This is a genomic window from Nitratireductor sp. CH_MIT9313-5 (genome assembly GCF_037029545.1).
In the GTDB taxonomy this organism is placed as follows: domain Bacteria; phylum Pseudomonadota; class Alphaproteobacteria; order Rhizobiales; family Rhizobiaceae; genus Chelativorans.
In genome coordinates this window covers 227,568-285,238 of record NZ_JAYMER010000014.1, presented here as the reverse complement: position 1 = coordinate 285,238, position 57,671 = coordinate 227,568, and the positions used below count along the sequence as shown (strand labels likewise).

51 protein-coding genes (2 of these 51 cut by a window edge) are annotated in these 57,671 nt (G+C 58.8%); 18 read left to right on the top strand and 33 right to left on the bottom strand.

Annotation, left to right across the window (positions count from 1 at the left end; genetic code table 11):
* The 8 genes in view from WA367_RS08880 to WA367_RS08845 are tightly spaced (at most 7 nt apart) and all read right to left on the bottom strand, a layout consistent with a single transcriptional unit that may run on beyond the window.
* Window positions 1-317, bottom strand: partial view of a TIGR04290 family methyltransferase gene (locus WA367_RS08880; RefSeq protein ID WP_336056418.1) — the 5' end (the start) only. The gene continues 406 nt to the left of window position 1, outside the view; 317 of the gene's 723 nt are visible here — the first part of the coding sequence; its start codon is at window positions 315-317; the stop codon falls past the left edge of the window.
* 1 nt (window position 318) lies between these two features.
* A complete protein-coding gene (locus WA367_RS08875) occupies window positions 319-1,329 on the bottom strand; it encodes a UDP-glucuronic acid decarboxylase family protein (RefSeq protein ID WP_336056417.1) in 1,011 nt (336 codons plus the stop codon).
* Window positions 1,330-1,336: 7 nt separating this feature from the next.
* Entirely contained in the window at window positions 1,337-2,434 is a 1,098-nt protein-coding gene (locus tag WA367_RS08870; RefSeq protein WP_336056416.1) for a CgeB family protein, read from the bottom strand.
* Complete coding sequence (locus WA367_RS08865; RefSeq protein WP_336056415.1) at window positions 2,431-3,525, bottom strand: CgeB family protein; 1,095 nt, start codon at window positions 3,523-3,525, stop codon at window positions 2,431-2,433. Before WA367_RS08865 ends, WA367_RS08870 begins: the two co-directional genes overlap by 4 nt.
* On the bottom strand, window positions 3,525-4,652 hold the full coding sequence (locus WA367_RS08860) for a CgeB family protein (RefSeq protein ID WP_336056414.1): 1,128 nt from the start codon (window positions 4,650-4,652) through the stop codon (window positions 3,525-3,527). The genes WA367_RS08865 and WA367_RS08860 overlap by 1 nt, the downstream gene beginning before the upstream one ends.
* The gene (locus WA367_RS08855) at window positions 4,649-5,806 is read right to left on the bottom strand and encodes a glycosyltransferase family 4 protein (RefSeq protein WP_336056413.1); all 1,158 of its coding nucleotides are present in this window, start codon (window positions 5,804-5,806) and stop codon (window positions 4,649-4,651) included. Before WA367_RS08855 ends, WA367_RS08860 begins: the two co-directional genes overlap by 4 nt.
* Complete coding sequence (locus WA367_RS08850; protein WP_336056412.1) at window positions 5,803-7,812, bottom strand: NAD-dependent epimerase/dehydratase family protein; 2,010 nt, start codon at window positions 7,810-7,812, stop codon at window positions 5,803-5,805. The genes WA367_RS08855 and WA367_RS08850 overlap by 4 nt, the downstream gene beginning before the upstream one ends.
* Window positions 7,809-8,912: an NAD-dependent epimerase/dehydratase family protein gene (locus WA367_RS08845; protein ID WP_336056411.1), complete on the bottom strand. Its 1,104-nt coding sequence runs from the start codon at window positions 8,910-8,912 to the stop codon at window positions 7,809-7,811. The genes WA367_RS08850 and WA367_RS08845 overlap by 4 nt, the downstream gene beginning before the upstream one ends.
* A gap of 177 nt (window positions 8,913-9,089) precedes the next feature.
* On the opposite strand from WA367_RS08845, the gene WA367_RS08840 reads away from it, so the two are divergent.
* The 4 genes from WA367_RS08840 (at window position 9,090) to WA367_RS08825 (ending at window position 12,935) form a co-directional block, all read left to right on the top strand.
* A complete protein-coding gene (locus WA367_RS08840; protein WP_336056410.1) occupies window positions 9,090-9,359 on the top strand; it encodes a hypothetical protein in 270 nt (89 codons plus the stop codon).
* 112 nt (window positions 9,360-9,471) lie between these two features.
* On the top strand, window positions 9,472-10,848 hold the full coding sequence (locus WA367_RS08835) for a UDP-glucose dehydrogenase family protein (protein ID WP_336056409.1): 1,377 nt from the start codon (window positions 9,472-9,474) through the stop codon (window positions 10,846-10,848).
* A 58-nt stretch (window positions 10,849-10,906) separates the two neighbouring features.
* Window positions 10,907-11,917 carry an MDR/zinc-dependent alcohol dehydrogenase-like family protein gene (locus WA367_RS08830; RefSeq protein ID WP_336056408.1) on the top strand — a complete coding sequence of 337 codons (1,011 nt, stop codon included), beginning with the start codon at window positions 10,907-10,909 and terminating at the stop codon, window positions 11,915-11,917.
* On the top strand, window positions 11,910-12,935 hold the full coding sequence (locus WA367_RS08825) for a Gfo/Idh/MocA family protein (RefSeq protein WP_336056407.1): 1,026 nt from the start codon (window positions 11,910-11,912) through the stop codon (window positions 12,933-12,935). The genes WA367_RS08830 and WA367_RS08825 overlap by 8 nt, the downstream gene beginning before the upstream one ends.
* Before the next feature lie 16 nt (window positions 12,936-12,951).
* On the opposite strand, the gene WA367_RS08820 is transcribed toward WA367_RS08825, so the two are convergent.
* Window positions 12,952-13,635, bottom strand: a complete 684-nt coding sequence (locus WA367_RS08820) for an endonuclease/exonuclease/phosphatase family protein (RefSeq protein WP_336057085.1) — start codon at window positions 13,633-13,635, stop codon at window positions 12,952-12,954.
* A gap of 163 nt (window positions 13,636-13,798) precedes the next feature.
* Here WA367_RS08820 and WA367_RS08815 point away from each other — a divergent pair, with 163 nt between their 5' ends.
* Window positions 13,799-14,755: a lysylphosphatidylglycerol synthase domain-containing protein gene (locus WA367_RS08815; RefSeq protein WP_336056406.1), complete on the top strand. Its 957-nt coding sequence runs from the start codon at window positions 13,799-13,801 to the stop codon at window positions 14,753-14,755.
* Window positions 14,756-14,831: 76 nt separating this feature from the next.
* On the opposite strand, the gene WA367_RS08810 is transcribed toward WA367_RS08815, so the two are convergent.
* Window positions 14,832-16,382, bottom strand: coding sequence for a phospholipase D-like domain-containing protein (locus WA367_RS08810; RefSeq protein WP_336056405.1), 1,551 nt, complete (start codon window positions 16,380-16,382; stop codon window positions 14,832-14,834).
* 61 nt (window positions 16,383-16,443) lie between these two features.
* Window positions 16,444-17,979, bottom strand: coding sequence for an NAD(P)H-hydrate dehydratase (locus tag WA367_RS08805; protein WP_336056404.1), 1,536 nt, complete (start codon window positions 17,977-17,979; stop codon window positions 16,444-16,446).
* A 269-nt stretch (window positions 17,980-18,248) separates the two neighbouring features.
* Between WA367_RS08805 and WA367_RS08800 the strand changes: the two genes are divergently transcribed.
* Window positions 18,249-18,587: a P-II family nitrogen regulator gene (locus tag WA367_RS08800; protein ID WP_036480623.1), complete on the top strand. Its 339-nt coding sequence runs from the start codon at window positions 18,249-18,251 to the stop codon at window positions 18,585-18,587.
* 56 nt (window positions 18,588-18,643) lie between these two features.
* Entirely contained in the window at window positions 18,644-20,053 is a 1,410-nt protein-coding gene (gene glnA, locus WA367_RS08795; RefSeq protein WP_036480625.1) for a type I glutamate--ammonia ligase, read from the top strand.
* A 136-nt stretch (window positions 20,054-20,189) separates the two neighbouring features.
* Here the strand turns inward: glnA and WA367_RS08790 are convergent, their stop codons facing one another.
* The 4 genes from WA367_RS08790 to WA367_RS08775 form a co-directional block, all read right to left on the bottom strand.
* Window positions 20,190-20,789 carry an ABC-type transport auxiliary lipoprotein family protein gene (locus tag WA367_RS08790; protein ID WP_336056403.1) on the bottom strand — a complete coding sequence of 200 codons (600 nt, stop codon included), beginning with the start codon at window positions 20,787-20,789 and terminating at the stop codon, window positions 20,190-20,192.
* A gap of 69 nt (window positions 20,790-20,858) precedes the next feature.
* Window positions 20,859-22,232, bottom strand: a complete 1,374-nt coding sequence (locus WA367_RS08785) for an MlaD family protein (RefSeq protein ID WP_336056402.1) — start codon at window positions 22,230-22,232, stop codon at window positions 20,859-20,861.
* Window positions 22,233-22,248: 16 nt separating this feature from the next.
* Entirely contained in the window at window positions 22,249-23,055 is an 807-nt protein-coding gene (locus WA367_RS08780) for an ABC transporter ATP-binding protein (RefSeq protein ID WP_442935568.1), read from the bottom strand.
* A 20-nt stretch (window positions 23,056-23,075) separates the two neighbouring features.
* Complete coding sequence (locus tag WA367_RS08775) at window positions 23,076-24,263, bottom strand: ABC transporter permease (RefSeq protein WP_442935555.1); 1,188 nt, start codon at window positions 24,261-24,263, stop codon at window positions 23,076-23,078.
* An 85-nt stretch (window positions 24,264-24,348) separates the two neighbouring features.
* Here WA367_RS08775 and dgcA point away from each other — a divergent pair, with 85 nt between their 5' ends.
* Window positions 24,349-25,332 (top strand): N-acetyl-D-Glu racemase DgcA, encoded by a 984-nt coding sequence (dgcA, locus tag WA367_RS08770; protein ID WP_336056401.1) that lies wholly within the window; start codon window positions 24,349-24,351, stop codon window positions 25,330-25,332.
* Window positions 25,333-25,345: 13 nt separating this feature from the next.
* Here the strand turns inward: dgcA and WA367_RS08765 are convergent, their stop codons facing one another.
* On the bottom strand, window positions 25,346-26,158 hold the full coding sequence (locus WA367_RS08765) for a UDP-2,3-diacylglucosamine diphosphatase (RefSeq protein WP_336056400.1): 813 nt from the start codon (window positions 26,156-26,158) through the stop codon (window positions 25,346-25,348).
* Between the two features lie 125 nt (window positions 26,159-26,283).
* Between WA367_RS08765 and WA367_RS08760 the strand changes: the two genes are divergently transcribed.
* The 3 genes from WA367_RS08760 (at window position 26,284) to WA367_RS08750 (ending at window position 30,807) form a co-directional block, all read left to right on the top strand.
* A complete protein-coding gene (locus tag WA367_RS08760; protein WP_336056399.1) occupies window positions 26,284-27,063 on the top strand; it encodes an SDR family oxidoreductase in 780 nt (259 codons plus the stop codon).
* Window positions 27,064-27,107: 44 nt separating this feature from the next.
* Window positions 27,108-29,414, top strand: a complete 2,307-nt coding sequence (locus tag WA367_RS08755) for an NADP-dependent malic enzyme (protein ID WP_336056398.1) — start codon at window positions 27,108-27,110, stop codon at window positions 29,412-29,414.
* A gap of 184 nt (window positions 29,415-29,598) precedes the next feature.
* Window positions 29,599-30,807 carry a DUF2865 domain-containing protein gene (locus WA367_RS08750; RefSeq protein ID WP_336056397.1) on the top strand — a complete coding sequence of 403 codons (1,209 nt, stop codon included), beginning with the start codon at window positions 29,599-29,601 and terminating at the stop codon, window positions 30,805-30,807.
* Here the strand turns inward: WA367_RS08750 and gltX are convergent.
* The 7 genes from gltX to dksA form a co-directional block, all read right to left on the bottom strand.
* Window positions 30,725-32,098, bottom strand: coding sequence for a glutamate--tRNA ligase (gene gltX / locus WA367_RS08745; protein WP_336056396.1), 1,374 nt, complete (start codon window positions 32,096-32,098; stop codon window positions 30,725-30,727). The genes WA367_RS08750 and gltX overlap by 83 nt on opposite strands.
* Window positions 32,095-33,339 carry an MFS transporter gene (locus WA367_RS08740; RefSeq protein WP_336056395.1) on the bottom strand — a complete coding sequence of 415 codons (1,245 nt, stop codon included), beginning with the start codon at window positions 33,337-33,339 and terminating at the stop codon, window positions 32,095-32,097. Before WA367_RS08740 ends, gltX begins: the two co-directional genes overlap by 4 nt.
* Window positions 33,340-33,488: 149 nt before the next feature.
* The gene (locus tag WA367_RS08735; RefSeq protein ID WP_336056394.1) at window positions 33,489-35,156 is read right to left on the bottom strand and encodes an NAD+ synthase; all 1,668 of its coding nucleotides are present in this window, start codon (window positions 35,154-35,156) and stop codon (window positions 33,489-33,491) included.
* A 71-nt stretch (window positions 35,157-35,227) separates the two neighbouring features.
* Window positions 35,228-35,824 (bottom strand): hemerythrin domain-containing protein, encoded by a 597-nt coding sequence (locus WA367_RS08730; protein ID WP_336056393.1) that lies wholly within the window; start codon window positions 35,822-35,824, stop codon window positions 35,228-35,230.
* A 177-nt stretch (window positions 35,825-36,001) separates the two neighbouring features.
* Window positions 36,002-37,378 carry a class II 3-deoxy-7-phosphoheptulonate synthase gene (locus WA367_RS08725; protein ID WP_336056392.1) on the bottom strand — a complete coding sequence of 459 codons (1,377 nt, stop codon included), beginning with the start codon at window positions 37,376-37,378 and terminating at the stop codon, window positions 36,002-36,004.
* A gap of 136 nt (window positions 37,379-37,514) precedes the next feature.
* The gene (gor, locus tag WA367_RS08720) at window positions 37,515-38,900 is read right to left on the bottom strand and encodes a glutathione-disulfide reductase (protein ID WP_336056391.1); all 1,386 of its coding nucleotides are present in this window, start codon (window positions 38,898-38,900) and stop codon (window positions 37,515-37,517) included.
* Between the two features lie 208 nt (window positions 38,901-39,108).
* Entirely contained in the window at window positions 39,109-39,525 is a 417-nt protein-coding gene (dksA, locus tag WA367_RS08715) for an RNA polymerase-binding protein DksA (protein WP_336056390.1), read from the bottom strand.
* A 196-nt stretch (window positions 39,526-39,721) separates the two neighbouring features.
* Here dksA and WA367_RS08710 point away from each other — a divergent pair, with 196 nt between their 5' ends.
* From WA367_RS08710 to WA367_RS08695, 4 genes are all read left to right on the top strand, one after another.
* Window positions 39,722-40,228, top strand: coding sequence for a SixA phosphatase family protein (locus WA367_RS08710; RefSeq protein WP_336056389.1), 507 nt, complete (start codon window positions 39,722-39,724; stop codon window positions 40,226-40,228).
* 84 nt (window positions 40,229-40,312) lie between these two features.
* Complete coding sequence (locus WA367_RS08705; protein WP_336056388.1) at window positions 40,313-41,782, top strand: YcjX family protein; 1,470 nt, start codon at window positions 40,313-40,315, stop codon at window positions 41,780-41,782.
* Window positions 41,779-42,846 carry a YcjF family protein gene (locus WA367_RS08700; protein WP_336056387.1) on the top strand — a complete coding sequence of 356 codons (1,068 nt, stop codon included), beginning with the start codon at window positions 41,779-41,781 and terminating at the stop codon, window positions 42,844-42,846. The genes WA367_RS08705 and WA367_RS08700 overlap by 4 nt, the downstream gene beginning before the upstream one ends.
* A gap of 139 nt (window positions 42,847-42,985) precedes the next feature.
* Window positions 42,986-43,522, top strand: a complete 537-nt coding sequence (locus tag WA367_RS08695) for a hypothetical protein (protein ID WP_442935567.1) — start codon at window positions 42,986-42,988, stop codon at window positions 43,520-43,522.
* A 9-nt stretch (window positions 43,523-43,531) separates the two neighbouring features.
* Here the strand turns inward: WA367_RS08695 and folK are convergent, their stop codons facing one another.
* Genes folK through folP form a run of 3 tightly spaced genes read right to left on the bottom strand, consistent with a single transcriptional unit; the run spans window position 43,532 to window position 45,238 of the window.
* The gene (folK, locus tag WA367_RS08690; RefSeq protein ID WP_336056386.1) at window positions 43,532-44,053 is read right to left on the bottom strand and encodes a 2-amino-4-hydroxy-6-hydroxymethyldihydropteridine diphosphokinase; all 522 of its coding nucleotides are present in this window, start codon (window positions 44,051-44,053) and stop codon (window positions 43,532-43,534) included.
* Window positions 44,037-44,396, bottom strand: a complete 360-nt coding sequence (folB, locus tag WA367_RS08685; RefSeq protein WP_336056385.1) for a dihydroneopterin aldolase — start codon at window positions 44,394-44,396, stop codon at window positions 44,037-44,039. Before folB ends, folK begins: the two co-directional genes overlap by 17 nt.
* Window positions 44,378-45,238 carry a dihydropteroate synthase gene (gene folP, locus WA367_RS08680; RefSeq protein WP_336056384.1) on the bottom strand — a complete coding sequence of 287 codons (861 nt, stop codon included), beginning with the start codon at window positions 45,236-45,238 and terminating at the stop codon, window positions 44,378-44,380. The genes folB and folP overlap by 19 nt, the downstream gene beginning before the upstream one ends.
* Before the next feature lie 129 nt (window positions 45,239-45,367).
* Here folP and WA367_RS08675 point away from each other — a divergent pair, with 129 nt between their 5' ends.
* Window positions 45,368-45,976: a DUF922 domain-containing Zn-dependent protease gene (locus tag WA367_RS08675; RefSeq protein ID WP_336056383.1), complete on the top strand. Its 609-nt coding sequence runs from the start codon at window positions 45,368-45,370 to the stop codon at window positions 45,974-45,976.
* 13 nt (window positions 45,977-45,989) lie between these two features.
* On the opposite strand, the gene WA367_RS08670 is transcribed toward WA367_RS08675, so the two are convergent.
* Window positions 45,990-46,310: a 2Fe-2S iron-sulfur cluster-binding protein gene (locus tag WA367_RS08670; protein ID WP_336056382.1), complete on the bottom strand. Its 321-nt coding sequence runs from the start codon at window positions 46,308-46,310 to the stop codon at window positions 45,990-45,992.
* A gap of 66 nt (window positions 46,311-46,376) precedes the next feature.
* Window positions 46,377-46,700 (bottom strand): Hpt domain-containing protein, encoded by a 324-nt coding sequence (locus WA367_RS08665; RefSeq protein ID WP_336056381.1) that lies wholly within the window; start codon window positions 46,698-46,700, stop codon window positions 46,377-46,379.
* Between the two features lie 279 nt (window positions 46,701-46,979).
* Here WA367_RS08665 and WA367_RS08660 point away from each other — a divergent pair, with 279 nt between their 5' ends.
* Window positions 46,980-52,139: a hypothetical protein gene (locus WA367_RS08660; protein ID WP_336056380.1), complete on the top strand. Its 5,160-nt coding sequence runs from the start codon at window positions 46,980-46,982 to the stop codon at window positions 52,137-52,139.
* 126 nt (window positions 52,140-52,265) lie between these two features.
* Complete coding sequence (locus WA367_RS08655; RefSeq protein WP_336056379.1) at window positions 52,266-52,946, top strand: helix-turn-helix transcriptional regulator; 681 nt, start codon at window positions 52,266-52,268, stop codon at window positions 52,944-52,946.
* A gap of 13 nt (window positions 52,947-52,959) precedes the next feature.
* On the opposite strand, the gene glpK is transcribed toward WA367_RS08655, so the two are convergent.
* The 5 genes from glpK to WA367_RS08630 form a co-directional block, all read right to left on the bottom strand.
* Window positions 52,960-54,453 (bottom strand): glycerol kinase GlpK, encoded by a 1,494-nt coding sequence (gene glpK / locus WA367_RS08650; protein ID WP_336056378.1) that lies wholly within the window; start codon window positions 54,451-54,453, stop codon window positions 52,960-52,962.
* Between the two features lie 74 nt (window positions 54,454-54,527).
* Entirely contained in the window at window positions 54,528-56,255 is a 1,728-nt protein-coding gene (locus WA367_RS08645) for an ABC transporter substrate-binding protein (RefSeq protein WP_336056377.1), read from the bottom strand.
* 66 nt (window positions 56,256-56,321) lie between these two features.
* Window positions 56,322-56,603 (bottom strand): DUF2160 domain-containing protein, encoded by a 282-nt coding sequence (locus WA367_RS08640; RefSeq protein WP_336057081.1) that lies wholly within the window; start codon window positions 56,601-56,603, stop codon window positions 56,322-56,324.
* Between the two features lie 10 nt (window positions 56,604-56,613).
* Window positions 56,614-57,432, bottom strand: a complete 819-nt coding sequence (locus WA367_RS08635; RefSeq protein ID WP_336057080.1) for a carbohydrate ABC transporter permease — start codon at window positions 57,430-57,432, stop codon at window positions 56,614-56,616.
* Window positions 57,433-57,524: 92 nt separating this feature from the next.
* Window positions 57,525-57,671, bottom strand: the 3' end of a protein-coding gene (locus WA367_RS08630; RefSeq protein ID WP_336056376.1) for a carbohydrate ABC transporter permease. The gene runs 723 nt beyond the window's last position; 147 of the gene's 870 nt are visible here — the last part of the coding sequence; its start codon lies off the right edge, out of view; the stop codon is at window positions 57,525-57,527.

The following is a 57,671-nucleotide window of genomic DNA, read 5'->3' as shown; positions in this document are numbered from 1 at the left end:
TGCGTCTCTGCTGCCAGTCTCGCCTGCGCCAGATAGCGCGGGTCAGAATCGATGCCCACCACGCGGCCGGCATTACGCCGCTTCATCTCCATCGAGTAGAAACCGGCATTGCATCCGATGTCGAGTACACTTCGACCTTCCAGATCCTCCGGCAGAATATGGGCGAAGTTGCGGAACTTGAATGCCGGATAATCACCCAGGAAGTGGTCGGGAGCGGTTTCGATCCCGCCTATTTTCATGTTGTGAAACCACGGCCGCAGGGCGTGGATCTTCTCTTCAAGGCTGTCCCTGTGATTCGCGCCATCGCCATTAGACATTTCAGACCGATTTCCTGACTTCATCCGGTGTGGGCATTTTCGGCATCGCTTCGACACCAAGCTCAAGTGCGAAATATGCAATCGTCGGCTCAAGGCCTTCCACCAGCGGGACGACGGGCTCCCAGCCCAGAAGTTCTTTCGCGCGCGTAATGTCGGGCCTGCGTTTCTGTGGATCATCCTGCGGGAGTGGCATATGCACCGTCGGTCCTGCCGCAGGGACACGTTCGCGAACAAGCCGTGCAAGTTCATTGATGGTGAATTCGCCTGGATTGCCGAGATTGACCGGAGACCTCGGTGTCTCCCCAACATTCATCAAAGCCAACAGTCCGCGCACGAGATCGTCGACATAGCAGAAGGAGCGGGTCTGTTCTCCTGTGCCATATATGGTTAGTGGTTCGCCCTTCAGCGCTTGAGTGATCAGGTTCGAGACAATCCGCCCATCATCGGCCTGCATACGCGGACCATAGGTGTTGAATATGCGCACTACCCTGGCATCGACGCTGCCACGCCGCAAATAGTCGAAACACAATGTTTCCCCGGCCCTTTTGGCTTCATCGTAGCAGGCGCGCGGCCCCGTGCAGTTCACATTGCCCAGATAGTCTTCAGGCTGGGGGTGCACCTGGGGGTCGCCATAAACTTCACTCGTCGAAGCCTGCAAAAAACGGGCACCGCACCGGGCTGCCAGTTCCAGCAGATTATTGGTGCCCACCACTCCCGTCATCATTGTGTGGACAGGATCAGCCTGATAGCGCGGCGGTGACGCGGCACTTGCAAGATTATAAATCTCGTCGAACCGCCCCATGGGAGGCAGGGTCTGGGATATGTCAGCCTCTACCAAAGTGAAATCCGGATGGTTTTCGAGCGGATCCACATTCTGGTGCGAGCCGGTCAGGAAGCTGTCAAGGCACACCACCTCATGCCCCTGACGCAATAAGGCATCGCACAGATGCGAGCCGATGAACCCTGCTCCACCGGCAACGAGGACGCGCTTTTTCTTATCGCCGTTACTCATCCCCACCTCACACTGCCTGCGCAAAGCGCGACGCTCTGCCCGCGGCCTTGCGTAGCGAGGTTTCAAGCTCCTTCGCGCGCGCCATTCCCGTGTGAGCATTCAGCACGCGAGAGCGCGCCGACGCACCAAGCTCCTGCCGTTGCTGCGGAGTGGATGACGTCAGATGGCGCACAACCTCGGATGCTTTATCTGCAATTATGATCGCCTCACCTTCGGGCAGAACCTCGCCGATGCCGCGCCAGCGGTCGCTTATGATCGGGGTAGCGCAAGCCGCAGCTTCAAACAGCCGCACACTCGGTGACCACCCGGCCGCCACCATGTCCGCGCGTGTGACGTTCAGGGTAAATTTTTGCCGACTGTAGAAGGAGGGGTGCTCCTCCGGCGGCAGGTGGTCGATGCGCTCGACATTGGCAGGCCATTCGATGTCATCGGGGTATTGCGAGCCGGCAACCACAAAGCGCCTGTCGGGCATCATCCGCGCGGGCTTCAGGAGCAATTCTTCCAGCACCGGCTGGCGGTCCGGGCTGTAGGTTCCCAAATAGCCCAGTTCCCACTCGATCTCTTCACCGGTCGGGCGGTAGCGCTCGGCATCCACGCTGCAATATAGGGCCTCGGCACGTTCAGCGCCGTATTCCTGTTCGAGCCTCGTGAGAACCTCCCCGCCGGAAAACGAATAGTAGATGTCGAAGAGGGGCACCTGCCGCCTGGCAAGAAAAGTCTCCTCCCCGCGATCAAGGGCTGCCATCGTGACCGGGGTATCGATGTCGTAGAAACAGAACAGCCGCGGCTGCATGGCTGTAACCTTGTCGATGACGATTTGGCCGTCAGGGACATATGAGCCGAGGATGACGGCGTCTGCAGAGACAATGTCACGTTCGAATTCGCCAATAGCTTCCGGACTGCTGTAGTAAGACAGCTTGCAGAACTCCGGCTCCGGCAGATCCCGGTGGGCAGCATACCACGGCACATCTCTTTCGATGAAATGCAGCTTGTGCCCCTCGGCAGCCAGCCCGCGCATCAGGGATCGATAGGTGGTGGCGTGACCGTTTCCCCAGGACGAGGATATAGAAAGCCCGATGAAGACAATATTGAGTGGACGCGTCATTCAGCTGCCTCAATCCGGTTCTTTTCGAAATGTCGGGTCAGAATACGGTCAAGTTCCTCGGCGCGATGGGCATAGGTGTGCTCGCGTAGCATGCGCTGGCGGGCGTTCTCGCCGATGCGCTGTGCTTCCTTGGTGGTAAGCGCCTGCACTATCTCCGCGACTTCCTGGCCATCGCGGGCGGCAAGCACCTCAGAGCCTTCCTTGAGGAAAAGATCGAGCCCGTCCCAAGTGTCGGTGATCAGGCAGGCACCTGCCCCTGCCGCTTCAAATACACGCGTGGCTGGCGAATAGCCGTTCTGCGCCATGCTTTCGCGGCTGATGTTCAGGACGGCCTTTGGCGTTACATTAAAGGCGTTGTGATCCTTGGTCGGTACATGACCAATGTACCGGATGTTGTCGGGCATGGGTTTGTCACCCCAACCCGAACCACCCAGTATGAACTTCTCTGACGGCGCGTTCGCCGCCGCATCAAAGAAAAACTGTTCAACCCGCGCCTCCCGGTCCGGAAGTCGGTTGCCCAGAAAGGACAGGTCGGCGGTAAAACGGCTTTCCGCACGCACGGGATGATGGGTATCGGGATCAAGCGCGTTATAAATCGGAATGCACTCACGCGCGCCTATTTCGCGATATCCTGCGATCACCGGGTCACCACCGCCATAGGTGAGAACCAGATCCACATCACGGATCTGGCGATGGAGGGGATGATTGGCATCTGCGCGCATTTCGGCCAGTGTCGCCGGCGCATCGACATCCCAGAATATCTTCAATGCTCCGGGACGTGCAGCTGCAAAAACCGCATCGAACAGCGCTTCATCTTCGAAGCCGACGCCACTTGTCTTGACGACAACGTCGGCTTCGCTGGCCTTTGCCGCGACGCTGCGGAGCGCTTCTATATTGCCCTGGTACACGACCGAGCGGCACCATTCGGGCGGGCAGATGTCGCGGTTCTTCTGGCGGTCATAAACATTCGGCTCATAGAAGGTGACCTCGTGGCCAAGCCTGTGGAGTTGACGAATGATGCCCCGGTAGTAGGTCGCTGCTCCGTTCCAGTAGGACGACAACAGGCTTGATCCGTAGAATGCGACTCTCATCACTCCGCGGCCTCCTTCGGTGCCAATTGGGTGCGAACGCGGCTCGTGCCATGCTTGCTTAGAACTTGGAGCAGTTCATCCACGCGATGCGCACAGCTGTGTCGATCGCGGATGGTCTCATATCCGTTACGCGCGAGTTCGGCAGAGAGTTCCGGATCAGAGAGAATGTTTGCGAGATGAGCCTTCATCTCGCTGCCATCACGGGCGAACAGGAAGTCTCGACCCGGACGGAAAAGCCCTTCGGTATCTTCCCACGGAGCGGACACCAGCGGGATGCCACAGGCGAGTGCCTCGAACATGCGGATGGTGGGAATGCCCGGAAGTGTCGCCCGGTAAGGCCGACGGGGCACATGTACGGTAACGCGATAACGCGCGAAGGCTTCCGGCACGTCGGCATTTGCAATCCAGCCGCCATAGGAAATATTGGCGGTACGCAGCGCCTCTTGCGCTTCGTCGGGATAGCGCACCCCCCTTACCGTCGCGACAAGGCTCAGTTCTCGGACAGGATCGATTAGATATTCGTGAAGTTCGGCGGTGCGCTCGTCATCACCCCAGTTGCCGATCCAGATGAGATCGCCATCCTTGATCGGGGTGTGCATGGGTCGAAACAGGCGCAGATCGGCGGCCTCATGCCATGTGACCACCTGGCTCCCCCAGCCTGCATCCAGATATCTCTGACGAAGCGTCTCACCAAATGCCAGGACGATGTCGTAGTCCTGAAGCGAAAGTTCCGCGATCTCCGGCTCGGCGGAGACGGCGCGATGATGTGTGTCGTGGAAGAGGAGGGTGAAATCGTTCCTGCGCCGGATCTCGCCTATGAGCCGCACAATTTGCGGCTCGGTCCATTCGTGTACGACCACGACATCGGCACCATCAAGTGCGGCCTCATGGTCAAATTCGTCGTCATAGATCGTGCTTTGCAGGCCGGGAAAATCAGCAAAGAAACGTTCCACCGCCTGTAGACCCTGGTCGGATACCAGATTCTGTCTGCTCCAGGCGCCAGCCGGTTCCAGGGCGATGGCCTCATGCCCGGCATTGACAAGTTCCCTCATAATGCCGCGCAGAAAATGCGCGTTGCCGTGGTTCCAGTCGGAGATGAGGGAATGGGTGTAGAACACAAATTTCATACCGCCATCTCCACCGTCTTGCCCGAAAGCGTGTCGTAGAGCTCAACAAGGTTGGATGCCTGTATGTCGGGCGTGTAGCGACGCGAGCGTGCCAGTGCCCTCTGCCCCAGTTCCTCGCGCAGGTCCGGGTCTTCGATGACCCTTTGCAGCGCATTCTCCAGACTGTTGACCTCACGTGGATCGAAGAAGACCGCACTGTCGTTCCAAAGTTCGCGATATGTAGGAATATCGGCCAGCACCAGAGCTGCGGCGGAGCGCGCACCTTCGAGGGCTGCAAGTCCGAATGGCTCGTAAAGCGATGGCGAGACCACGATGGATGCACGCCCCAACTGCCTCATGAGGTCTGCATGGGGTACCTCATCAAGGTGGCAGGCGTTTTCGATAATCACTGACTGGCCGTTCGGCCCCTCGCCTGCACCAGCCATGACCACGGGCCAATCGATATTCGCGGCGGCTGCATCAAGAAGCCTGGCGTTCTTTGCCTCGTCCCACCAGCGGGCGGCGGCAAAAATCACGGGGTCCTTCTCGGCTCCATCCATGAAGTTGCTCAACCCGTTGTGAATGATGCTGAGCCCCGGTACGGGGCCATAACAATCCGCAAGCGATTGCGCATGACTTCCGCTGGGTGCAATAACGGCGTCAGCCCGCAACAAGCCCCGCCTGTTCATATCCTCAAGCCAATGCCAACTTTCGGGCAGCGGCTCGTTCTTTACTGCCCGCCACCAGGTGATCGGACAAGAATGGGAAACAGCCACCACTGGAATCGCAGTGGACAAATCGGCAGCCTGGGTGGGCATGTTCAGATGTAGGAGGTCAGCCCCCTCCTCCGCAGCGATGCGCTCGATCTCCGTGGGCACCCGAGACAGTGCAAGCTCGTCACAGACCATCCAGTCCAGCGGCTGGTCCGACCAGATCAGGCGGCCAAGCCGCTCAGCCTCAGCAACCTTGGCAGTAGACGGTGGAGGTCCAAATCCGAGGAAGGTGATACGCGTATTGTGCGGACGCAGGGCACGTGCGAGTTCCATCGCGTAGCGCCAGACACCGCCCACAGCGTCCAGCGTCATGAGAACCCGATAACCCCGGGCACCCGGATCGCCCGAGAACAGATGAGGTGCTGTCGCATCCGCTACCTGGTCAAGCCCTACATATTTCATGCCGACATCCTCTTCTTTTTCTTGTCGTTGAGTTCGAATCCGCGGGTGTCATAGAGCCATTGAGCAAGATCGCGGATGCCCTCGCGCCAGGTGATCTCGCTCTGCCAGCGCAGCTCTTTCTGGAGAAGCCGGGTATCACTGACAAAGTAATGCTGGTCGCCGGGCCTCCACGGCTCCCGCCTGACCTGCGGCTCCTGCCCGGTGATCGAACCGATCTCATGCAGCACCATTTGCAGGCTGACCGCATTTGCCGGGCCACCGCCAAGATTGAACGCCTTGCCCGATACTCGTCCGATATTTTCCGCCGCACCACGGTAGGCCGATACGGCGTCATGGACATGAAGCACGTCTCGCACCTGCTTCCCGTCGCCAAAGATCGTTATCTCTTCGCCTGCCAGTGCTCGGATGAGGAAGTGAGCGACCCAGCCCTGGTCTTCTGTGCCGAACTGGCGCGGACCGTAGACGCAACTCATGCGAAGAACGGCGCTTTGAACGCCGAAGGTCTTCGCGTAGTCGAGCACATATTGGTCGGCTACACCTTTCGAGCAGCCATAGGGCGTGCAGAATTCAAGCGGTCGCGCTTCCGATATCCCGTGCCGATGCACCGACTTGGACACCGGGACGTAACGGTCCTCCAGCTCGATCATCTCGAGGTCACCGAGCGCGCCATAGACCTTGTTTGTGCTGGCGAAGATGACCGGCGCGTTCCTTCCCGCTCTACGGACACCTTCCAGGATATTCAGCGTACCGCGGGCATTCACCTCGAAATCGTCGAAGGGCTGCTCGAGGCTGGTCGTGACCGCTGTTTGCGCTGCAAGGTGGAAAATGGCCTTCGCATCACGAAGGGCTGGCTGGATTGCGTGCATATCACGGATATCGGCCAGGAAGGGGTGCACTCTGTCCTTGTGGCGCTCGGTCAGCCAATGGAGGTTCTGGTCCACTCCTGGACGGCTGATATTGTCCAGGATGATGACGTCATGGCCGTCGGCGAGGTAGCTGTCCGCGAGGTTGCTGCCGATGAATCCACTGCCGCCCGTAATCAGTATGGGAGCGGCTCTTCCGATGCGCGCGGGTGCCGGAATGTTGGTCACTTCTCGCACGCGCCCAACGCCACCGTCCTGCAACAGGCGCGCCAGCAGCTTGGCATTTCCCATATTGTCGACCGCCCCAAGGTGGTAATGACGCGCATCAAACCAATGACCTTCCTGCACCGCCACATCATGCGGGACATCGCGCCACGAATACCAATACATGCGCTCCGCAGGCACATCCAAGGCTTCGATGAAGCGGCGTGCCTGCTCGACCTCGTCATTGCGCCAGGTCGAATAACCGGTTTCCGTTATCCAGATTTCTGCGTTGCGATTGTAACGGTCAACGATCTCTCGCAGCTCGCCAATGTGTAGCTCCCAGCCACCCCAGCTTCCCTCTTCGCTATCCCATGTTCCGGGAAAGCCGTGGAAGCCTACGGCCGAAACGACATCAAGCAGACCCCGCTGGCCCATCAGATCAACCCAATAGGGATCGAATGGCGAGGGGCCTCCGAGCACTGCTTTCCAGCCGCGCTTCTGCGCCCAATAGGCTGCGGCGCCGACCATCTCGCAGAAAAGCTGAAAATCCTGATCCTGCCGCCAGTCCCAATCGAGCAGATTGTTGGGCTCGTTCCAGAGTTCCACCTCCCGGAAGTGCCTGCCATAGCGCGTCAGCACGTGGTCTACGAAATCAGCATAGTCCTGAAGCCGTTTTGGTGCCCCGGAAGTCTTTCCGTTTCGCGAAATGGAGGGCGGCGTGTAGTGGATACAGGGCAGAAGTTCGAAGCGCTCTCCCAGCTGCGGCAACAACCAGTCGAACCACTCCGGACCACCTTCGGCCAAGTACTCAGCCCATGACAGGTGGGTACGCAGATAGCGTGCTCCGGAAGCCTGAAGTTCGGGAAGTATCTGCTCGGTACGCTCATACTCGCCGGGTCTGAACCACTCGACGAAACCGAAGTCCTTCTCCCCCTTCATGAAACAAGACCCCGCTCTTCCAATTGCTTGCGCATCTGGGCAGCGTTGTCTACCGCCCCGGTCATCCGCACCCATTCGGCAAACTCGGAAATGGAATCCTCAAGCCGATGACGCGGCTCGAAGCCCAACAGCTCTCGCGCCTTTGCAATGTCAGCGAAACAGTTGCGGATGTCGCCGGAGCGAGCCTTGTTGAGGATTTCCGGTTTAATCTCCGGCTTGTCCAGTGCATCGGCCACGAGTTCCGCCACCTGGCGGATGGAATAGGCACGACCGCTGCCGATATTGATGACCTGCCCGTTGGCGTTCTTGCACTCCATCGCCAGACGGAAGGCGCGGGCTACGTCTTTCACATGGACGAAATCGCGCTTCTGATTGCCGTCTTCGAATACGAGCGGCGCCTGGTCGTTTGCCAACCTTGATGCAAAATTTGCCAGCACGCCGGTATAAGGATTGGACAGCGCCTGTCCCGCACCGAACACATTGAACAGGCGAAGGGCAACTGCTTCTACCGGATAGGCCTGCCCGAAGATGAGCACCTCGCGTTCCTGTGCATATTTCGAAAGCGCGTAGATGGAAGCCAGGTCTACCGGCTTTTCTTCATCGGTCGGGATCGGTGTCAATGTGCGGCCCGATGGATCGATCGGGTCCCACTGTCCAGCTTCAACGCGATTCTTCGTCCGGCGCGCACGGTCAATGCGTCGGCCATCTTCGGTCTCGTAAAGACCTTCACCATAAACGCTCATGGATGAGGCAACGACGATACGTTCGATCGGTCGGTCGATCATGTTTTCGAGCAGGACCGCGGTGCCGAGATCATTCGCACCCACATAGCGCGATATCTCGTACATGGACTGGCCTACACCCACCTCAGCGGCAAGGTGAATGATGCGGTCGACACCTTCCAACGCTTCGCGGATCAAGGCGGGGTCTCGCACATCACCGATCAGATACTCCACACCCTCAATGCGAGGGGGTGCGCCATCGGCATGGACCTGCTCGACCAGCGAGTCCAGAACGCGGACATCATAGCCATTGGCGAGCAATTCATCCGTCACATAGCGACCAATAAAACCGCAACCACCGGTAACAAGTACTCTCATCCGCCAGGCGCTCCCAAGAAATAGCTGAAATCTGAAGACGTAACTGTCCCAGCTTCTAAATGTTCCTGCTGGGAACAGGTTCCTGCGCTGCCGACAGGAACTTTAGGCGTCGGAAAAGATTAAGCGGCTGACGGTGCAACAACCGCCGCATCTGCATTTTCAAGGGACAAGCGCACCATGTCGGAAGCAAAAACCACCACCGATCACGAGACCATCCGCAAATGGGCAGAGGAACGTGACGGACACCCCGCCCGCGTGAAGGACAGCGGTCCAGGCGGGCTTCTGCGCATAGACTTCGGCGAGCCCGAGGAAAATCTGGAAAAGATCGACTGGGACACCTTCTTCGAGATCTTTGACGATAGCGAGCTTGAGTTTCTCTATCAGGAGAAGACGAAGGACGGCGGCACGAGCCGGTTCAACAAGTTTGTGAGCAAGGGCTCCCAATAGCCCATTAGCATTCATTTATGTGAGCTTGTCGGCCCTGCCACCTTTCATCTTCAGCTGGAACATCGGCAGCAGCCGCAGGTTAGGCAGACAGGTTCTGTACGGAGTTTCCAGCATGAAGATCACCATTATCGGCGCCGGATATGTCGGCATCACAACCGGCACCTGCCTCGCCCAATTGGGACATGATGTCTGTTGTCTCGATCTGGACAGAAAACGGATCGACATGCTGTCGAGGGGCCAGGTTCCTATATATGAACCCGGCCTTGAAGACGCACTCCACGAGGCCCTCGACGGCGGCAAAATCTGCTTCACGACGGATACTGAAGAAGCAGTTGGGGGAGCGCATGCGGTCTTCATTGCGGTGGGAACTCCATCGGGCCCGTCCGGCGGCATCGACCTTTCGCAAGTCTTTTCCGCAGGTCGAAACATCGCCCCTCATCTGATGGCCGGTGCGGTCGTCGTCATGAAATCTACAGTTGTAGCAGGAACAGCGCGGAGCATGCGCGAGATCATCGCACGTGAGCGTGGTGCTTTCGATATTCGGGTGGCCTCCAATCCCGAGTTTCTTCGCGAAGGTTCTGCCATGCAGGACTTTCTCGAACCAGACCGCATCGTGCTTGGTGCCGATGATCCTTATTCGCTGCGAGTGCTGCGCAAGATCTACGCACCGTTCGTTTCAGCCAATGCGCCGATCGTGGAAACCCGCACGGTGGATGCGGAGCTTATCAAATATGCCGCAAACGCCTTTCTCGCGCTCAAGATCGGCTTCATCAACGAGGTGTCGGATCTGTGTGAGAAGAGCGGTGGCAATGTGGCTGACGTGGCGCGCGGGATAGGGCTCGATCATCGCATAGGCTCGGCTTTTCTGCAGCCAGGCCCCGGCTATGGCGGCTCCTGTTTTCCAAAGGACACGCGCGCCTTCGCCGCCACCGGCCGGGAATATGGCGCTCGCCAGCACATGATCGAAACGCTTATTTCGCGGAACGAGGACCGCAAGAAGCAGTTAGCGCGACGCATAGTCAAAGAAGGCGGGCTCCATGCCGGGCAGAAGGTTGCCGTTCTTGGCCTCGCATTCAAGGCCAATACGGATGATGTCCGCGAGTCTGCATCGCTGGCCATCATACCCATGCTCCAGGAAATGGGGCTTGAAGTCTCCGCGCATGATCCAAAAGCCAATGAGACGGCCGCGCAGTTTCTTGACGGCGTGGAGTTTCACTCAGACCTGTATGACTGCTGCCATGACGCGGACGCCGTCGTGATCCTCACCGAATGGGACGATTACAAACAGCTCGACCTGCGGAAACTTGCAGAGGAGATGAGCGGCGACTGGCTCTTCGACTTCCGCAACCTGCACCAGCCAGAGGCGGCAAGTGAGGCCGGTCTCAGGCATGTGAGCCTTGGCCGGGTAGCCACGAGCCCTGCGGATCGAAAGCGCGTCGCGCCGGTGGGATCATGGGAACGCCGGGTCGCGGCGCCGGAACACATCTGAAAAGAGGCGGGAATGATTAAGCGCCGCCCATTCAAGGATTATCGTAACAGGTAGGTTCATGTCACTCATTGCGGAAAAGCGTTCAGGAACGGCGACTTCGAAGACCATGCGTGCAGCAGTTCTTGTTGCACCGGAAAAGTTCGAGATATGCGAGGTTCCGGTTCCTGAACCTGGTCCGGGTGAAGTGCTGGTAAAACTCGCCGGCTGCGGCGTCTGCGCATCCAATATCGAACCGTGGGAAGGGCCGGATTGGATGGAATATCCGACTGCGCCTGGAAATATGGGGCACGAAGGTTACGGCACCGTCGCCGCGATCGGGGAAGGCGTGGACGGCCTGAGCATTGGTCAGCCTGTCACCGCGCTGTTTTACAATTCCTATGCAGAATATGACGTGGGTCCGGCCGATAATGTCGTTCCCCTGCCCCGTGAGCTGGCGGCGACTGATTTCCCCGGTGAACCGCTCGGCTGCGCGATGAACATCCATGCGCGAAGCGACATCCAACCAGGCCATACAGTGGCGATTGTCGGAAGCGGGTTTCTGGGCACGCTCTTGTGCAAGCTCGCCGCATCGGCGGGTGCCCAAGTCATCTCCATATCTCGCAGAGCCACTGCACTTGACCTCGCGGCGAAGGCAGGTGCTGCGCATCTCATCGAGATGGACGATCACTACCGCATTATCGACGAGGTCAATTCGCTGACCGACGGGAAGCTGTGTGACCGGGTTATCGAGGCCACCGGGAAATCGTGGCCGCTCGATCTGGCGGGAGAGATTACCGGTGAAAGGGGGCGCCTTATCATCGCGGGCTACCATCAGGACGGGCCGCGCCAGATCAACATGCAGATGTGGAACTGGAAGGGCCTTGATGTCATCAATGCTCACGAGCGCGACCCGAGGATTTACATCTCAGGTATCAGGACCGCGATCGATGCGGTTGCGGAGGGCCGGATCGATCCTGCCCCACTAATCACCCATCGCTTTAAGCTGGATGAACTGAACGAGGCACTGCGCGCCGCTCGCGAGCGGCCTGATGGCTTTCTCAAGGCTGTGGTGAGGATGCAGGATGAGTAAAAAACCGCGTCTGGGTTTCCTTGGTCTGGGCTGGATCGGCCGCATGCGCATGGGCGCGCTGGCTTCTGCCGGCATTGCCGATATCGCAGCCATTTCCGATCCGTCTCCGGAATGTGTGGGAGAAGCCCGCAAGCTTGCCCCACAGGCAGAGATATGCGCCAATCTTGAAGAACTGGCGTCGCGACAACTTGATGGCATCGTCATCGCTACTCCAAGCGCGTTGCATGCTGAGCAGACGATCGCATGCCTGGATAGCGGCATTGCCGTTTTCTGTCAGAAGCCGCTTGGCCGCACCGCTCGCGAGGTACGCGATGTTGTCGCTTCGGCACGACAGGCTAACAAGCTCCTTGGACTGGACCTGTCGTACCGGCACACGAATGCCATGCAGGCACTTCGCGAGGCCGTAGATAGCGGGCGGATTGGCGACCTCTACGCGGCCGACCTTGTCTTTCACAACGCTTATGGTCCGGACAAATCCTGGTTCTACGACGTGAAGCAATCAGGCGGCGGCTGCGTCATTGATCTCGGCGTGCACCTGGTTGACCTGATCATGTGGATCAAGGGTTTTGAGCGCGTTTCAGAAGTTCGAAGCAGCCTGTATGCAGGCGGCAGCAAGCTACGCGCAGACCCGGACGTGGTGGAAGACTTTGCCTTATCCACCCTGGAGTTTGCCAACGGCACAACCTGCCGCATGACCTGCTCCTGGAACTTGAGCGCCGGCAAGGATGCCGAAATCTCCGTCGTCCTCTATGGCACCGAAGGTTCTGTCGAGATGCGCAATCTCAACGGTTCCTTCTTCGATTTCGAGGCGGCCATCATGCATGGGACGTCACGGCAGGTCCTTGTTGCTCCACCTGACGATTGGGGCGGCAAGGCGCTTCTTGCCTGGGCGGAGCAATTGGGTCGATCCGATGCGTTCGACCCATCGGCAGAGGAATTTATCTCGAGCGCAGAAATTCTCGACCGCATCTATGGTCGTGAAACGGTTGCCCAACAGATAATGGCACGAGCGAGTTGAAGCGCCGGTCGCCCTCTCAGATTTCGAGATCGACATAAAGAGGGCGGTGATCGGAGGCGCGACGCGCAAGTGCGCTGTCATGCACGCAGCTGCCAAGTGACGTCACCGGGCCGCGGACGAATATGTGATCGATCCGGAGTAGCGGAAAGCGCGAGGGGAAGGTTGCACCGCGACGCCCGCGATATTGGGTGGCATCCTGCATCACTCGCGTCAAACGCCTGTAGACGCCGGAATATGGCACTGCGTTGAAATCGCCCATGAGGACAAGGGGCATATTGCTGTCTATTCCGCCGATCCATTTGCGACTTAATAACGGGTCGAGTTGCAGGTTTCGCTGCCCGCGCATCACCCCCAGATGCGTCGTGAACACCTGTATGGGGCCATCGCCACTTTCGATCTCTACATGTAATGCACCGCGCGGCTCGCCAAGTGCAGGCAATATCCCCGACTTCACAAAACGCATCGGACGTGCGGTAAGGATCGCGTTCCCATAATGCTCCTCTTCCACTTTCATTGCGGCGTGGAAGTGAAACTTCATGTCGAGTTCGCGTGCAATCTCATGCGCCTGATCCATCCCTCCGGATCTTGCGCGACCGACATCCAATTCCTGCAGCGCTATGACATCCGGTTCGCACTGGGCAATCACTTCAGCAATTCGCGATGCATCCAAACGACCGTCCGTTCCGCGACAACCATGCACGTTATAGGTCAAAAACCGCAATAATCTGCTCCGCTCGCAATCTCTGATTTGGTGTCTTCACCCGCCCGGCTTCCTATGGGGAACCAACAGGTGTCGCCTCCCGTTCCCTGAGAAGTTCAAGCTGTACCGCCTTTGAAAGCGGTTCATTAAGATGTGCAATTAAATGGCTATAAAGAAAAACCTTATTCGGCTCTTCATTCTCTTGGCGATCTGCCTTGCAGGCTGGCTCCTCTATCGCACGCTCAGCAAATACAGCTTCGAAGAACTGAAAGATTCGCTTTTCTCGATATCCGCCTGGCACCTTGCCGGAGCCTTCGCGTTTACTGCCTGCAGCTATTTCTGTCTGACATTCTTCGACTATCTGGGCCTGCGCTATGCCGGGCACAGATTGCCCTATCCCAATGTGGCCTATGCTTCCTTCACCAGCCTCTCCATCGGACACAATATCGGCGTGGCGGCCTTGTCGGGTGGTGCGGTCCGTTACAGGTTCTACTCGCGGTGGGGATTGAGCGCCGGTGAAGTCGCCAATGTCATTCTCTTTTCCGGCGTCACCGTTCTCCTGGGGCTCGTCACGCTAGCCGGTACGGCACTGCTTCTTCGGCCTGAAGCAGCTGGCGAGATGACGGGACTGGGTGCGGGTGTCATCCGAGGACTGGCGGTTGCGGGCCTTTGTCTGCCCGCGGCGTATCTGGCCGTCGCGGCCTTCTTCTCCGACTTCACCTGGCGGTTTAAGCACTGGGAATTCCGGATTCCGAAGGTGAAGCTTGCGCTGGCTCAAATCGGAGTGGGCTTCACGAATTTCGCCTTCGTCGCGGCCTGCCTGCACCAGACCGTGCTCGCCTTTGCGGATGTCGGATATATCGATGTGGCGGCCGTTTACGCCATCGCCAATGGCACGGCTCTTGTCAGCCATGTACCTGGCGGCCTGGGCGTGCTTGAGGCCACGGTGCTTTACCTTCTTCGCGGAGCGCCTCTTGTCGGTGCGGTTCTGGCATTCCGCTTCTGCTATTTTCTCGTGCCGCTGGCTATCGGACTGCCAATGTTGCTGGCAGCAGAGGGTGGCATTCTCAAGAAACCGGAAGAGCGCGAAAAGGCACGCGCTTCTGCGTCACGCGCCTAGTACCCCGCCGCCGACATAGAAATGCCGCCGATCGTGCAAGATCGGCGGCATTTTTTCAGCGGGGTAGTAACCCGGATCAGGAAAACAAGCGGGATGCCCAGTTGCGGATCGCACCTGGCAGATGACGCGCCTTCTGCAGCGGCCAGTAGGGTCGTTGGGGATCAAGTACTGCTGTACCGAACAGCAGGGCTTTTTCACCCTTGGGGTCCAGACGGAACGGGCGCAGCCGCTTCTCGCCCTTGTTCAGCATGTCGATTGCGGCCACGAGCGAGGCCGTCTTCCCAATGACTTGTTCGACTTGCTCTTTCTCAACTCCGAGATGCTCTGCCAGAAGATCGTTGCGAAGCCCCTCTATGGCCGTGCACTCCTTTTCGTTTGTAGCCTCAATGGCGACATCACATTCCGTATCCAGCCCCTCGGATCGATGGTTCAGGTTGGACGAGCCGATACGCAGGAAGCAGTCATCGACAATCAGAACTTTCGAGTGGATCAGGATCTCCTGTTCCTTGTCCGCTGCCTCGTCGACAGCGATCGGATAGAACACGCGCAGCCGCTTGTGCTTGTCGGCAGCTATAAGGCGTCGGATGATGCGGTCGCGATTGCCGCCCATCACGAACTGCTCGAACAGGCCCCGCGAACTTTCCGTCACCAGAATGACGACCTCGGGCCCATTCTCCTCGGCTAACCGCTTCTCCAGAAGCCGACCCAAGGGTCGCGAGGCGAGATATTGGGTCTCTACGTAGATGTTCTTTCGAGCCCGGCGAAGCGCATCGTAGTTCAGGCGTCCTGCTTCGCGTTTTCCCCGGTACCCGACCATTGATGGCAGGGTCCTGGCGATGCCGACATTCGCGTTTTTCAGCTCCGGCTCAAAACCATCCGGCCAGACAGGCTCGGCGTGATGTTCCGGCTGATGCGTTTCGCCGGTGGCGCGCTTCCAACGCTCGCGCGCCAGATCGCCAATTGCCTTGGCTGCAGCGCCTTCCAAGGCAATCTGCGCGTCGTGCACCGGCTCGTATGCCTCACCATCCTCGGTCACCCGGTCCGGATCGAAGGGGCGATGAGGTCTGCGGTCCCAACGATGAACGGTAAGGTCCATGCCGCCGGTGAAAGCCAGCGTGTCATCGATGCATACGAGTTTTTGGTGGTGGGATGCCCGCAGCGGGTGCTTTCCATCATATCTGAAGATGATGCGCGGATGCTCCCGCCATGGCTCCTGCTGAAAAATCTTCTTCTGAGAGTAGAGGGCACCGAGCCGCCAGACCAATATGCGGACAGTCAGGTTCTCGTTGCGCTCCACGGCTTCTCTTAGCAATTCGCCAAGGCGGATCGATTGCTCACCCTGATCGGGATGCAGACGGATATTGCCGTTGAAGTCCCATCCGACGATCCAGATCGAGTGACGAGCATTGCGCAGCGACTGTTCCAGCATCGTGAAATATGCGTCGGCGTCGATGAGAAATTTGAGCTTGGCCGCATTCTCTATCCGCCACACATTGCGTCCTGGCCGTAATATCGTGCCATCGGATGGGCCAGTCCCGGCCTTGCGCCCGCTCTTTTTAGCGGGCCGTGCAGCCTCTGCATCCTTTGCATATTCGGTTGAAATCATATCGTCGAAAGAAGCGTCCATAACGTCCCCTGCCCGGTGGCGGCATAAATTGCCGACTCAATGCAGAAACGCCACGTCTCAACTATCGTTCCGTCTGAAGATGATCACGGCCCTCTCGCCATAGATCACGCAAAACACTCGGCAACAGGCCGGGAATGTCTTCAGCCATAAGACCCGGCCCATGCACGGCAGCACATTGTGCGTGAAGCTGGCAGGCGGCACTCGCGGCACCGAGTGCAGGCATTCCCTGGGCCAACAGACCGCCGATCATCCCCGCCAACACGTCTCCGCTTCCGGCGGTGGCGAGCCATGCCGGGGCACTTGAATTGATCACGACATTGCCTTCAGGGTCTGCGATCACCGTATCAGCCCCCTTCAGCAACAGGACGCATTGTGCGCGGGCCGCAGCCTGGCGCGCCAGTTCCACCGGTCCGCCTTCGACTTCTGAAAACAGACGCTTGTATTCCCCCATATGCGGGGACATGACGAGCTGACCACCTTGGCCACGATATTCGGCGGCGATTTCGAAAAGCTCTTCCGGTCGCTCCTCGAAGGCAGTCAAGCCATCGGCATCCAGAACGATCGCCTTCGGGCGCACCGCCTCATCCGCCTCGGACAGGCGCCTGACTATCGCGCGCGCCTTGCCGGGGGCACCAAATCCCGGCCCCAGCACAAAGGCCTGAGGATGCCGTCTGGTAAGAAAATCATCCAGTTCCTGTTCGATCTCGTATCTCGCCACCATGATGGACGTTAGGTTCATGGCGTAGAGCAGAAGCGCGTTGGCGGGCGACAATACGGTGACGGCCCCTGCCCCAATGCGTGCTGCTGCCATGGCCGACAGTCTCGCCGCACCGGTTGTCATTGCTCCACCGCCGAAAACACCGACATGGCCCCTGGTATATTTGTGATCGGTTTCGCCGGGCCATGGAAAATCGTTCGCCCACAATGTGGGTGCGTTCAGCTTCATTTTCGGCTTCAGCCCTTCAATGTGGCGCGGGTCGATGCCGATGTCCCGAATGATGACGTCGCCGCAGTGGGCCCGGCCGGGGAGCATCAGATGGGCGGGCTTGGCTCGGCAGAAGCTTATTGTTGCCGACGCCTTGAACGCATCTTCAAGCACTGCCCCCGTATCGGCTTCGATGCCAGTTGGCAGATCAACAGCAACCACGGTCGAAGCGGCAGTTCTCGCCTCGCGAACAACATCAAGAACCAGCCCTTCCAGATTGCGACTGAGCCCGGCGCCAAAGATCGCATCAACGATCAACCGGCCCTCTTCAGGTTGCCACGTGGCCAGATCCTCGACACTCCCGCTCCAGCCTGATGCTGCTCTGGCAGCATCTGTGCCTTCCCTTGGTGCGGCAAGTGCGAACAGACGTACATCCAGTCCAGCTTCACGCAGGAGCCTTGCGACGACATATCCGTCGCCCCCATTGTTGCCGGGACCGCACAAGACGTCAAAGCCGTGCGCCTCCGCATGACGTGTCAGGAGAAAATCAAACACGGCCTGCCCGGCATTCTCCATCAGCGTGAAAGTCCCGCCCGGGAGCTCCCGGGCGGCCTGATCTTCAGCCTGCCTCATCTGATCGGCGGTGAGTATTTCAAGATGCGCGCTATCCATCGGTTGAGCCTAGCGATCACCACACGCAGAACGCAATACGCAATGCGCGCGACTAGTTTGTAATCATGTTGCACATTTATTGAGCACAATAGCGTGGACAGCTCGCTGCAACGTCCTATCATTGCAGCATGAGTGCATGTAAATCGCCCGCATCCGATGGAAAGCTGGAAGAAATTTCACCACCCGATCGAGTTGGCACGGCACATGCATAAGAGGTTCATGAAGTGGGGGGCGAACCCCACTTACCAGCAATCGGAGGCCGCCAAAGCATGAAAAAGATCGAGGCGATCATCAAACCGTTCAAGCTCGACGAAGTGAAGGAGGCCCTTCAGGAAGTCGGACTTCAGGGCATTACCGTCACCGAGGCGAAAGGTTTCGGCCGGCAGAAAGGCCACACCGAACTTTACCGGGGTGCCGAATATGTCGTCGATTTCCTGCCAAAGGTGAAAATTGAAGTCGTGCTTGCAGACGACATGGTCGAAGCCGCAGTCGAAGCCATCCGCAAAGCCGCGCAGACGGGCCGGATCGGCGACGGAAAGATCTTTGTGAGCAGCGTCGAGGAAGTCATCCGCATCCGTACCGGCGAGACCGGCCCAGACGCGGTCTGAACCTAGAACAACAACCGATTGCACGTTTTGTGGTCATAAACACGGGATAAAATAGAATGACGACAGCACAGGACCTGATGAAGCAGATCAAGGACAACGACATCAAGTTTGTTGACCTGCGCTTCACTGACCCCAAGGGCAAGCTTCAGCACGTCACCATGGATGCGTCCGCGGTAGACGAGGACATGTTCGCCGATGGCGTGATGTTCGATGGTTCCTCCATCGCTGGCTGGAAGGCCATCAATGAATCCGACATGGTCCTCATGCCGGACACCGATACCGCAACCATGGACCCGTTCTTCGCCCAGTCGACCATGGCCGTGGTGTGCGACATTCTCGACCCGATCTCCGGCGAGTCCTACAACCGCGATCCGCGCGGCACGGCCAAGAAGGCCGAAGCCTATGTGAAGTCGGAAGGTTTCGGCGACACGGTTTATGTCGGTCCGGAAGCTGAATTCTTCATCTTCGACGATGTTCGCTTCAAGGCAGATCCCTACAATACCGGCTTCAAACTCGACTCCAACGAACTGCCGTCCAATGACGACAGCGAATACGAGACGGGCAATCTGGGTCACCGTCCGCGCATGAAGGGCGGCTACTTCCCCGTCCCACCGGTGGACTCTGCTCAGGACATGCGTTCCGAAATGCTGACCCTGCTCGGCGAGATGGGTGTTGTAGTCGAAAAGCACCACCACGAAGTGGCTTCCGCACAGCACGAGCTTGGCATCAAGTTCGACACGCTGACGCGCAACGCCGACAAGCAGCAGCTCTACAAATATGTCGTCCACCAGGTCGCCCATGCCTATGGCAAGACGGCAACCTTCATGCCCAAGCCAATCTATGGCGACAATGGTTCGGGCATGCACGTCCACCAGTCGATCTGGAAGGACGGCAAGCCGACCTTTGCAGGCAATGAATATGCTGGCCTTTCCGAGAGCTGCCTCTACTATATCGGCGGCATCATCAAGCATGCAAAGGCACTTAACGCCTTCACCAACCCGTCGACCAACTCCTACAAGCGTCTTGTTCCGGGTTTCGAAGCTCCGGTGCTGCTTGCCTATTCGGCCCGCAACCGCTCGGCTTCCTGCCGTATTCCGTTCGGCTCCTCGCCAAAGTCGAAGCGCGTCGAGGTCCGCTTCCCCGATCCGACGGCCAACCCTTATCTGGCGTTCGCGGCACTGCTGATGGCAGGTCTCGACGGCATCAAGAACAAGATTCATCCAGGCCAGGCCATGGACAAGGATCTTTACGACCTGCCGGCGAAAGAGCTGAAGAAGATCCCGACCGTCTGCGGCAGCCTGCGCGAAGCTTTGATGAGCCTCGACAAGGACCGCGCCTTCCTCAAGGCGGGTGGCGTCTTCGACGACGATCAGATCGACTCCTATATCGAACTCAAGATGGAAGAGGTGCTGCGTTACGAGATGACCCCGCACCCGATCGAGTTCGACATGTACTACTCGGTCTAAAGGCTTACGCAGCGGGCCAGATTGTCTGGCCCGCCGGAAGTCATGAAGCCCCGCTTCCCAGGAAGTGGGGCTTTTTCTTGTTCCGGATCAGGAGAGAACGGGTGTATTCATCCGCCAGCAGCGGACGATCTGCAGTTTACAGACTGCCGACCACCCAGTCCACGATCTGTATCGTGGCGGCTTCGAAAGCCGTGGTGAATGCAGCGCGATAGGCAGCACTGCCCGTTCCGCTAACCGGGGCCACCGCAACCACACTGCGTGAGCCACGCACGACGCCGTTGCGGTCATCAAGAATGCGCACGAAGAGCTCGACATGAACTGTCTCGCCAGCGCCCGCACGAATTTCGAAGGCACGAATGTCGGTGACAATCTGGTAGTCGATCGCAAGTCCCTGGCCGGGCAGGCCGACACCGCCAAAACTGTCCGTCTTCTGGAAAGCTTCAGCCAGCCGTGCCTGAATGAGCTGCGGCAGGCGATCCGTCCACCGCACGCCGCTCAGGAGCTGAACCGTACCTTCATCCGTGCGGATGACGATGTCCTCACCATCAAGAAGCTTGAGCGCAGATGGTTCGGCTATCAGGATCTGTTTGCGCGGAAAGTTGCGTGCCGTCTGGATCACCGCGGGGGCGGACAGATCAATCGCATCGACGGGCGGCGGAGAAAATCCGGGGATGGCCGCGCAAGCCGAAAGCAAGGCCGTGGCAAGCAGACCGCCTGCGGCAGAAACGATTCTCACGAGCGAAACTCCCCCAAGCGGCAGGTTTGCAGTAGACTAGCTCCTACTTGCTGGCAGATGCAGATCATGTCAACGACGGGCTCGCCCGTCATAGCGTTTGATCTCGCCTTCCCCACCGGTAATGATCCTTTGAGGATTTCGTTCAAGGTCAGTGACGGCCCGCTCGATACGGGTGATCGCCCTGCGTCCATCCTCCACAAGGGCCTCGACCTCACGCAGCCCCTGCCCCGAAAAACGCGACAGCCCGTCGGTGATGGTGCCCACGCGTGCATTGAGCGTGTCTGCCACCTGACGGAAGGAGCGCAGGGTCGCCCGCGCTTCTGCGACGAGGCCTTCGCCATCACCGGATTCCAGCATGTTGTCGATCTTGGCCAGGACACCATCGACGCGAACCGACGCCTCGTTCAGCCTGCTGGCGAGTTGCGAAGCATCGACAATGATCTGGTCTATCTCTTCGCTGCGGCCACCGATCTTCTCGCTCACACGGGCAATGTCGGCTGAAGCGCGATTGACGGCGCCACTCGCCTCTTCGAAATTTTTCACCGCAGACGACACGGCCTCGCCATCTATGCCCTCCAGCACACCATCGACTTTGCTTAGTGTCTGGGTTGCGCTGGTGGAAAAAGTGGATATGGACGCAACGGCCCTGTCGACGCGGGTGACCACAGCCTCAAACTGATCGCTGGCAGCCGCCAGGTCCTTTGTGAAAGTCTCGACATTGCCGACAATCTCACCGACCTTTTCGCGATCAACCGACACAATCAGATCTTCAGCCGCTTTAAGCGTGCTTTCCAGCTGTCCCGTGACATTTCCGATTGTCTTGGAAAGCTCCCCGACATTGGCCAGGAAGTCTTCTATGCCAGATGCGTTCTGCGACAGCGCCTGCGAAAACTTCTCGATATTCCTTACGGTTTCGGAAAGTGGTCCACGCGCCTCCTTAACGAAGCCTTCGAGCTCTCCGATGACATTATCGGCTCGTGTCATCAGACTTTGAGCAGTCTGCAGCAGATCCGTCACCGCAGATGGGCTGGCTGTGATCTCGGCTATTTCATTGTTCTGCTCGGCCAGGTGCAGCAAGTTCTGTTCGGTCGGGTCGCCGCCCTTCAGTTCGATATTCGCCTGGCCTGTAAGGCCGGCCAGTCCGACATCGGCCTGGGTGGAACGCGTGATCGGCGTCAACCGATCAACCTCCGCATCCGCAACTGCAACCTGGGGATTGGTCAGATCGAGATAAACCCGACGCACATCACCCACCTTCACGCCGTTGAAAAGCACGGCGCTGCCGCGGCCAAGACCGGATGCCGAGCCTGGGATTCGGATGCGCAGCAGCGAGGTTTCTCCCCGCTCGCCGATGGCAGCCGTCCAGTAAACGAAGCCGAAAGCTGCCAGAAGCGCCAGAATGGCGAATGCACCGACCGCGACGTAATTTGCTTTTGTTTCCATCAGTACACTGTCTGCATCAAGGCTTGTTGTCCGTCACGATCTGACGGGCGCGCTTGCCCCGGAAATAGGATTTTACCCAAGGCTCTTCACTGCGCATCATTTCTTCAACGGTGCCGGCGACAAGCACCCTCTTCTTACCCAGAACGGCTATGCGATCACAAACCGTGAGCAGGCTGTCGAGGTCGTGAGTCACCATATAGACGGTCAGACCCATCGTGTCGCGCATCTTGGCGACCAGTTCGTCGAACTCCGCTGCGCCGATCGGATCAAGGCCGGAGGTGGGTTCGTCCAGGAACAGGATGTCAGGATCCAGCGCCAATGCACGGGCAAGTGCTGCGCGCTTGATCATGCCGCCGGACAATTCCGAGGGAAGCTTGTACGCTGCCTCGCGGGGCAAACCCACCAGCTCGACCTTCAAGAGTGCCAGTTCGTCCATCAGCCTCTTTGGCAGATCCAGATATTCGCGCATCGGCACCTGGATGTTTTCCAGCACGGTGAGCGAAGAAAACAATGCACCGTGCTGAAACAGAACGCCGAGCCGCATGTCGAGCGCGATCTTTTCGCGCGTCGTGGCCTTTGCCAGATCCTTGCCGAACAGCTCAATCGTTCCGCTCTTGCGGGGGACCAGGCCGAGAACGGTGCGCAGGAGAACCGATTTGCCCGCACCGGAAGCCCCTACAAAACCAAGAATTTCGCCGTGAAAGACGTCAAGCGAAAGGTTCTCCAGAACCGTTGTATCACCAAATGCCACGGTGATGTCGCGCGCAGAGAGCACCACTCGCTCATGCGGGGCCCCTTGGCCCTGCGGTGTCATCAACGCCATATCCTGATCCATGTTCGCCATCAGAAATCGATCGCCGCATAGAACATGGCGAACAGACCATCGACCACGATCACCACAAAAATCGCCTTCACCACCGAGGCGGTGACATGGCTGCCGAGAGATTCGGCACTGCCGCCAACCTTCATCCCCTCGACGGAAGCGATCACTCCGATGATGAGCGCCATGAAAGGTGCCTTAATCAGGCCGGCAAAAATGGTGGTCAGGTCGATTGCCTCATGCATGCGGTCGATGAATGCTGTCGGCGGAATTCCCGAGTACAGCCATGCGGTGGCCATCGCACCGCCGAGCGCCGCAAAATTCGCTACGATGGTCAGGCAGGGAAGCGCAATCACAAGTGCGACGAGGCGCGGAAAGACAAGCACGCCCACAGGGTTGAGCCCCATAACTGTCAGCGCGTCCACCTCTTCACGCATCTTCATGGAGCCGATCTCGGCCGTGATGGCGCTTCCCGACCGTCCCGAGACCATAATGGCAGTCATCAACACGCCAAGCTCGCGCCAGATCAGGATACCGACGAGATCGACCACGAAGATCTCTGCGCCGAAATAGCGCAACTGAAACGCACCCTGCTGCGCGATGATCGCTCCGACAATCGCCGACATGAGTACGATGATCGGGATTGCTCCTACGCCCATTCGGTCAATCTGGTTGGTGATTGCCGCCGGATTGATCGTGTGCTTGCGGCCTAGCTTCATCTGCGCGCCGCTGATTGTCGCGCCGAGAATGAAAAGCCCCTGCATCATGTCGTCGCGCATATTGTACATGGCGCGGCCGACGGTTGCGGGTATCGCTACAAGCCAGGATTCCCCTTGCGGCTTTTCTGGCAAGGACGGGTCTTCCGCGATGGGCTGCACTTCCTCAAGCAGGATCAGGGCCGAGCGGGAGGCACCGCTGACCTCCACCTCTCCGCCGCCGCGGCGGTGGGCGTTAACGAACCGCCCGATCAGCCATGCTCCGGCGGTATCCAGCGTCTCGATCTCCGACAGTTCGAGGCAGACCGGTACGCCTTCTGCGTCCTTCACAAGATCACGCAGCGCCTGATCGACGGAGCCGACTGTTCGCGAGATCCACTTGCCACTCATGCGACAGACCAGATCGTGTTCGCGCCACTCGACATCAAGCCAGGCCGCGGCTGGACCAGCCGTTTCCTCTATCGCCGTATCTTGTGCCTGAGCTTGTGAAACCATATCCAATCCATAGTTCGCCATAGGCGCGTTGGAAACTCCATTCCGGCCAAGCGCGCTGCTTTTTCGCACCGATAGAGGGTGAAACATGTCCTACAGCATGAAAGTCGAGATCGAACGGTTTCCCATCGCAGGTGTCTTCCGGATTGCGCGGGGTGCCAGAACGGAGGCGCAGGTCGTCACCTGCACGATCTCGAATGGCACAGCGTCGGGTCGCGGGGAATGTGTCCCCTATCCCCGCTATGGCGAAACGCTGGACAGCGTGATCGCACAGATGGAGAAGGTTCGCGATCTCGTGGAACGTGGCATCACGCGCGAAGACCTTCTCGAAGCCATGCCAGCAGGGGCTGCGCGCAATGCGATCGATTGCGCGTTGTGGGATGTGGAAGCCAAAACCAGCGGCAAACGCGTTTATGAGCATGTCTGCAACACTCCGCTGCGCCCCGTCACGACCGCCGCAACAATCTCGCTTGGAAGCGTTGACGAAATGGCGGAGGCCGCACGCGCCAACGCCACGCGCCCGCTGCTGAAAGTGAAGGTCGGCGCCGACAATGATGCAGCACGCATTCATGCGGTTGCAGCATCTGCACCGAACAGTCGGTTGATCATTGATGCGAATGAAGGCTGGACTGCCGAAAACATCCAGGAGAATCTCCTGGCCTGTGCAGAACACAAGGTCGCGCTTGTGGAACAGCCGCTACCGGCCGGCGAAGATGCCATTCTGGCACGAATCCCGCATCCGGTACCCATTTGCGCAGACGAAAGCCTCCACACAGTCGCAGACCTGCCGGACCTCAAGGGGCGCTATGACGCGGTGAACATCAAACTGGACAAGACCGGCGGGCTGACCGCTGCAATCATCCTTCACCGTGAGGCACGCGCGAGCGGCTTCTCCATCATGATCGGTTGCATGGTCGGATCCTCGCTCGCCATGGCACCGGCGCTCCTGCTTGCCCAGGACGCCGATTTCGTCGATCTTGATGGACCTTTGCTTCTGAAAGAGGACCGGGAGCCGGGGCTGAAATATACCGGTTCGGTGGTCACACCTCCGATGCCGGAGCTTTGGGGCTAGTTCTGCGTACCCCTCATGCCGCCTTCACACCTGCAGCATCCGCCAGCCGAAGCTTGGCTTCCGCTTCAGCGGGTGCGGCTATGCCCGTCCAGGTTATGATTTCGAAATTGCCGTCGAAGTCTTCCACCAGAGCGGTGCAGCTCTCGACCCAGTCGCCCGTGTTCATATAGCGAATGCCGCGGATTTCTTCGATTGCAGCATGGTGGATATGTCCACAAATAACACCGTCAACGTCACTGCGCCGCGCCTCTTGTGCGAGCACTTCCTGAAATGAACTGATGAAATTGACGGCCTTTTTCACCTTCACCTTCGCCCAGGAGGAGAACGACCAGTAAGGCCGCCCGAGAGCCCGGCGAAACGCTGCGACAACGCGGTTGATCACGATGGCCAGGTCATAGGCCTTGTCGCCGAGATAGGCGAGCCAGCGCACATTGTGGACGAGCTGGTCGAACTGATCGCCGTGAATGACGAGATAGTCCCGACCGTCGGCGCCTTTATGTATGAGGCGGTCGCAGACCACGATACCGCCGAAATGCGTGCCCTGAAAGGAACGCAGGAACTCGTCGTGGTTCCCGGCGATATAGTAGATTTCGGTGCCCTTGCGCGCCTTCCGCAGGAGCTTCTGCACAACGTCGTTGTGCGCCTGCGGCCAGTGCCAGGAACGGCGTAGCCGCCATCCGTCGACAATGTCGCCAACCAGATAAACCGTCTCTGCGTCGTTATAGCGCAAGAAGTCGATCAGGAAGTCCGCCTTTGCAGGACGCGAGCCCAGATGCACATCGGAAATGAAGATGCTGCGGTATTGACGGGCTTTCGGCTCGGGCATGGCTCACGTCCGTGATATTCGTGACGCAGCTTCTATGGACAGATTCATGTCACAGCCATGTGACGGTTGTCATGCACGCGGCCCATCTGTAGATCATCCAGCGAAGCAAAGCTTGGGAGTGGCAGATGGATCTGGGAATCAAGGGCCGCAAGGCAATCATTTGTGCATCCAGCCGCGGACTGGGCCGCGGATGTGCAATCGCGCTAGCAGAAGCCGGTTGTGATGTCGTGGTCAATGGACGCGAAGCAAACTCCCTCCACCAGACTGCCGAGGAGCTTCGCCGCAATCATGAGGTTGTGGTCAGTGAAGTTGTCGGCGACGTGTCAGATCCAGCCGTTCAGGATGCACTTCTCAAAGCCTGCCCGGAGCCGGATATTCTGGTGAACAACAATGGCGGTCCTCCCCGCCGCGACTTCCGCGACCTTACACGTGAAGACATGCTGCGCGGCACCACACAGAACATGGTTGTCCCCCTGGAACTGATCCAGCGCGTGATCGACGGAATGGCCCAGCGTGGATTCGGACGGATCGTCAATATCACGTCACTGTCCGTCTACATGCCGATCGAGGGACTTGACCTGTCCTCCGGCGCACGTGCCGGGCTGACGGCATTTCTTGCAGGGGTGTCGCGGTCCGTGGCCAACAGGAATGTGACCATCAACAACATTCTACCCGGCAAGATGGATACGGAGCGGCTTGCCAGCGGCATTCGTGCCAGCGCTGAGAAGACCGGTGTTTCCTATGAAGAACAGGCCGCAAAGCAGGCAGCCGAGATTCCTGCCGGACGCTTCGGCACTGCCGAGGAATTTGGCCAGGCCTGCGCCTTCCTCTGTTCCGCTCACGCCGGTTACATCACCGGACAGAATCTGAAACTGGATGGCGGGCTCTACAACAGCGCCTTCTAGCGCAGCAACGAGCTTTCAAGGCTTAGCACGCGGGAAATTGCATAATGGCTGATAACAACAACAAGAACGGCAAGAGTTCCGACCTCGACGAGGCTGCTCTTTTCTTCCATCGCTATCCCGTGCCGGGCAAGCTCGAAATCCAGCCAACCAAGCCACTGGGAAACCAGCGCGATCTGGCGCTCGCCTATTCACCGGGCGTGGCAGCGCCATGTCTTGCCATTCAGGACGACCCTTCAACCGCGGCTGATTACACTGCACGTGCAAATCTCGTGGCGGTGGTGTCCAACGGCTCGGCGGTTCTGGGGCTTGGCAATATCGGGCCGCTCGCATCGAAGCCGGTCATGGAAGGCAAGGCGGTTCTGTTCAAGAAGTTCGCCAATATCGACGTATTTGACATCGAGATCGAAGCGCCGGAGATCGACCAGATGGTCGAGACCGTTGCCGCACTTGAACCGACATTCGGCGGCATCAATCTCGAAGACATCAAGGCGCCCGAATGCTTCGAGGTGGAAGAGCGCCTGAAGCAGCGCATGAAGATCCCGGTTTTCCACGACGATCAGCATGGCACGGCCATCATCGTTGCCGCTGCCATACTCAACGGGCTTGAGCTTGCGGGCAAGAAGATTTCGGAAGCCAAGATCGTCACCTCCGGCGCAGGTGCAGCAGCACTTGCCTGCCTTAACCTGCTCGTCGAGCTTGGTGCCAAGCTTGAGAACATCTGGATCACCGACCGCCATGGAGTGGCTTTCAAGGGTCGTGTGGAGGAAATGGACCGGTGGAAGGAGCCGTATCTGAAGGATACCGACAAGCGCACGCTTGCCGAAGTCATCCCCGGAGCGGACGTTTTTCTGGGTCTTTCCGCAGCCGGCGTTCTGAAGCCTGAGATGCTGTCGGAAATGGCGGAGAAGCCGCTGATCCTGGCGCTTGCCAATCCCGTGCCCGAAATCATGCCGCAGGTCGCACGCGAAGCGCGGCCGGATGCCATGATCTGTACCGGTCGTTCCGACTTCCCCAACCAGGTCAACAATGTCCTGTGTTTCCCCTATATTTTCCGCGGTGCGCTGGATGTCGGGGCGACGGCGATAAACGAGCCGATGAAGCTTGCCGCCGTGCGCGCCATCGCGGCACTTGCCCGCGAGGAGCCGTCCGATGTCGCCGCGCGCGCCTATAGTGGCGAGACACCGATTTTTGGACCGGACTTCCTGATCCCCTCACCCTTCGATCCGCGCCTAATATTGCGCATCGCTCCTGCCGTGGCGAAGGCCGCAATGGAGAGCGGTGTGGCCAGTCGGCCGATTGAGGACATGCAGGCCTATCACGACAAGCTGAACCGCTTCGTGTTCCGCTCCGGTCTCGTGATGAAGCCGGTCTTTTCCGCTGCAAAGGCGGCACAACACAAGCGCGTCATCTATGCCGATGGTGAAGATGAGCGCGTCCTGCGCGCAGCACAGGTGGTTCTCGAGGAAGGCATTGCGCGGCCGATACTGATCGGTCGTCCAGCGGTCATCGAGACACGCCTTGGCCGGTATGGTCTGAAGATACGGCCAGGCAAGGATTTCGAGATCATCAATCCGGAGGATGATCCACGCTATCGTGAATATGTCGATCTCCTTCAAAAACGCACCGGTCGACGCGGCATCACACCTGAAGGTGCGAGAACGCTTGTCCGCACGAACAATACGGTAATTGCCGCACTGGCAATGTTGCGTGACGAGGCCGATGCGATGATCTGTGGCCTTGAAGGCCGTTTCGAACGTCACCTGCGCTATGTCGATATCATCCTTGGCCGCCGTCCGGGCGTCGATGAGCTTTCGGCCCTGTCCATGTTGATCACCAAGCAGGGCGTCATGTTCTTCACAGACACCTATGTCAGCATCGACCCGTGCGCCGAGGAAATCGCCGAAATGACTCTGCTTGCGGCCGAGGAAATCCGCCGGTTCGGCATAGAGCCAAGGGCAGCACTACTTTCGCACTCGGATTTCGGCTCCCGTGAATCCGCCAGTGCCGCGAAGATGCGAAAGGCAACCGCGCTGTTGCACGAACAGGCACCCGATCTCGCGGTGGATGGAGAGATGCATGGCGATTCCGCACTTTCTGAAACGCTGCGCAGACGCGTCTTCCCTCATTCCAATCTCGAAGGTGAAGCCAATCTGCTGGTGTTCCCCAACCTTGATGCGGCAAACATCACGCTGACCACCGTCAGCGCCATGACGGATGCGCTTCATGTCGGCCCCATCTTGTTGGGGCCCGCCATGCCTGCACATATTCTCACGCCGTCGGTAACCTCACGCGGGGTGGTAAACATGACAGCCCTTGCAGTCGTGGAGGCCAGTCAAAGCCGCAGTGCCTAAAAAGCGCGGCAAACCGATAATTTGAACTTAATCTACTTTTGCTAACAATTTTATTGCAACACAACTTGTAGACGCACAACGCTTGGTCATACCATGGCTGCGGCAAGTGCGGGATGAAGATGTGATGCGTATCGTTATTTCATTTCGAACCCATACCGCTGTTCAGCAGTGGAGCGGAGGCAGCATGTACGGCTTTGTGCGCATTGCCCTACTTGGTTTTATTTCATGTCTTTTCCTTACCGTGCAGGCGGACGCGCTTTCCCGCACCTGCCGCAATCTGGAAGCACAACTTGCGAAGGTTCCGCGTGGAGCTTCGAGCGCGTCGGTTGCCAAATATGATCGTGCCATTGCACGTCAGAGCAAGGAGCTGAACCGAGCCACGTCCAGCGCTCGCAATGCGGGATGCAGCGGCGGCATTTTCGGGAATAACAGCACACAGTGCCGCTCACTCAATTCCACCATCCGCAAGATGAACGCAAATCTTGCGCAACTGAAAAGAACACGCGCTTCTCTTGGTGCGGGGAATACGAAACAGGTCAAAGCACGCCTCCTGCGTGATATTCGCAAGCATGGCTGCCGCGCCAAACCGCAGACATCGGTAAAGGCAAATAGCAAGAAAAAGAGTGCGGTCGCACGGGTTCAAAAGAAAGCTGCGCCTGCACGTGTAACGAAATCCGCGCCAGCTACGAAGAAGGTGGTGCGCAAGGCCGCAATCAAGAAGGTGGTGCGCAAGCAGAAGGCCGTGCGCACGGCAAGCGCTCCCTTCATCAAGCCGCGCAACATGACCACATTCCGCACAATGTGCGTGCGCATGTGCGACGGCTATTACTTCCCCATCTCCTTCTCGGTGCCAAAGGACATGTTCGAGCGTGATGCGCAGACCTGCGAGGCCCGTTGTCCCGGTGCCGAGGTTCAGCTCTTCGTTCACAGTGTTCCCGATGAGGAAACCGCGCAGATGGTCTCCATCGCGGATGGCACGCCCTATCAGAAGGCTGACTTCGCCTACAAATATCGGCAGACGGGCGTTGGCAGCTCCAGTTGCGGCTGCGAATTGAAGTCGCCCAGCTTCGAGGTGATGGCCGGCAATTACGAGGCCGGGCAGAATGGCGACGTGGTGAGTTCGGTCAATCCCACAGAAGAGGCTGCAACGAGCCAGAGCGAAGCCCTGTTCGAGCTGCCTGCCCCGCGCTTTCGTCCCGACCCGGCTGCAGATCCAGAAACGCTGGCCAATCGTGTTGGTGGGCTGGAAATGAAGAAACCGCTGCCATCAGCTCCGATTCAGGCTGCGGTCTCCTCCTTTGCTCCGGGCGTCAGGGTCGTCGGGCCAGTGTTCCTTCCCGACCCAGAAGAGGCAATAGATCTGAGAGCTCCGGTCCCCAATCGCGGCCAGTAAGCGCGATGCGCAGGGGCTTGAAAAGCTGCTTGCCCTTGCGTCCGGTCCTGCTCTTCACGATCGAGGTCCACTCTTTCCAGACAGTAGCTGTCCAGGGTTCTTCGGGCAGCAGTTCGAAGGCAGCGCGGACGAATTCCCGGTCTTCTGCTTCAAGCGATGCATCATCGGCCGGGCCGGTTTGCACGATGTGCCACCAATCGACGGCGTCTTCCAGGTTTTCCAGGTTGCCCCGTACGGCCAGCCAGAAAGCTTCAGCGTTCTCGCCGGAAATGCCCAATGCTGCAAGCTTGCCCTCCACTTCGCCGAAGGACTTCTGCTGAAGCAATTGGCGGCTGAGCATGCGCAGCTCTTCGGGATCGAATTTCGCTGCGGACCGTGATGCTGCTGCAGGATCGAATCGCTCCTGTAGAGCATCCATCGTCGAACATGCTTCCACTGCACCCGAAGCGCCGATGAGGACCGCGAGTGAGGCAACGGCCATGGGTTCCAGCCCTTCGTCCCTCAGCGAAGCGATGGAGAGGGCGCCCTTCCTTTTTGACAGCCCCTCACCCGTCGAGGCAGTCAAAAGATTGTGGTGTCCGAAGGCCGGTTCCTGCGCGCCCAAGGCATTGAAGAGCGCGATCTGCGCCCCGGTATTGGTGACGTGGTCATCACCGCGGATGATATGGGTGATGCCAAGGTCGATGTCGTCGACAACCGATGGCAGGGTGTAGAGATAGGTGCCATCCTCACGGATCAGCACCGGATCGCTCATTGCTGCCAGGTCAACTGTCTGCGGGCCGCGCACGACATCATCCCATGTCACCAGTGTCCGCTCAGGCTGATGAGGGTCGTCCTTGAAATTCGGCAGCAGGAATCGCCAATGCGGCGTGCGACCTTCGTCCTCGAGACGCCGACGGTCATCCGCGCTCAGCTTGAGCGCTTCACGGCCATAAACCGGTGGCAAGCGGCGGGAAAGCCGTATCTTGCGCCTGCGTTCCAGTTCCTCTGCCGTTTCGTAGCAGGGATAAAGAAGCCTCTTCTCCCGCAAAAGCTCGGCAGCCCGATCATGGGCGTCCTTGCGCTCCGACTGGCGAACAACCTCATCGGGGGTGATGCCCAACCATTCCAGATCTTGTTCGATCTGATCGGCATAGGCCCGCGTGGAGCGGGCGCTGTCGGTATCATCGAAGCGCAGGATGAAGCGGCCACCCGCCTTCCTGGCATACAGCCAGTTGTACAATGCGGTGCGCGCATTGCCGATATGGATCTGACCGGTGGGCGAAGGTGCAAAACGTAGGGTAACACTCATGGCTGCGAGGTAGCCGAGGCCATCTCGCTTTGCAAGCTCCGACGGGAAAGCCGCTGCGAAACGTGGAGCATCAGCAGGCATGCGCCGAGGCAATAGAAGCCCATGAAAGCAATCTGCAGCGGGTAGGAAACGCCCAGATCGATAAGGTACCCCGTCAGACCCGGCCCCATGGCTGTCGCAAATACCATGATCGCCACGGTCAGAGCACGGATCGCACCAAGATGCTTGAGACCGTAGACCTCTGGCCAGACCGCACCGAACAGCGTGGAGGAAAAACCGTAGGAGATACCCAGCAGTCCCATGAAGGCAAAGGCGCTCCATGGCCCATCGAAGCTTGCCAGAACCAGGCATGCGGCTGAAAGCGGCAACAGGAAGCTTGGCAGCAGGGCCGTTGCGGAGAAGCGGTCCACGAGTTGGCCGGCGACCAGCGCGAAGACAACCGTCATGCTCGCCATGAAGGTGAAGGAGGAAGCGAACATCTCCAGTGACCACCCTCTCAGCTCAACCAGATAGACCTGGTGGAAGAATATCGTCGTTCCGATGAAGCCTGGCGCCATCACGCCGAGCAGCAACATATAGAACAGTGGGTCGCGCACGACTTCGCCGCGGGTCCAGTCACGTACCGGCGCCTTGCGCGGCTGCGGATCGCTCGTGCGTGGTGCTCTTTCCTGCCAGATCAAACCGGCAATAAGTGGAAGCGCCACAACCACGAGGAATGCCGCCGCAACCAGCCAGGTGTTACGCCAACCGATAGCTGCAGCAATGGCGACGAATATGAGGGGGAAAACCGCTTCGCCGGTGTTGTGGCCGAGGGTCGCAATGGAAACGGCTCGGCCGCGTTGTGCCGAGAACCACCGAGCCATGGCGGTGAGCGCATTGTGGGTCATCATGCCCTGCCCGAACAGTCGCAGCAGATAGATGGTGAAGACCAGAAGAAGCAGAGATTGCGAGAGCGCCATCGCAATGGATGCCAGTGCCAGCATGGGCACAATGATCAGCGTGACGGTGCGCGGAGAGTATTTATCGACGATCTGTCCGAAGCGCGGCATGGTGAATGCGCTGGCCAATGTCGCCACCATGTAGAGCATGCCGAAATCGCCGTGGGACAGTCCGTATTCCCGGCGTATGTCACCTGCGGACAGCGATATGAAAAAGGTTTGTCCGAAAGACGAGAAAAAGGTCAGCAGAAAACCGCCCGCTATCCAGCGTGCATTTTCGCGCAGGAATGCAAGGAACGTCATAAAACTCTCTAGTGGTCCGGCGCCTGGAACCCAGCACCGCAGGTGAAAGTCAACTATGGCCGAGATGCCTCCAGTCTGCAACCGAACGCGAGAAAGGCGGCAGTGTTCTACCGCCGCCTCCCGATCAGGAGTTCATTTCCCGGCCAGAGCTAGGAGCGATCCCTGTACTTGTTCGTGATCGGATAGCGCCGGTCGCGACCGAAATTTTTGCGCGTGATCTTCACGCCGGGCGCTGCCTGACGCCTCTTGTATTCGGCGATGTAAAGCAGATGCTCGATCCGGTGCACCAGTTCGCGGTCATGGCCGCGTTCCACGATCTCGTCGACGCTCATTTCGTTCTCGACGAGACATTCGAGAATGTCATCCAGAACCGGATATGGTGGCAGTGAGTCCTGATCCCTCTGGTCCGGGCGAAGCTCGGCCGAAGGTTCCTTGTCGATGATGTTCTGCGGGATCACCATGCCCGTCGGCCCCAGGGCGCCGGGCGGCGTGTGCTCGTTGCGCCAGCGCGAAATGGCATAGACCTGCATCTTGTAGAGGTCCTTGATCGGGTTGAAGCCGCCATTCATGTCGCCGTAAAGTGTGGCATAGCCGACGGACATTTCCGACTTGTTGCCGGTGGTGACCACCATGGAACCGAACTTGTTGGACAGCGCCATCAGCAGCGTGCCGCGCGTCCGGCTCTGCAGGTTTTCTTCCGTCACACCTTCTTTGGTGCCTTCGAACATGTCCGACAACGCTTTGGCGAAGCCTTCTACGGGTTCAATGATCGGAATTGTGTCATAGCGACAACCAAGAAGCCGCGCGCAATCCTCGGCGTCCTTTAGCGACTCATCGGAGGTGTAGCGGTAGGGCATCATCACGCAGCGCACACGCTCCTCGCCCAGAGCATCGACGGCAAGTGCGGCGCAGATAGCAGAATCGATGCCGCCCGAAAGGCCCAGAACGACATTCTTGAAGCCGTTCTTGTTCACATAATCACGCAGGCCGAACATGCAGGCACGATAGTCGGCCTCTTCCTTATGCGGGATCTTCGACATCGGGCCTTGCGAACAAACCCAGGTCCCGCCTTCCCGCTTCCAGGTCGTAACGGTGAGTGCTTCCTCGAACTGGCTCATCTGGAAGGCGAGCGACTTGTCGGCCTGTATGCCGAAGGAGGCACCGTCAAAGACCAGTTCGTCCTGTCCGCCAAGCTGGTTCACATAAATGAGCGGCAACCCGCTTTCGATCACCTGCACGATCGCCACCTGATGGCGAACATCCACCTTGCCGCGGTAGTAGGGCGAGCCATTGGGGCTCAGGAGCAGCTCGGCGCCGGATTCAGCGAGTGTTTCGCAGACCTGCAGCTTGCCCCAGATATCCTCGCAGATGGGAATGCCGAGGCGCACGCCGCGGAAATTGACGGGTCCCGGCATGGCCGGACCGGGCTGAAAAACGCGCTTCTCGTCGAACTCGCCGTAATTGGGCAGGTCCATCTTGTAGCGCTCGCCAATCATCTTGCCGCCGTCGAGCACCTGTACCGAATTGTGCAGCCCGCTCTTGCGACGCAGCGGAAGCCCCATCACCACTCCCGGGCCGCCATCGGCGGTATCGGCCGTGAATTCCTGGACCGCGCGTTCACAGGCTTCGACGAAGGCGGGCTTGAGAACGAGATCCTCAGGCGGATATCCGGCGATGAAGAGCTCAGGGTAGAGAACCAGATCCGCTCCCTGCCTTGCCGCATCTGCACGCGCCTCACGCGCCTTTTTCAGATTGCCTTCAATATCCCCGACCGTGGGGTTCAACTGTGCGAGAGCGATGCGCAAAATATCGGTCATCTATCTTTCTCGTTCCTCAATTGGGGGGCCACAAACGTCGTGAATGCCTTCAGGCGAGCTTGATTGGCAAATTACCCCTGGTTCAGACCTAGGGCATCTTCACCGCGATCAAGGATGACCGGCACGATCAGATCCTCCTCGTCCGCAAGATGCCGGGTCAGCATGACGATCAGATCATCATTCTCCTTCGCACATTCATCCGCTGCGAATCGGCGCCTTGAACTGTTCTCATGAAGCGCCTGCAGAAACGAGCGCGCGGTGGCATGGTTGCGTTCAAGCGCCTCATGGATCACTTCATGGTCGTTCTCGAGTATGTCGAAACCCTTTTTGAGCCGCTTCTCCGCCTCCATGAAGATCGGGAAATAGTGCATATCCTCGATCTGGTGGTGACCGTGAAGCTGCTGAAGGAAGAAGCGCAAGCGTGGCGCAAAAAATCTCGCGAAGCTTTCTAGATCGAGCTTTCCCTCGCGATAATCTGAAACACTGGTGCGCAATGCCACGCTCAGTTCGCGAAACATGTCGTGGCGCTGAAGCCAAAAGCGAGCCATCTCCCCAAGGTTCTGATGCTCCTGCCAGACCTCGCGCGGATATTTCTCCACCAGATAACGCAGATCCGCCGGCAGGCCTGCACGCTCGTTCAATGAAAGTTCCAGCGGTACATTCGACATGACAACGCGAACTCGCTTTCGAAGATCAATTTTGCGTGGCTGTGTGATGAAGCAGCCGAACAGCCCTGCTTCACGCAGAATCGCTGCTGAAACAAAAACACCCCCGCACATTGGCATGGCGAGGGTGTCCGATAAACATGCCGTTCCAGCCCGTTTTCATGGGCCAGTGTGAATTGCTCAGGCGTTTACGGCCTGACCGATATTGTGCGCGGCGCGGTCCTTCTTGAGGAGTTCGGCCACCAGGAAGGCAAGCTCGATCGCCTGATCGGCATTGAGGCGCGGGTCGCAATGCGTGTGATAGCGATCCTGCAATTCCTCGTCGCGGATGGCGCGCGCACCGCCGGTGCACTCGGTCACGTTCTTGCCGGTCATCTCGACATGGATACCGCCGGGATGGGATCCCTCTGCACGATGCACGTCAAAGAAGGTCTGAACCTCCTGCATGATCCGGTCGAAGGGACGGGTCTTGTAGCCGGCGGCCGTGATGGTGTTGCCATGCATCGGATCGCACGACCACACGACCTTGCGCCCTTCCCGCTCGACAGCCTGAACCAGACGCGGCAGATGTTCGCCAACCTTTTCCGCACCGAAGCGCGCGATCAGCGTCAGGCGGCCCGGCTCGTTCTGCGGATTGAGAATATCAATCAGTTCCAGAAGGCCATCCGGCGTTGTCGAGGGACCGCATTTCAGGCCAAGCGGGTTCTTCACGCCGCGGCAATATTCGATATGGGCGTGATCAGGCTGACGGGTACGATCGCCGATCCACAGCATATGGCCGGAGGTGGCGTACCAGTCGCCGGAGGTGGAATCCACGCGCGTCAGCGCTTCCTCATAGCCCAGAAGCAGCGCTTCGTGGCTGGTGTAGAAGTCCGTTTCGCGCAGCGACGGATGTGCTTCGGCATTGATGCCAACGGCACGCATGAAGTCGATGGTCTCGGAAATGCGATCGGCAAGCGCCTGGTAGCGCTCACCCTGCGGGCTGTCGGAGACGAAGCCGAGCATCCATTTGTGGACATTTTCCAGATTGGCAAAGCCACCTTGTGCGAAGGCGCGCAGAAGGTTCAGCGTGGCGGCCGACTGGCGGTAAGCCATGTCCTGGCGTGCCGGATCTGGCGTACGCGATGCCTCATCGAATTCGATGCCGTTGATGATGTCACCGCGGTAGCTCGGCAGTTCCACGTCGCCCTTCTTCTCGACATCGGAAGAACGCGGCTTGGCGAACTGGCCTGCAATGCGCCCCACCTTCACGACCGGCTGGGAGCCGGCAAAGGTCAGCACGACGGCCATCTGCAGGAACACGCGGAAGAAGTCGCGGATATTGTCCGCGCCATGTTCGGCAAAGCTCTCGGCGCAATCGCCGCCCTGAAGGAGGAAACCCTCGCCATTGGCGACGGCCGCGAGCTGCCGCTTCAGCTTGCGCGCCTCACCTGCAAAGACCAAAGGTGGATAGGTCGCCATGCGTGCCTCTACATCGGCCAGCGCTTGCTGGTCCGGATAGGAAGGCACCTGAAGGATAGGCTTGCTTCTCCAGGAGTTTGGCGACCAGTTTTTCATTTCAACACCCAATTACAGAATTTCCGGCCGCTCCTCAAAGGCAGCCATGGCGCCTTTTAACCAATGCGCAACCGGGACGCCAGCCCGATTGCGCGCCGATTCGGCCGCAGTTTCTTTCAAAGGCGCGGGTGGGCCATCAATCGACCCGCTCGCCATTTTTCACGCGATAGCTTGGCTGATACATGGTGACCAGTTCCTCGGCTGCGGAAGGATGGACCGCCATCGTGCGATCGAAAGCATCTTTCGTCAGCCGGGCTTTTAGCGAGATTGCCAGAAGCTGCGCCATTTCGCCCGCATCCGGTCCCATGACATGGGCACCGACAACGATGCGCGATGCCGCGTCCACAACCAGCTTCATGATCATCTTTTCCTGACGGCCTGACAAGGTGTGGCGCATGGGGCGGAAGCTGGCACGATAGACCTCCAGCTCATCATATTTTTCCGCAGCGTCCGCCTCGCTCAGGCCGACAGTGCCGATCTCGGGCTGGGAGAATACGGCCGTCGCGATCGTGTCGTGATCAATGGTCGTTGGCTGTCCGCGGAATTCGGTGTCGATGAAACACATGGCCTCATGGATTGCGACAGGCGTCAGCTGTACTCGGTCCGTCACGTCACCCAGTGCCCAGATGTTCTCGACATTGGTGCGTGAATAGTCGTCTACCAGGATCTCGCCCTTGACGCCTGTTTCCACACCAGCCCTCTCAAGGCCAAGCCCTTCCGTGTTGGGAATGCGGCCGATCGCGAGCAAGATCTGGTCGAAATTCTCCACCTTGCCGGATTTCATCGTGGCTTCGAGCGATCCGTCGGCATTCTTCTCGATATTGGTAAGCACTTCCTGGCAGAGAATGCGGATGCCCTTGGCCTCCATGGCCTCATGCAGCCCGCGGCGCATGTCCTGATCGAAGCGGCCAAGGATTTCCTTTCCGCGATAAATCAGAGTGGTATCGACACCAAGGCCGTGGAAGATATTGGCGAACTCAACCGCGATATAGCCGCCGCCCTCGATGGCTATACGTTTTGGCAACTCCTTCAGGTCGAAGGCCTCGTTGGAGAAGATGCAGTGCTCATGCCCAGGCAAGGCTTGGTGCGGATTGGGGCGACCGCCGGTGGCGATGAGTATCTTATCTGCCGTATAGGTCTTGTCGCCGACCGCAACCTCGTGCTGACCTGTCAGAACGGCCCTGCCCTCGATGATCGTTGCGCCTGCTTTCTCAAGCCCTGCGCGATAAAGCCCTTCGAGCCGTGCGACTTCCTTATCCTTGTTGGCGACGAGAGTTGGCCAGTCGAATGCCGTCTCGCCAACTGACCAGCCGTAACCAGCCGAATCCTCGAAATGCTCCGGAAACTGGGACGCGTAGACAAAGAGCTTCTTGGGAACACAGCCACGAACGACGCATGTGCCGCCGAAACGGTATTCCTCAGCTATGGCAACACGCTTCCCCAGCCCTGCCGCCAGACGTCCGGCGCGCACACCGCCCGAACCACCGCCAATGACAAACAGGTCGAAATCATAATCAGCCATGCCGGGTCCTCATTCAGTTGAATATGTTCTCCTGCAGCTATGCGTCCGGCAGGTAAATTGAAACCCCTGGCGTTAATTTGTGCAGAATATCAACGGGACAAAGGCGCCGCCGGTTCATCCGTGCGCATAATCTCCAAACGAAATGAAGGCGACGCCATGGGCATCACCTCCACAGAAATTCCCGTACAGAAACTGCAAGACCGACGGTTCAGTCGTCGCGATAGACCTTCTCACGACGCTCATGTCTTTCCTGCGCCTCGATCGAAAGTGTCGCGATGGGCCGGGCGTCGAGGCGCTTGAGCGAGATGGGTTCGCCCGTCTCCTCGCAGTAGCCGTAGGTGCCGTCGTCGATACGCTGCAGCGCCGCGTCGATCTTTGCAATCAATTTGCGCTGACGGTCTCGCGCCCGCAGCTCGATGGCGCGGTCGGTCTCAGACGACGCGCGATCCGCGAGGTCGGGATGATTTGCGTTCTCCTGCTGCAGTGCCTCGAGCGTTTCACGCGCTTCGCGCAGGATTTCCTGCTTCCACTGCAAGAGCTTCTTCTTGAAATAGGCCCGCTGCCTATCATTCATGAAGGGCTCGTCCTCGGAGGGCACATACTCAGTATCAACGAGATCGGTCATCGATTCACCCCAAAGATAGGCCAGCGGCGCCTATATATTCCGCGAAAGGGATCGTAACAAGCGGAAAGGTCGGTTTACTCACGTATTTGTCACAGCAACCTAAAACTGCACGTTGCGTAATGCTGAGGCGGATCTTGGCAAATGCGGGCAAAACCTGCACAACAATCGCCGCTGCCGTGCCTTGGAGGAATAAGCATTGAACCGCCTGCTTTTGTTGCGTCACGCGAGTGCGGCTTTCGGTGCGCCTGGCATGGCCGACATTGACCGCCCTTTGAGCGAACGCGGCCTGAAAGAAGCAGCCGCACTTGGCGACCGCTTGCGGGATGAGGGTCTATTACCGGACAACATTCTCTGCTCGACCGCCAGACGCGCCAGGCAGACCCTTCAGGCGCTGGGCGAACCGTTCAGCACCTCGCTTCCCGTTACATGGTCTGAAGAGCTTTACCGGACAGACGCAGATGGCTGCCGCAATCTCATTTCCGCGGTTGATGAGAAGCAGACGCTCATGGTGATCGGCCACAACCCTACATTGGAAGACCTGCTCTTCGAGAGCATCGCGTCTGCAGCGCCGGATGTGATGGCCGCAGCAGAAGCCCGGGGGCTCGTCCAGTCTGCCTTTGCGGTTCTGCAGTTCGAGGGCGGTTATTTGCCATTCGCCAACGACACGGGAAAGCTTGTCACATTCATCGCGCCCGAGCCGTGACTTCCAACCGTCAAGCACATTGCCTTGGTTGACGGTACTGAAGACCTATATGCGCCGTGAATTGTTTTTTCAGAGGATGTGCCATTGCCGACCCTCACTTCCATTGCCGATGAAGCCCGCATTGCGCTTGATACGCTTTCAGATCGTACGACAAATCTGTGGTCTCCGTCGTTGCGGCTTGGCGTGACCGGTCTCTCACGCGCGGGCAAGACCGTCTTCATTTCCGCTCTGGTGCACAATCTCATCCATGGAGGCCGCCTTCCATTGTTCGAGGCGCAGGCATCGGGGCGCATTGCCAAAGCCTATCTGGAACACCAGCCGGATGATGCGGTGCCCCGCTTCCAGTATGAAGACCACATCGCTGATCTTATCGACCAGAGAGTTTGGCCCGATTCCACACGAGCAATTTCCGAACTGCGTTTGACCATCGAATTCGAATCAGCGTCCGCATGGGGACGCATGTTTTCGCGCGGAAAACTGTCCATCGACATCGTGGACTATCCCGGCGAATGGCTGCTGGATCTGCCGCTTCTGGGCAAGGATTACGCTGAATTCGCGCGCGAGGCGATCGACAGTGCTGCAGAACCCGCCCGCTCCGACATATCCGGGGAATGGCTAAAGATCGCAGGCGGCATCGATCCCGAAGGTCCTGCCGATGAAATGCAGGCGCGCAAGCTTTTCGAGACATTCTCCGACTATCTGCGTCAGTGCAAGCACGACAGTCGTGCGCTGTCCACGCTACCGCCAGGACGGTTTCTGATGCCCGGTGATCTTGAGGGGTCACCTGCCCTAACCTTTGCGCCGCTTCCGCTGGATGCTGATCACAAGATCAAACCGGGCAGTTTTGCCGCGATGATGGAGCGGCGATATGAGGCCTACAAGCGCCACGTGGTCAAACCCTTCTTCCGAGAGCATATCGCCCGGCTCGACAGGCAGATCGTTCTCGTGGATGCCATGCAGGCCATCAATGCGGGGCCGGAGGCGGTTGGTGATCTGGAGCGTGCTCTGACCGAAATTCTCAGTTGCTTCCGCCCCGGCAAGGGCAGCCTCCTCACCGATCTCGTTCAACGCCGGATCGATCGAATATTGATTGCAGCGACCAAGGCTGATCACATGCACAGGGAGAGCCACGAGCGTATGCAGGCCATTGTACGCCGTCTGGCTGATCGCGCCATTGCACGCGCCAATTTTTCAGGCGCCGAGGTGGACGTGCTCGCCATGGCTGCCATTCGTGCCACCCGCGAAGGAACGGCCGGGAGCGGCAAGGATCAACTCCCTGTTATCATTGGCACTCCGATCGCCGGTGAAAGCCTCGGTGAGGAGACTTTCGACGGAGAGACGGAAACGGCGGTCTTCCCCGGCGACCTGCCGGAACGCCCCTCAGCGCTGTTCTCCGCAGGCGACGGCAAAGCACAGGCAGTGTCGCCTGAAATCCGTTTCGTACGCTTCCGGCCTCCCAGGCTGGAGCAAACTGCCGAGGGCGCCAAGCTTTCCCTTCCCCATATCCGGTTGGACCAGGCGCTTGAATTTCTTGTTGGAGATCAATTGGCATGAGCGAGCCCAGGCGCCCAAAGGCCTTTCGTGTCGAGCCGGAAAAACAGACCAAGCCTCAAAAAGAAAGGCAGGAGCCACGCAAGCCGCGTGCCGTGACCGCCAATGTCGTCATCAAGCCAGAGGTCGAAGACCATTTCGACAGGCTCGAGGCGCTGGAGCCAGTCGAACCAGCGTCTGCGCCACGGCGCAAGATCAGGCTCGGCTCGATCCTTTTTTCCTCACTCGGGCTACTGGTTGCTCTTGCCATCGGCCTGTGGGTCGACCAGCTCATCCGCGATCTTTTCACGCGTGCAGATTGGCTTGGCTGGAGCGCCCTTGGCCTGGCAGCACTTGCCGGGCTCGCATTGCTCGGCCTTATTGCCCGCGAACTCGCTGGGCTGTGGCGGGTAAATTCCGTCGAGAAATTGCGCGAGCGGGCGCGAAAAGTGCGCGAGACCGCGGATGAAAAAGCCAGCAGAGCCATCATGGACGAACTGGTTCAGCTTTATGCTGACATGCCGCAAACCGCTGCCGGCCGACGTCATCTCGCTGATATCAGCCAGGATGTCATCGACGGCGACCGCGTTCTCGACCTGGCGGAGAAATCGCTGCTTTCACCGCTTGATGCGCAGGCGCAGAAGCTGATCCTCGATGCAGCAAAGCGTGTTTCGGTCGTTACAGCGGTGAGCCCGCGTGCGATCATGGATGTCGGCTATGTGCTGTTCGAGGCAGCCCGCCTCGTCCGTCGGCTCTCCGAGCTTTATGCGGGTCGGCCAGGCTTTTTCGGCTTCCTGCACCTTGTCAGGAGCGTGGTTGCGCATCTGGCCGTGACCGGCTCGATGGCCATGGGCGAAACTTTGATGCAGCAGGTTGTGGGGCATGGGATTGCCGCCCGGCTTTCCACGCGACTTGGCGAGGGCATTATCAATGGCATGATGACAGCTCGCATTGGCATTGCAGCCATGGCTGCCGTGCGCCCCTTGCCTTTTCACGCGGTAAAAAGGCCGGGCCTGTCAGCTTTCCTGAAGGCACTCACCTCGTTCTCGCAGGCCGAAGTGGAGCGGGTTGAGAATACGAAGCGCTAAGGGCGTTGCGCATCTGCGAGAAGTCTAGCATCTTAAGGCTGATTTGGTGATTTGGGTACGCTGGTGACAAAGCATTAACCAAGACGTCCCATTCTGTACCTCAACCTCAAAATTGTGCCGGTCGGATATGATGAAGCAGTTGAAACGCCCCCTCGCCTCGGTTTTGGCCGCGACTGGGCTTGTCTGGATGTCGCTCTCACCGGCCAACGCAAGCGATCCGGACAAACAATTCTTCGATTCCCTGAGCGGCCAGTGGTCAGGCCCCGGTGAAATCGTTGCCGGGAAATACAAAGGCACCAAATTTGTTTGCAACTTCGCCGGCGCCAGCCCGCAGGGCAAGGTGGGTATGTCGCTTGATGGCGGCTGCCGTGTCGGCATCTTCAATCAGGACATGTCCGCCAAGATTGAAAAGGCGGGGTCGGGTTATCGCGGGCAATTCCTTGATGGCGCGAAAGGCAAAGGGCTCGACGTTGTCGGTGGCACGGTCAAAGGCAAGAATGTTGTCTTCGCCATTCACCGCAACGAGTTGACAGGTGCCATGCGTGCCAAGCTCTCGGGCCAGGATACCATGACGGTCACGATCTCGGTGCATGTGAACAAGGAACTTGTTCCGGTGATCGGCATGCAACTCAAACGCATCGACGGCAAGAGCGTGGGCGCCATCGCGCAACAATAGCTTATCGCGTTAACGCCACCATTCAACGTCATCCGACAAGCGTTTGATATCGCTGACATCCAAGCTTCCAAGAAGATGCTCAACCTTGTGCCCATCAAGGCGCAAATCCGGCGCGATATCGGCGAGTGGAACCAGCACAAATGCGCGTTCGTGCATCCTTGGATGCGGAAGAATGAGCCCCTCTTCGGCCATTTCAACCTGATCATAGACCAGAACATCCAGATCGATGAGTCGCGGGCCCCATCGTTCCCGCCGCTCCCTTTTGAGCGATCGCTCAATCTGCAGACAGCGGTCCAGAAGCGCACGTGGGGCAAGGCTCGTTTTTACCCGCGCCACCGCATTCATGAAATCGGGCTGCTCGGCAACGCCCCATGGCGGGGTTCTATAGAGCGGCGAGACGGCATCCACATCTATGTCGGGAGCTGCATCAAGGGCCTGCAGGGCTGCTGACATATTGGCGACCGGGTCGCCCAGATTACCGCCCAACCCCAGATAGGCCGTCGCCCCGTTCAAATCATTGAGGCCAGGCAACCGTCACCTCGACATGATCCAGAACACCCGGCACCGGCGCATTCGGTTTGCGCACCGTGATCTCGGCGCGTTCGATTTCAGGAAAGCGCTTGCACAAGGCGCGCGCAACTTCCAGCGCCAGCGCCTCGATCAGAAAGCGGCGCTTGCCCGTGATGATCCGTTCGATCTCAGTAAATGCAACACCGTAGTCGACGGTACCGCTGATGGCATCTTCCTCCAACGGCACAGCCGGGCGCACGCTCAGTTCCGCATCCACATAAAAGCGTTGTCCGAGTCGCTCTTCCTCGTCATGCAGGCCATGCCTTGCGAAGAAAGCGCAGTTTTTCAGTCGGATCTTGTACATGCGTCTTCCTTCCTGCCGGCAGCCATAACGGCATCGGCCATTCTGAGCGCATCCACATTGGCGCTCACATCATGAACACGAAATATGGCGGCACCCTGCATGCGCAGCAGTGCACTTGTTGCAGCCGTTGCGATATCGCGGTCGGCAGTGTCCCGTCCAGTGACCGAACCGATAAAACGCTTGCGGGATAGTCCCACCGCAACGGGACGCTCCAGACGCTGAAGTTCTGCAAACCGCGCCATCAAAGCCAGGTTTTCCTGCTCATCCTTGGCGAAGCCGAAACCGGGATCCAGGGCAATCTGTTCGTCCTGCACGCCTGCTTCATGTGCGATCTCCAGGGACCGCTGAAGGAAAATGAACTGGTCATCGATGACGTCGGCCCGCTTATCGCGCTCCCGGCCGTTATGCATGATCACGAGCCCCGCCCCGGTTTCTGCCGCTACTTCGGCAATGGCAGGCTCCTTTTGCAGGCCCCAGACATCATTGACGATGTGTGCGCCGCGTTCCACCGCGCGCCGTGCGGTTTGGGCCCGATAAGTATCGACCGATATGATGAGCCCGGGCAGCTTGGCGAGAGCCTCAATTACGGGCAGAACGCGGCTCTGCTCGGTCTGCGCATCGACGGGATCGGCTCCGGGGCGTGTCGATTCACCGCCAACATCGATAATGGCGGCACCGGCTTCGCGCATGCGCAAAGCCGCATCAACCGCCTGTTCCAGCCCTTCGTGGCGCCCTCCATCGGAGAAGCTGTCTGGCGTGACGTTGAGAATGCCCATAATCACGGCACTGGAGCCAAGCTCCAGTTCGCAGCCATGGGCAAGCTTCCATTTCCAGCGTCTCATCGTGCCTCCGGCTCGTGTTGAGAGCGTTATTGGGCGGGCAGCGGTCAAAATCAATCACGTCCTGTGCAGAATGCGATTTTGATTGGCATTCGCCGCCGCTCTGCCGCAATCTGGCGCGAAAGGTGCTCCATGAAGAAAATCCTGATCATATTCGGCGCGCTGGCTTTCAGCACCGCAGTTGCTGCGGCCGCAAGCCTGTCAAAATCCTACAGCTATTTTACGATTGGCGGTTCGACCCTGTCGCAGATCGAGGAGCAGTTGAAGAGCCGTGGCCCCCAGCTTGACTCCACGGGCCAGCGCCATCCCGGTGCGACGAGCATGGAGTTCAAAACGAAGATCGACTACAGCGACAGCAATGGCTGGTGTCGGATTGCCAAGGCCGAAGTTGGTTTGAAAGCTGCTGTGACGCTGCCGCGCTGGCGCGCCGAAAGGCAAGCGAAACAGGATGTTCGACTGATTTGGAACATCCTGGAGCGCGATATAAAGCGGCACGAAGAAAGCCATATTATCATTGCGAAAAATCATGCGCGCGAGCTTGAGGCTTCGCTGCGTGCCCTGCCTCGAAAGCGTGAATGCGCTGAGCTGCAGTCGGTGGCGGAAGCGACCACGCAACGCCTGTTGGCCAAGCATGATGCCGCTCAGCTAAAGTTTGATCGCATCGAAGCGATCAATTTCGAAAGCCGCTTGATGCGACTGCTGGATTACAGGCTCGAGCAGATGGAGCGGGCGGCACGCTGAGCGAGGATGGGCGTTATGCCTGCCTTTGCGGAACGCGCACCACCAGCCCGTCCAGTTCCTCATTCATCCTGATCTGGCAGGACAGACGCGAGTTGGGCTGAACATCATAGGCAAAATCCAGCATATCCTCTTCCATCACCTCCGGTTCGCCGGTTTTCGGCTCCCATGCCTCGTCAATATAGACGTGACAGGTAGCGCAGGCACAGGCACCGCCGCATTCCGCCTCGATACCCGGCACTCCGTTCTGCACGGCGCTTTCCATCACCGTTTGACCAGTTGGGGCTTCCACCGGAAAAGCGGTGCCATCGGGCGCGATAAAAGTGACTTTCGGCATAAGAGGGTCCTGTTTCAATAAGTTGCGCCGGAGATAAGAGTTGATAGCGCGCTGTCAACTGCCGCGTCAGCGCGCTTCCAGCAGCCGCTGGGCTTCGGCCCTCGCCTCTTTCAGATGTCGGACAAAGTCATCCAGCGCGCCTCGATCTTCATTTCGGTCGAGGCAATCGGCAGCCTGAGCGAGGGGGAATGCACCCAGCGCACGCGCCGTACCGAGGATCTGGTGCGCGAGCGCTCCATGATCGCGAGCGCCCTGAGGCTCCGCTCCAATATCGCGCAACGCATCCTCCAACTGCCGGACGAACATTCCAAGCACCTCGTCACGGAGCGCTTGATCGTCCATCGTCTGTCGCTCAAGCTGTGCCAGATCGATAATTGGCCGCTCGTCCACGGGCTCATCTCCTGTGCAAAAATGGGAACCGCTTGCTGCCAGATCAGCCTGCGAATGCCAATGTGCAAACTGTGCACAAGACGTAAATCATTCTGTTCGAATTCCTATTTCTGCCCTTCTTTCCGTTAACCTTATGTTTAAACTTCTGGGCATTCGCGCAAAATCGTGTTCCCAATATTGGATTGTTTGCCTACGGTGCGGGCTGGCGAGTTGTGGGTATTTTTAATGGGTTACGAGGCCCGGCAACGGGAACCCATCGAGTAACAGGGTGACGGCGGTATGGTTCGTAAATCGACAACAGCAGCTGCGAAAGACGATTTCGCGCGTGAACTTGAAGAAGCGCTTGAACTGGATGACACCGAGTTCGCGCTTTCGGACGAGGGAGATCTCGATATAGCTGCCTCGATGGAAGATCTCGAAGCCCAGATTTCCCAGGCTGCCGAAGAGCTTGCACGCGAGAATGGCGAGCCCGCAAAAAGTGCTGCGAAGGCTGAAGCTTCCCCATCGACCGTAAAGGCGGAGCTGAAGTCTTCAAACGAGAAAGCCGAACTCGCTCAGAGCGTTGCTCCCGATTTTGACGACGATTTCGAGAGCGAAGACATCGCGCCACCATCCTCCGCGGCTGCAAGGCCCGCCGGTGAGCCCGTAACACCTGCTCCTGCAGCGCCCTTCGCCGCTGCCAATGACGATCTTCAGCGCAATACCGTTTCACCCTATCTTACCCGTCCCGAGATCAAGGGCTCCTCATCCCTTTACTGGCTGACAGCATTTCTGTCGGTCGTCTGGCTTGCTGGTGGGGTACTACTGGCTCACCTGCTCTACGCGCCGGAGATCTGGCAGATCGGCAGTCTCGAGGCACTGGTCCAGGCGCCTTACGCATTGGGCATGGCGGTTGGAATTGTTCTGCCGATCCTGCTCTTCTGGGCATTCGCGATCATGATGCGCCGTGCGCAGGAAATGCGCCTGGCTGCCAACCAGATGGCAGAGATGGCTTTCCGCCTCGCCGAGCCGGAGAATCTTGCGCAAGACCGCGTCATGATGGTCGGCCAGGCAGTGCGCCGGGAAGTACAGGCCATGGGCGAAGGCATCGAGCGCACGCTTGCGCGCGCCGTCGAGCTTGAAACGCTTGTGCATACGGAAGTGAACGAGCTCGAACGCGCCTATTCGGAGAATGAGAGCCGGATTCGCCTCCTGGTGGACAGCCTTGGCAGCGAGCGCGAGGGGATTGTCAGCCATGCCGAGCGTGTGCGCGCCTCGATCACCGGTGCACACGAAATTCTCAAGGAAGAGCTCGATTCCGCCGGCGAACAGATCCGCCTCAGCGTGGATGGCGCATCGCGGCGTCTAACCGAATCCTTGAGCGATTCCGGCAACAGCCTCGTCGAGCGCCTGAGCGCGACCGGCGAAACGATCCACAAGGCCGTTGACGAGCGCGTCAGCAGCCTCTCGGAGAAGATCTCACTGTCCGGCGATGCAATTGCAAACCTGCTGGATACTCGTATTGCCAGCTTCTCAGAGTCTGGTGATGCCCTGCTCGCGCGCGTTACCGAGAGCACATCCGCGCTCAACCAGGCGCTTGAGCAGCGCAGCGAAGAAATCTCGTCCAAGCTTGATGTATCCGGCGCAACACTTTCCGGACTTCTGGACAACCGGATCGCGACCCTCTCCCAGAAGACGGACGAGGCGACGCGTACCCTTGGCGAGATGTTCGACAGCCGTGTCAGCGGCCTGTTGAGCTCGGTCGGCGATGTTTCGGGCCGGATCAACGAAGAATTCGACAGCCGTCTTCTGCAGATCGAGAACACGCTTTCGGAACGCGGACAGTCCCTGATCGCGGAGTTCTCCACCCGCGCCGAGGCTCTCGATACGGGAATGGAGAAGCTGAATGCCGCACTGGAAGCACGTGCGCGCACGATCAACGAATCCCTCGTCGAGCGCACACGCGAGATTGCCGAAACGCTGGCCAATGGTCGCAACGAGGTTGCCTCGGCAATCGAATCCGGCAAAAGCGCCATCGATACCGAGCTTGCGGATCTCGTAGCCTCGACCTCCCTCATGCTCGAAGGCAAGGCCGAGGAATTCTCCAGGCGTCTCGAAGACGGCCACAGCCTTGTAAGCGCACGTCTCGATGACGAGCTTGGCAAGTTCGACGCTGTCCAGGCGCGCATGGACGAAGCCGTTGAGCGCCAGCTTGCCAATTTCGGCGAAAACCAGCAGCGCCTTACCGGCCTTCTTGAAGCAGATCTCCAGAAGCTTAACGAGGCTCGCCAGGCATTCGAATCCGGCATTGAAGGCCAGATCGAACGCTTCACCGAATCCCGTTCCGGCTTTGCCGCCGCGCTCGAGGACGACATCTCCCGCATCGCGCAGCATCGTGATGCGCTCACCGCTGCCATCGGCACCGATATCGACCGCGTCAACGAGATGTTCTCCACGCATACCGATGTCATCGCCGAGCGTACGCAGACGATGGAAAAGGCTCTCGCACTTGGTGTCGAGAATGTCCGCAAGACGCTTGAGAACAGCGCGGTGGTCGTCGCCGGTTCGCTGCGCGACAAGGTCGTCGAGGCCACTTCGGCACTCGGCAGCCAGACCGAAGAAGTCTTCGGCAGCATCGATGCGCGCATCGCCGAACGCGTTCGTGCTTCGGCAGAAACCCTGTCGGGCAGCGTGAGCGACATTGACCGCACCTTCGACGCAGCAGCAGAACGCATTGGCGCTCGTGCGCAGGCCTTCACCAGCAGCTTTGAGGAAATCGACCAGAGGGTCGCCGCCCGTGTCGATCAGACCGCCGGAATTCTCTCCGAGCGCGCCGCATCCATCGCGCGCACCTTTGAAGAAGCCGATGAGCGGATTGCGCAGCGCGTTGCTCAGAGCTCCGACGCCCTTGCAGGCCGCGCCGACACGATCGCGCGCACCTTCGAGGATGCAGACAACCGCATCGCTCAACGCATCGAGCAGGCCTCCCAGACCCTCAACAGCAGTGCCGAAAACGTGTCGCGCCAGTTCGAGGATGTGGAGGGTCGTATCGTTGCCCGCGTCGGAGAGGCTGCACAGACCCTGTCCGGACAGGCAGACGTGGTTGCGCGTCGTTTCGACGAAGTTGGCGACCACATCTTCACCCGCGTCGACGAAGCGTCGAAAACGCTCGCCGGTCAGGCGGATATTGCCGCGCAGCGCTTCAGCGAAGTCGGCAACACGATCAATGCCCGCGTCAACGAGGCGGCGCAGAACCTTGAGGGCCGTGCAGACGACGTGGCACGGCGCTTTGACGAGGTCGATACGCGTATCGCCGCGCGCATTGAGGAAGCATCACAGACACTCAATGGCAGCGTTGAGAATGTGGCCCGGACCTTCGACGAGGGTAACCGCCGCATTGCAGCGCAGGTTCACGAAGCTTCCAATGCATTGGCAGGCCGGGCAGCCGACTTTACCCATGCCTTCGAAGAGATCGACCAGAAGCTTGTCGCGCGCACGCACCAGACGTCTGCCGAACTGGAAGCGCGCGCCCAGGCCATCGGCCAGTCGCTCGAGCAGATCGAGAGCCGACTGAAGAGCACCGCCGGCAATACTGCGTCCGCATTTGTCAGCGGCATGGTGGAAGTCGAGAAACGTCTCAGCGAAAGCACCGAGCGCAGCCGCTTCGCTCTTGTCGAAGGCATCGGCGATGTGGAAGGCCGCCTGAAGGATACGGCCGAGCAGGCCGCCCAACATGTCAGCCAGCAGCTTTCGCGCACGCAGGCCGACCTGGTTTCGACCGCTGACACTATCGGCCAGACCTTTGCGACTGTGAACGAGCATATCGCGCGCCGCACCGGTGAGACCGTCAAGACACTTGAAGATCGCACCGCTGCACTCAACGCCATGCTAGCGGGCCGCACCTCCGAGATTTCGCGTATCCTTGATGAGACTGCGCGTCCCCTGGTGGAACGCTTCGAGGCAAGCGGTGGTGAACTTCAGCAGAATATCGAGGCCATTACCGAGCGCACCGCATCGCGTCTGCATGAGGAAAACAACGCGCTGGTCAATGCGCTGGCGAGCCGCACCGCCGACACGCTCAATGCATTCGAACAGACCCGTAACCGTCTTGCGAGCAATGTTCAGGAGCTCCTGCAGCAGCTTGATGGCTCCGGCGACCGCCTCAACAATGTCATCGAAGTGGCAGCGCAGAACCTGTCGCAGGTCGATGAGCGTCTGGTTGGCACCACGCAGCAGTTCGCCCAAAATGCGGAAAAGGCTGCAGAGACCTTTGCCAATTCGGCGAATCTCATCAATGCCAATTCCGGTCGGCTTGCGGACTTCTCCGAACGCACGCTCAAGGAAATCTCCACGATCGCGAGCCGTTTCGAGGATCACAGCCGCCTGCTCGAAGGTGCTTCCGAACTCCTCAACAAGGCGCAGGGTGGCCTGAGCGCCACTCTGGAAACCCGCGCTCACGAACTTGAGGCGCTGGCCAAGGGGCTTGTCGAGAAGTCGGAGACAATCGAAAAGAGCATGCGCTCCTTCGAAGGCTTCCTCGAAAAAGCGCTGGAGACCACGGAAGGCCGCACCAAGGGTTCGGTGGAGCAGATCCGCGCGGCCATTACCGAAGCCGTGGAAGCAGCGACAAGCCGCTTTGCTGGCGCTACGGCGGAAATCCGCAACACCGCTGCAGAAATCCGCACCGAGCTCGAGGCCACGCGCGGCGATCTCAAGCGCGGCATGACGGAACTGCCTCAGGAAGCGAAGCAGTCCACTTCGGCCATGCGTCATGCCATAACCGAACAGATCAACGCGCTGAAGGAATTGTCGGAGATCGTCTCCAAGTCGGGTCGTCTACAAGATACCGGCTACGAGATCCCGGCTACGCCGACGCCAAGCCTGCCACGCAGCGCGCCGCCCGAGCAGCCGGCAGCACCGGTTGCAGAGAAGCCGCGTCAGCAGCAGCAGGCAGCTGCACCACAGCCGCGCCCGGCTCCCCAGCAGGCTCAGCCACAGCAGCCGGCAAGCGGTGGTGGCTGGATCCGCGATCTTCTGCGCAGCGCTTCACGCGAGGAAGAAGCCCAGGAGCGCAAGCCACAGCCCGCACAAGGCAATGGCGACCGTACGGCGCTTCATGTTGTGGAATCGCTCAACTCTCTGTCCGTGGACATTGCACGGGCCATCGATCACGAGGCTTCCATTGAACTTTGGGAGCGTTATCGCCGCGGAGAGCGCAACGTCTTCACCCGCCGCCTCTATACGCTGAAGGGTCAGCAGACCTTTGACGAAATTCAGCGCAAATACCGCAGTGACGGCGACTTCCGAAAGGCCGTCGAGCAGTACTGCAAGGATTTCGAGAAGCTGCTTGCAGATGTTGCCCGTTCCGACCGCGACAACATCATGACCCAGACATATCTGACTTCGGATACCGGCAAGGTCTACACGATGTTGGCCCATGCCAGTGGCCGGCTCCGGTAAATCAGCCAGCTTAGGCGCAACAAAACCCCGCTCTGTGGCGGGGTTTTTTGTTGGCTGGATCAATAGTCTTCTGGCAAAAGAGGTAAAAACCCCGCGTTGCATCGCGTTGTATTGAGAGACGAACCCATGAACACTGGCAGCGCCGCGCAGCAAGCGCAGGCTGTTCTGGAAGAGCTGAAACAATTCACGGGCGTCTGCCATGCAAGCTACCAGCTCAACCCGCCTCAAATCAGTGGCACGACGGCACCGATCATACGCACGACTTTTCCACCTGAATGGATCGCGCGATATCTTCTGCGCGATTACCTGCTGATCGATCCGGTTGTGCAGTTAGGCTTCGCTTCTGCCAGCCCTTTCTTCTGGCATGAGATGCCAGTTGACGCGAAGCAGGAAGCCTTCATGAACGACGCGGCATTCCACGGCGTCGGGGAAGATGGCTTTGTCATTCCGGTATTTGCCGAGGGCCGTCGCGGCATATTGTCGGTCACGACGAAGCTTGGGAAAGCAGACTGGATTGCCTGTGTCGATGAGCAGCAGTACCGACTGCGCGTGGCAGCAAACCGCGTTCACCAACTTCTGTGCAGAGATCATGCGACCGAAGCATCACCCCGACTGCTGGCAAAACGAGAGCGAGAGTGCCTTGCCTGGGTAGCCAATGGGCTGGATGCGCAGGCAATTGCGCACCAACTCGCCCTGTCCAGCCATACCGTACGCGGTTATCTGAGGGCAGCGCGTGAGAAGCTTGGTTGCAAGACGCTATCGCAAGCCGTCGCGCGTGCCATCAGAATGAAGCAGATCGACCCGTGAGCGCTTTTTGCTCTCAGGTGTTCGAAAGGGTTCGGCGAACCGCATCATGCCAGCCTGCCAGCTTCGCATCACGGATTTCGGCATCCATTGCAGGCTCGAACTGCCTATCAAGCTTCCAGCTGGCGGAAAACTCTTCTGCCGAAGGCCAGACGCCCGCCTTGTAGCCAGCGAGCCAGGCAGCACCGAGAGCAGTCGTTTCCAGAATCGTTGGCCTGTCAACAGCCGCGTCCAAAATGTCGGCAAGGAACTGCATCGTCCAGTCGCTGGCCACCATTCCACCATCGACGCGCAGGATTGTCTCGTCCGCACCGCCTGGCCAGTCCTTACGCATTGCATCCAGAAGGTCGCGCGTCTGATAGGCGATTGATTCAAGTGTTGCTCGCGCGAACTCGGCTGGTCCGGTGTTGCGCGTCAGGCCAAAGATGGCACCACGCGCATCCGGGTCCCAATGGGGCGCACCCAGCCCGACAAAAGCGGGCACCAGATATACCTGCTGGGTAGGGTCCGCCTTCTCGGCAAGATCACCGGAATCCGAAGCTTGCTCAATGATCTGCAGCCCATCGCGCAGCCATTGAACTGCAGCGCCCGCGACGAAGATCGAACCTTCCAATGCGTAAGTGGTCTTGCCGTCGAGCCGGTAGGCAATGGTTGACAGAATGCGGTTCTTAGAGCGCACGAGTGTTTCGCCCGTATTCAAGACGGCAAAACATCCCGTCCCATAGGTGGATTTGAGCATGCCCGGCTTGAAGCAAGCCTGACCGATGGTAGCAGCCTGCTGGTCACCTGCCACGCCCAGCACCGGCACCTCCGCGCCCAGATGCTCTGCCAGCGCGGTGCCAAACTCGTCGGCGCTGTCCAGGACCTGCGGCAACAAAGCCTTCGGGATGTCCAGGATCTGCAGAAGCTCCTCGTCCCATTCGTTCCGCTCGATATTGTAGATCAGCGTGCGTGAAGCGTTGGTCGCGTCGGTGACATGGCGCTTGCCGCCAGTCAGACGCCAGATAAGGAAAGTGTCTATCGTTCCGGCCAGGAGCTCGCCATTTTCGGCGCGCTGGCGTGCACCTTCGACATTGTCGAGCAGCCAGGCAATCTTGGTGCCGGAGAAATAGGGGTCAATGACCAGTCCGGTGCGCTCGGAGAAGAGCGGCTCGTGTCCCTGCTCTTTCAGTCTGTCACACAGTTGGGAGGTTCGGCGGTCCTGCCAGACGATTGCCTTGTGGATCGGCTTGCCGGTCTGACGATCCCAGATGAGCACGGTCTCGCGCTGGTTGGTAATGCCGATACCGGAGAGATCCGACGCATCGACATTGGCAGCGCGCAGCGCTTCACGCGCCGTATCGAGTACCGACTTCCAAATATCCTCCGGGTCATGCTCGACCCAACCCGATTTGGGGAAATGCTGCTTGAACTCCTGCTGGCCAACTCCGCAAACCTTCATCTTCCTGTCGAAGAGGATCGCGCGGCTTGATGTCGTTCCCTGATCGATCGCCAGAATATAGCCAGCCATGGTTCATCCTTGTTCTTGAACAGACAGAAGGAGGCGGATGACCCGCCTCCTTCAATTTCACTGATGTGGGAAGACTAGTTTTCGCTCCAGCTCTTGACGAGCTCGTCGTAATTCACCGTCTTCGGCTCTTCCTTTTCATTCTCGATCTTCAGCTGGGGCGCAAGGTTGCCAGCCTCCTGAGCCTGCTTGTTCCAGTACTCGATATCGTGCTCTTCAGCGAGCTTCGGCCCGATATCGCCCTGGATGCCAGCGCGCTCAAGTCGTGAAAGGACCTTTTCCTGCTCTTCGCAGAGCGAATCCATGGCTTCCTGAGCGGTTTTCGCACCCGAAGAAGCATCGCCGATGGCCTGCCACCAGAGCTGCGCCAGCTTCGGATAGTCGGGGACGTTCGTGCCTGTCGGAGTCCACTGTACGCGGGCCGGAGAGCGATAGAATTCGACCAGGCCGCCCAGTTTCGGTGCGCGCTCGGTGAAGCTCTCGTGCTGAATCGTGGACTCGCGGATGAATGTCAGACCGACATGGCTCTTCTTCACATCAACCGTCTTAGAGGTCACGAACTGCGCATAGAGCCATGCAGCTTTTGCACGATCATCAGGCGTTGACTTCATCAGCGTCCAGGAACCTGCGTCCTGGTAGCCAAGCTTCATGCCGTCCTTCCAGTAGACACCATGTGGGCTTGGTGCCATGCGCCACTTGGGCGTGCCATCCTCGTTCACGACTGGAAGACCATCCTTCACCATGTCTGCGGTGAAGGCGGTGTACCAGAAGATCTGCTGGGCGATCTGACCCTGAGCCGGCACCGGACCGGATTCGGAGAACGTCATGCCTTGTGCTTCCGGTGGCGCGTATTTTTCCATCCATTCGAGATATTTCTCGATGGAATAGACGGCAGCCGGGCCATTCGTGTCGCCACCGCGGGCAACACAGGAACCGACAGGACGCGAATTCTCGTCGACCTTGATACCCCATTCATCGACAGGATTGCCGTTCGGGATGCCCTTGTCGCCGTTGCCGGCCATGGAGAGCCATGCATCGGTGAAGCGCCAGCCAAGGGACGGGTCCTTCTTGCCGTAGTCCATATGGCCATAGACCTTCTGGCCATCGATCTCGCGGCCGGTGAAGAATTCGGCAATGTCTTCATAGGCCGACCAGTTGACCGGCACGCCAAGCTCGTAGCCGTATTTCTCCTTGAAATCGGCCTTGTTCTTCTCGTCGTTGAACCAGTCGTAGCGGAACCAGTAGAGGTTGGCGAACTGCTGGTCAGGGAGCTGGTAGATTTCACCATCGGGTGCGGTGGTGAAGGAGATGCCGATGAAATCCTCGATATCGAGGTTCGGGTTCGTCACATCCTTGCCGGTGCCTTCCATCCAGTCGGAAAGGCTGCGTGCCTGCTGATAGCGCCAGTGGGTGCCGATGAGGTCGGAATCGTTGATATAGGCGTCATAGATGTTTTCGCCCGACTGCATCTGCGTCTGCAGTTTCTCCACCACATCGCCTTCGCCGATCAGGTCATGAGTGACCTTGATGCCGGTGATTGCGGTGAAGGCCGGAGCGAGCACCTTGGATTCATATTCATGGGTGGTGATCGTTTCGGAGACGACCTTGATCTCCATGCCCTGGAATGGCTCTGCAGCGTCCACGAACCACTGCATTTCCGCTTCCTGCTCCTCCCTGGAGAGCGTGGACATGTCGCCGATTTCGGCATCAAGGAACTCCTTGGCTTCCTCCATGCCTGCAAAAGCTCCGCCCGTTCCCATCAAAAGGAGCAGGGCCGAGGTCGTCATCAACAAGTGCCGTTGCATAGTATCCTCCCTTACAAAAACACCAGTTCGGGAGACGGCTCATGCCGCCACCCATCTCCTTGACGCCTAAACGAACCGGAACACGCCAAGCGCGTAGACCAGCGAAAGGCCAAGAGCCCACCACAGATTGGGTCCTACCCAGCCCAACCATGCAAGATGAATGAACGCGCTGCCCAGCAGCGACACGAAAAGGCGGTCGCCGCGCGTTGTCTCGAAGCGCAGAATGCCGACCCGCGGATTTCCACCCGGCGAGAAATATTCCCACACGGCCATCGAAGCCAGAAGTGCAGCGATGGTGATGAAGAAGAGTGCCGTCGGCCAGGTCCAGGCCATCCATGAAAGGTTCATCATCTCCTCCTCAGACCCGACCCAGGGCAAAGCCCTTGGCGATGTAGTTGCGGACAAACCAGATCACGAGCGCGCCCGGGATGATCGTCAGAACGCCGGCTGCCGCCAGCACGCCCCAATCCATACCCGAGGCAGACACGGTTCGCGTCATGGTGGCTGCGATTGGCTTCGCGTCAGTCGTCGTCAGGGTGCGTGCGATAAGCAGTTCCACCCAGGAGAACATGAAGCAGAAGAAGGCTGCCACGCCGATACCACTCGCGATCAGCGGCATGAAGATCTTCACGAAGAAGCGCGGGAACGAATAGCCATCAATATAGGCTGTCTCGTCGATCTCCTTCGGCACGCCGGACATGAAGCCCTCCAGAATCCAGACTGCCAGCGGCACGTTGAAAAGGCAGTGCGCGATGGCGACCGCGATATGCGTGTCGATCAGCCCGAAAGCCGAATAGAGCTGGAAGAACGGCAACGCGAAGACGGCGGGTGGCGCCATGCGGTTCGTCAAAAGCCAGAAGAACAGATGCTTGTCGCCCAGGAAGCGGTAGCGCGAGAAGGCATAGGCTGCCGGCAGTGCCACCGTTACCGAGATAACCGTGTTCATGACCACATAGATGATCGAGTTGATATAGCCCGAATACCAGGACGGATCGGTGAAGATCACCATATAGTTCCGGATCGTCGGGTTCTGTGGCCACAGCGAGAAAGTGGACAGGATTTCGGTATTCGTCTTGAAGCTCATATTCATGAGCCAGTAGATCGGCAGCATCAGGAAGATGATGTAGATCGTCGGTACCAGCCACCAGAAGCGGGATTCACGCCCCCGCTTCATCATGATCTGCGCCATCTGCCTGTCGTCCTGGGAGATGGCAGAAGCGCCCTCGCCCGATGTGACCCGCGCCGCCATGGCTTCGTTCTTCGTCGCCATCACCGCTTCTCCGTGCCGTAGTTCGTCATGACGGTGTAGAACACCCATGACATCAGGAGGATGATCAGGAAGTAGATCAGCGACATCGCGGCCGCTTCGCCCAGATTGAATTCGCCGATCGCGAGCTTCACCAGATCGATGGAGAG

Coding starts and splice junctions, on each gene's coding strand:
- WA367_RS08830 (WP_336056408.1), top strand. CDS start 10,907: ATGTCACTCATTGCGGAAAAGCGTTCAGGAACGGCGACTTCGAAGACC.
- WA367_RS08780 (WP_442935568.1), bottom strand. CDS start 23,055: ATGGCGTTGATGACACCGCAGGGCCAAGGGGCCCCGCATGAGCGAGTG.
- WA367_RS08825 (WP_336056407.1), top strand. CDS start 11,910: ATGAGTAAAAAACCGCGTCTGGGTTTCCTTGGTCTGGGCTGGATCGGC.
- WA367_RS08875 (WP_336056417.1), bottom strand. CDS start 1,329: ATGAGTAACGGCGATAAGAAAAAGCGCGTCCTCGTTGCCGGTGGAGCA.
- dgcA (WP_336056401.1), top strand. CDS start 24,349: ATGTCCTACAGCATGAAAGTCGAGATCGAACGGTTTCCCATCGCAGGT.
- WA367_RS08845 (WP_336056411.1), bottom strand. CDS start 8,912: ATGAGAGTACTTGTTACCGGTGGTTGCGGTTTTATTGGTCGCTATGTG.
- WA367_RS08865 (WP_336056415.1), bottom strand. CDS start 3,525: ATGAGAGTCGCATTCTACGGATCAAGCCTGTTGTCGTCCTACTGGAAC.
- WA367_RS08655 (WP_336056379.1), top strand. CDS start 52,266: ATGAACACTGGCAGCGCCGCGCAGCAAGCGCAGGCTGTTCTGGAAGAG.
- WA367_RS08645 (WP_336056377.1), bottom strand. CDS start 56,255: ATGCAACGGCACTTGTTGATGACGACCTCGGCCCTGCTCCTTTTGATG.
- WA367_RS08740 (WP_336056395.1), bottom strand. CDS start 33,339: ATGACGTTCCTTGCATTCCTGCGCGAAAATGCACGCTGGATAGCGGGC.
- WA367_RS08850 (WP_336056412.1), bottom strand. CDS start 7,812: ATGAAGGGGGAGAAGGACTTCGGTTTCGTCGAGTGGTTCAGACCCGGC.
- WA367_RS08810 (WP_336056405.1), bottom strand. CDS start 16,382: ATGGACGCTTCTTTCGACGATATGATTTCAACCGAATATGCAAAGGAT.
- WA367_RS08840 (WP_336056410.1), top strand. CDS start 9,090: ATGTCGGAAGCAAAAACCACCACCGATCACGAGACCATCCGCAAATGG.
- WA367_RS08635 (WP_336057080.1), bottom strand. CDS start 57,432: ATGATGAAGCGGGGGCGTGAATCCCGCTTCTGGTGGCTGGTACCGACG.
- WA367_RS08670 (WP_336056382.1), bottom strand. CDS start 46,310: ATGCCGAAAGTCACTTTTATCGCGCCCGATGGCACCGCTTTTCCGGTG.
- WA367_RS08800 (WP_036480623.1), top strand. CDS start 18,249: ATGAAAAAGATCGAGGCGATCATCAAACCGTTCAAGCTCGACGAAGTG.
- WA367_RS08700 (WP_336056387.1), top strand. CDS start 41,779: ATGAGCGAGCCCAGGCGCCCAAAGGCCTTTCGTGTCGAGCCGGAAAAA.
- dksA (WP_336056390.1), bottom strand. CDS start 39,525: ATGACCGATCTCGTTGATACTGAGTATGTGCCCTCCGAGGACGAGCCC.
- WA367_RS08785 (WP_336056402.1), bottom strand. CDS start 22,232: ATGGAAACAAAAGCAAATTACGTCGCGGTCGGTGCATTCGCCATTCTG.
- WA367_RS08675 (WP_336056383.1), top strand. CDS start 45,368: ATGAAGAAAATCCTGATCATATTCGGCGCGCTGGCTTTCAGCACCGCA.
- gor (WP_336056391.1), bottom strand. CDS start 38,900: ATGGCTGATTATGATTTCGACCTGTTTGTCATTGGCGGTGGTTCGGGC.
- WA367_RS08855 (WP_336056413.1), bottom strand. CDS start 5,806: ATGAAATATGTAGGGCTTGACCAGGTAGCGGATGCGACAGCACCTCAT.
- WA367_RS08725 (WP_336056392.1), bottom strand. CDS start 37,378: ATGAAAAACTGGTCGCCAAACTCCTGGAGAAGCAAGCCTATCCTTCAG.
- WA367_RS08750 (WP_336056397.1), top strand. CDS start 29,599: ATGTACGGCTTTGTGCGCATTGCCCTACTTGGTTTTATTTCATGTCTT.
- folP (WP_336056384.1), bottom strand. CDS start 45,238: ATGAGACGCTGGAAATGGAAGCTTGCCCATGGCTGCGAACTGGAGCTT.
- WA367_RS08760 (WP_336056399.1), top strand. CDS start 26,284: ATGGATCTGGGAATCAAGGGCCGCAAGGCAATCATTTGTGCATCCAGC.
- WA367_RS08775 (WP_442935555.1), bottom strand. CDS start 24,263: ATGGTTTCACAAGCTCAGGCACAAGATACGGCGATAGAGGAAACGGCT.
- glpK (WP_336056378.1), bottom strand. CDS start 54,453: ATGGCTGGCTATATTCTGGCGATCGATCAGGGAACGACATCAAGCCGC.
- WA367_RS08730 (WP_336056393.1), bottom strand. CDS start 35,824: ATGTCGAATGTACCGCTGGAACTTTCATTGAACGAGCGTGCAGGCCTG.
- WA367_RS08835 (WP_336056409.1), top strand. CDS start 9,472: ATGAAGATCACCATTATCGGCGCCGGATATGTCGGCATCACAACCGGC.
- glnA (WP_036480625.1), top strand. CDS start 18,644: ATGACGACAGCACAGGACCTGATGAAGCAGATCAAGGACAACGACATC.
- folB (WP_336056385.1), bottom strand. CDS start 44,396: ATGTACAAGATCCGACTGAAAAACTGCGCTTTCTTCGCAAGGCATGGC.
- WA367_RS08815 (WP_336056406.1), top strand. CDS start 13,799: ATGGCTATAAAGAAAAACCTTATTCGGCTCTTCATTCTCTTGGCGATC.
- WA367_RS08640 (WP_336057081.1), bottom strand. CDS start 56,603: ATGAACCTTTCATGGATGGCCTGGACCTGGCCGACGGCACTCTTCTTC.
- WA367_RS08860 (WP_336056414.1), bottom strand. CDS start 4,652: ATGAAATTTGTGTTCTACACCCATTCCCTCATCTCCGACTGGAACCAC.
- WA367_RS08765 (WP_336056400.1), bottom strand. CDS start 26,158: ATGCCCGAGCCGAAAGCCCGTCAATACCGCAGCATCTTCATTTCCGAT.
- WA367_RS08805 (WP_336056404.1), bottom strand. CDS start 17,979: ATGGATAGCGCGCATCTTGAAATACTCACCGCCGATCAGATGAGGCAG.
- WA367_RS08735 (WP_336056394.1), bottom strand. CDS start 35,156: ATGACCGATATTTTGCGCATCGCTCTCGCACAGTTGAACCCCACGGTC.
- WA367_RS08660 (WP_336056380.1), top strand. CDS start 46,980: ATGGTTCGTAAATCGACAACAGCAGCTGCGAAAGACGATTTCGCGCGT.
- gltX (WP_336056396.1), bottom strand. CDS start 32,098: ATGAGTGTTACCCTACGTTTTGCACCTTCGCCCACCGGTCAGATCCAT.
- WA367_RS08870 (WP_336056416.1), bottom strand. CDS start 2,434: ATGACGCGTCCACTCAATATTGTCTTCATCGGGCTTTCTATATCCTCG.
- WA367_RS08755 (WP_336056398.1), top strand. CDS start 27,108: ATGGCTGATAACAACAACAAGAACGGCAAGAGTTCCGACCTCGACGAG.